This is a genomic window from Nonomuraea terrae, from assembly GCF_044465245.1.
GTDB lineage: Bacteria > Actinomycetota > Actinomycetes > Streptosporangiales > Streptosporangiaceae > Nonomuraea > Nonomuraea terrae.
The window spans coordinates 1-56,561 of record NZ_JBITLL010000001.1 but is presented as its reverse complement, the minus strand read 5'-3'; the positions used below and the strand labels follow the sequence as shown (position 1 = coordinate 56,561).

General features: G+C 69.8%; 53 protein-coding genes and 2 rRNA genes. 32 read left to right on the top strand and 23 right to left on the bottom strand.

The window, feature by feature from the left end; translation table 11 throughout:
- The first annotated feature begins 69 nt into the window (after positions 1-69).
- The 3 genes from ACIBP6_RS00275 to ACIBP6_RS00265 all read left to right on the top strand — a co-directional run bounded on the left by ACIBP6_RS00275 (position 70) and on the right by ACIBP6_RS00265 (position 5,415).
- The gene (locus tag ACIBP6_RS00275; RefSeq protein WP_397047274.1) at positions 70-1,674 is read left to right on the top strand and encodes a trypsin-like serine peptidase; all 1,605 of its coding nucleotides are present in this window, start codon (positions 70-72) and stop codon (positions 1,672-1,674) included.
- Positions 1,675-2,112: 438 nt separating this feature from the next.
- Entirely contained in the window at positions 2,113-3,717 is a 1,605-nt protein-coding gene (locus tag ACIBP6_RS00270) for a trypsin-like serine peptidase (protein ID WP_397047272.1), read from the top strand.
- A 156-nt stretch (positions 3,718-3,873) separates the two neighbouring features.
- Positions 3,874-5,415 (top strand): hypothetical protein, encoded by a 1,542-nt coding sequence (locus ACIBP6_RS00265; protein WP_397047270.1) that lies wholly within the window; start codon positions 3,874-3,876, stop codon positions 5,413-5,415.
- A 275-nt stretch (positions 5,416-5,690) separates the two neighbouring features.
- On the opposite strand, the gene ACIBP6_RS00260 is transcribed toward ACIBP6_RS00265, so the two are convergent.
- A complete protein-coding gene (locus ACIBP6_RS00260; RefSeq protein WP_397047268.1) occupies positions 5,691-7,049 on the bottom strand; it encodes a hypothetical protein in 1,359 nt (452 codons plus the stop codon).
- A gap of 183 nt (positions 7,050-7,232) precedes the next feature.
- Positions 7,233-8,438, bottom strand: coding sequence for an NADP-dependent malic enzyme (locus ACIBP6_RS00255; protein WP_397047266.1), 1,206 nt, complete (start codon positions 8,436-8,438; stop codon positions 7,233-7,235).
- A 259-nt stretch (positions 8,439-8,697) separates the two neighbouring features.
- Between ACIBP6_RS00255 and ACIBP6_RS00250 the strand changes: the two genes are divergently transcribed.
- The 4 genes from ACIBP6_RS00250 (at position 8,698) to ACIBP6_RS00235 (ending at position 11,631) form a co-directional block, all read left to right on the top strand.
- The gene (locus tag ACIBP6_RS00250; RefSeq protein ID WP_397047264.1) at positions 8,698-9,555 is read left to right on the top strand and encodes an ABC transporter substrate-binding protein; all 858 of its coding nucleotides are present in this window, start codon (positions 8,698-8,700) and stop codon (positions 9,553-9,555) included.
- A gap of 3 nt (positions 9,556-9,558) precedes the next feature.
- Entirely contained in the window at positions 9,559-10,383 is an 825-nt protein-coding gene (locus ACIBP6_RS00245; protein WP_397047262.1) for an amino acid ABC transporter permease, read from the top strand.
- Positions 10,380-11,123, top strand: a complete 744-nt coding sequence (locus ACIBP6_RS00240; protein WP_397047260.1) for an amino acid ABC transporter ATP-binding protein — start codon at positions 10,380-10,382, stop codon at positions 11,121-11,123. Before ACIBP6_RS00245 ends, ACIBP6_RS00240 begins: the two co-directional genes overlap by 4 nt.
- A gap of 82 nt (positions 11,124-11,205) precedes the next feature.
- Positions 11,206-11,631 carry a CGNR zinc finger domain-containing protein gene (locus ACIBP6_RS00235; protein ID WP_397047258.1) on the top strand — a complete coding sequence of 142 codons (426 nt, stop codon included), beginning with the start codon at positions 11,206-11,208 and terminating at the stop codon, positions 11,629-11,631.
- Positions 11,632-11,637: 6 nt separating this feature from the next.
- Here ACIBP6_RS00235 and ACIBP6_RS00230 read toward each other — a convergent pair whose 3' ends face one another.
- Entirely contained in the window at positions 11,638-12,006 is a 369-nt protein-coding gene (locus tag ACIBP6_RS00230; RefSeq protein ID WP_397047256.1) for a S24 family peptidase, read from the bottom strand.
- A gap of 17 nt (positions 12,007-12,023) precedes the next feature.
- Between ACIBP6_RS00230 and sodN the strand changes: the two genes are divergently transcribed.
- The 3 genes from sodN to ACIBP6_RS00215 all read left to right on the top strand — a co-directional run bounded on the left by sodN (position 12,024) and on the right by ACIBP6_RS00215 (position 13,789).
- Complete coding sequence (sodN, locus tag ACIBP6_RS00225) at positions 12,024-12,425, top strand: superoxide dismutase, Ni (protein WP_132619349.1); 402 nt, start codon at positions 12,024-12,026, stop codon at positions 12,423-12,425.
- A 129-nt stretch (positions 12,426-12,554) separates the two neighbouring features.
- Positions 12,555-12,992: an ATP-binding protein gene (locus tag ACIBP6_RS00220; protein ID WP_111181437.1), complete on the top strand. Its 438-nt coding sequence runs from the start codon at positions 12,555-12,557 to the stop codon at positions 12,990-12,992.
- A gap of 17 nt (positions 12,993-13,009) precedes the next feature.
- Complete coding sequence (locus tag ACIBP6_RS00215) at positions 13,010-13,789, top strand: RNA polymerase sigma factor SigF (protein WP_397047254.1); 780 nt, start codon at positions 13,010-13,012, stop codon at positions 13,787-13,789.
- Here the strand turns inward: ACIBP6_RS00215 and ACIBP6_RS00210 are convergent, their stop codons facing one another.
- Positions 13,790-14,173 (bottom strand): hypothetical protein, encoded by a 384-nt coding sequence (locus ACIBP6_RS00210; RefSeq protein ID WP_132619347.1) that lies wholly within the window; start codon positions 14,171-14,173, stop codon positions 13,790-13,792.
- 101 nt (positions 14,174-14,274) lie between these two features.
- Between ACIBP6_RS00210 and ACIBP6_RS00205 the strand changes: the two genes are divergently transcribed.
- Both ACIBP6_RS00205 and ACIBP6_RS00200 read left to right on the top strand, forming a co-directional pair.
- The gene (locus ACIBP6_RS00205) at positions 14,275-15,240 is read left to right on the top strand and encodes a diacylglycerol/lipid kinase family protein (protein ID WP_132619345.1); all 966 of its coding nucleotides are present in this window, start codon (positions 14,275-14,277) and stop codon (positions 15,238-15,240) included.
- A gap of 281 nt (positions 15,241-15,521) precedes the next feature.
- Positions 15,522-15,776 carry a WhiB family transcriptional regulator gene (locus tag ACIBP6_RS00200; protein ID WP_132619343.1) on the top strand — a complete coding sequence of 85 codons (255 nt, stop codon included), beginning with the start codon at positions 15,522-15,524 and terminating at the stop codon, positions 15,774-15,776.
- Positions 15,777-15,803: 27 nt separating this feature from the next.
- Here the strand turns inward: ACIBP6_RS00200 and ACIBP6_RS00195 are convergent, their stop codons facing one another.
- Positions 15,804-17,279, bottom strand: coding sequence for a histidine kinase N-terminal domain-containing protein (locus tag ACIBP6_RS00195; RefSeq protein ID WP_397047251.1), 1,476 nt, complete (start codon positions 17,277-17,279; stop codon positions 15,804-15,806).
- A 556-nt stretch (positions 17,280-17,835) separates the two neighbouring features.
- On the opposite strand from ACIBP6_RS00195, the gene ACIBP6_RS00190 reads away from it, so the two are divergent.
- The 6 genes from ACIBP6_RS00190 (at position 17,836) to ACIBP6_RS00165 (ending at position 23,691) form a co-directional block, all read left to right on the top strand.
- Positions 17,836-18,555 (top strand): GntR family transcriptional regulator, encoded by a 720-nt coding sequence (locus ACIBP6_RS00190; RefSeq protein WP_111181432.1) that lies wholly within the window; start codon positions 17,836-17,838, stop codon positions 18,553-18,555.
- Between the two features lie 25 nt (positions 18,556-18,580).
- Entirely contained in the window at positions 18,581-19,297 is a 717-nt protein-coding gene (bioD, locus tag ACIBP6_RS00185) for a dethiobiotin synthase (protein ID WP_397047249.1), read from the top strand.
- A gap of 109 nt (positions 19,298-19,406) precedes the next feature.
- The gene (locus ACIBP6_RS00180; protein WP_397047247.1) at positions 19,407-20,567 is read left to right on the top strand and encodes a sensor histidine kinase; all 1,161 of its coding nucleotides are present in this window, start codon (positions 19,407-19,409) and stop codon (positions 20,565-20,567) included.
- Positions 20,558-21,214, top strand: a complete 657-nt coding sequence (locus ACIBP6_RS00175) for a response regulator (protein ID WP_397047245.1) — start codon at positions 20,558-20,560, stop codon at positions 21,212-21,214. Before ACIBP6_RS00180 ends, ACIBP6_RS00175 begins: the two co-directional genes overlap by 10 nt.
- Positions 21,211-21,993 carry a hypothetical protein gene (locus ACIBP6_RS00170; RefSeq protein ID WP_397047243.1) on the top strand — a complete coding sequence of 261 codons (783 nt, stop codon included), beginning with the start codon at positions 21,211-21,213 and terminating at the stop codon, positions 21,991-21,993. Before ACIBP6_RS00175 ends, ACIBP6_RS00170 begins: the two co-directional genes overlap by 4 nt.
- 51 nt (positions 21,994-22,044) lie before the next feature.
- Positions 22,045-23,691, top strand: a complete 1,647-nt coding sequence (locus ACIBP6_RS00165; RefSeq protein WP_397047241.1) for an acetolactate synthase — start codon at positions 22,045-22,047, stop codon at positions 23,689-23,691.
- A 4-nt stretch (positions 23,692-23,695) separates the two neighbouring features.
- On the opposite strand, the gene ACIBP6_RS00160 is transcribed toward ACIBP6_RS00165, so the two are convergent.
- The gene (locus ACIBP6_RS00160) at positions 23,696-25,330 is read right to left on the bottom strand and encodes a serine/threonine-protein kinase (RefSeq protein WP_397047239.1); all 1,635 of its coding nucleotides are present in this window, start codon (positions 25,328-25,330) and stop codon (positions 23,696-23,698) included.
- A 236-nt stretch (positions 25,331-25,566) separates the two neighbouring features.
- Between ACIBP6_RS00160 and ACIBP6_RS00155 the strand changes: the two genes are divergently transcribed.
- A complete protein-coding gene (locus ACIBP6_RS00155) occupies positions 25,567-25,947 on the top strand; it encodes a thioesterase family protein (protein WP_397047237.1) in 381 nt (126 codons plus the stop codon).
- Here ACIBP6_RS00155 and ACIBP6_RS00150 read toward each other — a convergent pair.
- From ACIBP6_RS00150 to ACIBP6_RS00120, 7 genes are all read right to left on the bottom strand, one after another.
- Positions 25,937-26,149: a biotin/lipoyl-binding carrier protein gene (locus tag ACIBP6_RS00150; protein ID WP_132621947.1), complete on the bottom strand. Its 213-nt coding sequence runs from the start codon at positions 26,147-26,149 to the stop codon at positions 25,937-25,939. The two genes, ACIBP6_RS00155 and ACIBP6_RS00150, sit on opposite strands and share 11 nt — an antisense overlap.
- Positions 26,150-26,191: 42 nt before the next feature.
- Positions 26,192-27,547, bottom strand: a complete 1,356-nt coding sequence (locus tag ACIBP6_RS00145; RefSeq protein WP_397047235.1) for an acetyl/propionyl/methylcrotonyl-CoA carboxylase subunit alpha — start codon at positions 27,545-27,547, stop codon at positions 26,192-26,194.
- Between the two features lie 132 nt (positions 27,548-27,679).
- Positions 27,680-28,972 carry an HD-GYP domain-containing protein gene (locus ACIBP6_RS00140; protein WP_397047233.1) on the bottom strand — a complete coding sequence of 431 codons (1,293 nt, stop codon included), beginning with the start codon at positions 28,970-28,972 and terminating at the stop codon, positions 27,680-27,682.
- Complete coding sequence (locus ACIBP6_RS00135; protein WP_397047231.1) at positions 28,969-30,324, bottom strand: HD-GYP domain-containing protein; 1,356 nt, start codon at positions 30,322-30,324, stop codon at positions 28,969-28,971. The genes ACIBP6_RS00140 and ACIBP6_RS00135 overlap by 4 nt, the downstream gene beginning before the upstream one ends.
- Before the next feature lie 220 nt (positions 30,325-30,544).
- Positions 30,545-31,486, bottom strand: coding sequence for an NAD-dependent epimerase/dehydratase family protein (locus tag ACIBP6_RS00130; RefSeq protein WP_397047229.1), 942 nt, complete (start codon positions 31,484-31,486; stop codon positions 30,545-30,547).
- A 10-nt stretch (positions 31,487-31,496) separates the two neighbouring features.
- Positions 31,497-31,766, bottom strand: coding sequence for a mycothiol system anti-sigma-R factor (gene rsrA / locus ACIBP6_RS00125; RefSeq protein ID WP_132621935.1), 270 nt, complete (start codon positions 31,764-31,766; stop codon positions 31,497-31,499).
- A complete protein-coding gene (locus tag ACIBP6_RS00120) occupies positions 31,763-32,368 on the bottom strand; it encodes a sigma-70 family RNA polymerase sigma factor (protein WP_111184069.1) in 606 nt (201 codons plus the stop codon). Before ACIBP6_RS00120 ends, rsrA begins: the two co-directional genes overlap by 4 nt.
- A gap of 237 nt (positions 32,369-32,605) precedes the next feature.
- Between ACIBP6_RS00120 and ACIBP6_RS00115 the strand changes: the two genes are divergently transcribed.
- Positions 32,606-33,346 carry a class I SAM-dependent methyltransferase gene (locus ACIBP6_RS00115; RefSeq protein WP_132621933.1) on the top strand — a complete coding sequence of 247 codons (741 nt, stop codon included), beginning with the start codon at positions 32,606-32,608 and terminating at the stop codon, positions 33,344-33,346.
- Position 33,347: 1 nt separating this feature from the next.
- Here ACIBP6_RS00115 and ACIBP6_RS00110 read toward each other — a convergent pair whose 3' ends face one another.
- Complete coding sequence (locus tag ACIBP6_RS00110) at positions 33,348-33,680, bottom strand: TraR/DksA family transcriptional regulator (protein ID WP_397047226.1); 333 nt, start codon at positions 33,678-33,680, stop codon at positions 33,348-33,350.
- Between the two features lie 152 nt (positions 33,681-33,832).
- A complete protein-coding gene (locus ACIBP6_RS00105; protein WP_397047224.1) occupies positions 33,833-34,579 on the bottom strand; it encodes an SOS response-associated peptidase in 747 nt (248 codons plus the stop codon).
- 402 nt (positions 34,580-34,981) lie between these two features.
- Between ACIBP6_RS00105 and aroA the strand changes: the two genes are divergently transcribed.
- Positions 34,982-36,319, top strand: coding sequence for a 3-phosphoshikimate 1-carboxyvinyltransferase (gene aroA / locus ACIBP6_RS00100; RefSeq protein WP_397047222.1), 1,338 nt, complete (start codon positions 34,982-34,984; stop codon positions 36,317-36,319).
- A gap of 1,446 nt (positions 36,320-37,765) precedes the next feature.
- The gene (rsgA, locus tag ACIBP6_RS00095) at positions 37,766-38,830 is read left to right on the top strand and encodes a ribosome small subunit-dependent GTPase A (RefSeq protein WP_397049237.1); all 1,065 of its coding nucleotides are present in this window, start codon (positions 37,766-37,768) and stop codon (positions 38,828-38,830) included.
- Positions 38,831-38,969: 139 nt separating this feature from the next.
- On the opposite strand, the gene ACIBP6_RS00090 is transcribed toward rsgA, so the two are convergent.
- Positions 38,970-39,416, bottom strand: a complete 447-nt coding sequence (locus tag ACIBP6_RS00090) for a DUF4442 domain-containing protein (protein ID WP_397047220.1) — start codon at positions 39,414-39,416, stop codon at positions 38,970-38,972.
- Between the two features lie 98 nt (positions 39,417-39,514).
- Here ACIBP6_RS00090 and hisN point away from each other — a divergent pair, with 98 nt between their 5' ends.
- A complete protein-coding gene (gene hisN, locus ACIBP6_RS00085) occupies positions 39,515-40,312 on the top strand; it encodes a histidinol-phosphatase (RefSeq protein ID WP_397047218.1) in 798 nt (265 codons plus the stop codon).
- On the opposite strand, the gene ACIBP6_RS00080 is transcribed toward hisN, so the two are convergent.
- Entirely contained in the window at positions 40,309-41,991 is a 1,683-nt protein-coding gene (locus tag ACIBP6_RS00080) for a right-handed parallel beta-helix repeat-containing protein (protein ID WP_397047216.1), read from the bottom strand. The two genes, hisN and ACIBP6_RS00080, sit on opposite strands and share 4 nt — an antisense overlap.
- 63 nt (positions 41,992-42,054) lie before the next feature.
- Here ACIBP6_RS00080 and ACIBP6_RS00075 point away from each other — a divergent pair, with 63 nt between their 5' ends.
- Positions 42,055-42,885: a TetR/AcrR family transcriptional regulator gene (locus ACIBP6_RS00075; RefSeq protein WP_397047214.1), complete on the top strand. Its 831-nt coding sequence runs from the start codon at positions 42,055-42,057 to the stop codon at positions 42,883-42,885.
- Here ACIBP6_RS00075 and ACIBP6_RS00070 read toward each other — a convergent pair.
- Together ACIBP6_RS00070 and ACIBP6_RS00065 are read right to left on the bottom strand one after the other, a co-directional pair.
- Complete coding sequence (locus ACIBP6_RS00070) at positions 42,882-43,667, bottom strand: fructosamine kinase family protein (protein WP_397047212.1); 786 nt, start codon at positions 43,665-43,667, stop codon at positions 42,882-42,884. The genes ACIBP6_RS00075 and ACIBP6_RS00070 overlap by 4 nt on opposite strands.
- Positions 43,654-44,127: a low molecular weight protein-tyrosine-phosphatase gene (locus tag ACIBP6_RS00065; RefSeq protein ID WP_397047210.1), complete on the bottom strand. Its 474-nt coding sequence runs from the start codon at positions 44,125-44,127 to the stop codon at positions 43,654-43,656. The genes ACIBP6_RS00070 and ACIBP6_RS00065 overlap by 14 nt, the downstream gene beginning before the upstream one ends.
- 121 nt (positions 44,128-44,248) lie before the next feature.
- Here ACIBP6_RS00065 and pstS point away from each other — a divergent pair, with 121 nt between their 5' ends.
- From pstS to ACIBP6_RS00040, 5 genes are read left to right on the top strand one after another with little or no spacing between them, the layout of a single operon-like run.
- Complete coding sequence (pstS, locus tag ACIBP6_RS00060) at positions 44,249-45,355, top strand: phosphate ABC transporter substrate-binding protein PstS (RefSeq protein ID WP_397047208.1); 1,107 nt, start codon at positions 44,249-44,251, stop codon at positions 45,353-45,355.
- A 6-nt stretch (positions 45,356-45,361) separates the two neighbouring features.
- Positions 45,362-46,342 (top strand): phosphate ABC transporter permease subunit PstC, encoded by a 981-nt coding sequence (gene pstC / locus ACIBP6_RS00055; RefSeq protein ID WP_132621324.1) that lies wholly within the window; start codon positions 45,362-45,364, stop codon positions 46,340-46,342.
- Positions 46,339-47,214: a phosphate ABC transporter permease PstA gene (gene pstA / locus ACIBP6_RS00050; RefSeq protein WP_397047206.1), complete on the top strand. Its 876-nt coding sequence runs from the start codon at positions 46,339-46,341 to the stop codon at positions 47,212-47,214. Before pstC ends, pstA begins: the two co-directional genes overlap by 4 nt.
- A 14-nt stretch (positions 47,215-47,228) precedes the next feature.
- A complete protein-coding gene (pstB, locus tag ACIBP6_RS00045) occupies positions 47,229-48,005 on the top strand; it encodes a phosphate ABC transporter ATP-binding protein PstB (RefSeq protein WP_397047204.1) in 777 nt (258 codons plus the stop codon).
- Between the two features lie 26 nt (positions 48,006-48,031).
- Entirely contained in the window at positions 48,032-48,730 is a 699-nt protein-coding gene (locus ACIBP6_RS00040) for a winged helix-turn-helix transcriptional regulator (protein WP_235854867.1), read from the top strand.
- Here the strand turns inward: ACIBP6_RS00040 and ACIBP6_RS00035 are convergent.
- Entirely contained in the window at positions 48,699-49,643 is a 945-nt protein-coding gene (locus tag ACIBP6_RS00035) for a serine hydrolase (protein ID WP_397047201.1), read from the bottom strand. The two genes, ACIBP6_RS00040 and ACIBP6_RS00035, sit on opposite strands and share 32 nt — an antisense overlap.
- A gap of 33 nt (positions 49,644-49,676) precedes the next feature.
- The gene (locus ACIBP6_RS00030) at positions 49,677-50,564 is read right to left on the bottom strand and encodes a phenylalanine 4-monooxygenase (RefSeq protein WP_397047199.1); all 888 of its coding nucleotides are present in this window, start codon (positions 50,562-50,564) and stop codon (positions 49,677-49,679) included.
- Positions 50,565-50,690: 126 nt separating this feature from the next.
- Between ACIBP6_RS00030 and ACIBP6_RS00025 the strand changes: the two genes are divergently transcribed.
- The 3 genes from ACIBP6_RS00025 (at position 50,691) to ACIBP6_RS00015 (ending at position 54,902) form a co-directional block, all read left to right on the top strand.
- Entirely contained in the window at positions 50,691-51,143 is a 453-nt protein-coding gene (locus tag ACIBP6_RS00025; RefSeq protein ID WP_397047197.1) for an Lrp/AsnC family transcriptional regulator, read from the top strand.
- Between the two features lie 441 nt (positions 51,144-51,584).
- Complete coding sequence (locus tag ACIBP6_RS00020) at positions 51,585-52,955, top strand: hypothetical protein (RefSeq protein ID WP_397047195.1); 1,371 nt, start codon at positions 51,585-51,587, stop codon at positions 52,953-52,955.
- Positions 52,956-53,429: 474 nt separating this feature from the next.
- Positions 53,430-54,902, top strand: coding sequence for an outer membrane protein assembly factor BamB family protein (locus ACIBP6_RS00015; protein ID WP_397047193.1), 1,473 nt, complete (start codon positions 53,430-53,432; stop codon positions 54,900-54,902).
- A gap of 1,307 nt (positions 54,903-56,209) precedes the next feature.
- Here the strand turns inward: ACIBP6_RS00015 and rrf are convergent.
- Positions 56,210-56,326: ribosomal RNA gene (gene rrf / locus ACIBP6_RS00010) — 5S ribosomal RNA — on the bottom strand.
- 144 nt (positions 56,327-56,470) lie between these two features.
- Positions 56,471-56,561: ribosomal RNA gene (locus ACIBP6_RS00005) — 23S ribosomal RNA — on the bottom strand; the annotation flags it as partial.

Sequence of the window (56,561 nt, the reverse complement as noted above, 5' to 3'; positions counted from 1 at the left end):
TCCTTGCTATCCCTTTACTGACGCATGGGACGCAAGTTGCGACCCACGACAGAGCAAGGAGCAGTTCCCTTGAAGCGCATCCTCATCCCCGCCGGTGGCATCGTCATGGCCACCGGCCTCCTGGCCGCCGGCCTGGCCGGCACGGCCACCGCCGACACGGTCGTGGCGAAGGACAACATGGCGACCTCGGCCGCCAACGCGAAGGCCATCGCGCAGTTCTGGGCGGAGAACAACGGTGCGGCCCTCAAGGCCGCCAAGGAGTCGAACGTCTGGGACAAGACCGACGTCGCCCAGCTCCAGAGCAAGGGCGGGTACAGCTCGGACACCAAGCCGGGCTCGACCGCTCCGATCGGCGAGGAGAAGAAGACCTCCAGCAAGGTCCAGAACGTCAACATGCCGAAGACCATCGGCAAGGTGTTCTTCGTCAACGACAAGGGCGAGAAGAAGTGGTGCTCCGCCACTTCGATCCAGTCCAAGTACCGCAACCTGGTCGCCACGGCCGGCCACTGCGTGTACGACACGGCGACGAACTCCGACGTCATGGACAAGTGGGTCTTCGTGCCGGGCTACTACCAGGGCAAGGCTCCGTTCGGCATCTACGTGGGTAAGCAGGCGTTCACCCACTACGACTTCGACGTGTACGAGGACTACGACCGCGACTACGCGTTCGTGACCGTGTACAACGGCGTTTCCGTCGACGGCAAGACCACCAAGGTCACTCCGAGCGAGTACCGGTCGCACGTCGCCAAGGGCGGCGTCGGCTTCGTCAAGGAGACGCCGATCACGAAGGACGAGTTCGACGCCGGCTACGAGAAGTACGGCGACGCGGGCCCCTTCAAGTCGAAGGCCGCCGACCCGAAGGTCGAGACGGTCGCCAAGCCCGCCGATGTCAGCAACAGCAACATCGACGCCTACATCCGTGGCGAGGGCCCGACCGAGGGCGTCCGGCTCACGGGTGCTGAGGTCTACAAGTCTCAGTACACCGCGGCCGGCACCGGCTGGGACAACGGCGACAAGTTCGAGCGCCTGAGCAAGGAACTCCCCATCAGCAAGGAGGAGTACGAGCAGCTCAAGGACGCCAAGGGCGACGGCAAGTTCATGGGCGAGGTCCGCGCCCAGCTCGGTGACGACAAGAAGACCGAGATCGCCTGGTTCAAGCAGCAGTACTTCATCAAGAAGTGGGTCAAGAGCACCGCTCAGATGAAGTACTGGGTCGAGGACTACTACGTCGTCGACATCTCCGCTGCTGACAAGGGCCGCCTGGGCGACAACGTCGGTGGTCAGGGCTTCTCCTGGAACCAGCCCACCGGCAAGTACGTCCGCGTGTTCGGCTACCCGGCCGCTCCTCACCCCGACGGCAACAAGAACTACACCGGCGTCACGCCCAAGTGGTGCTACGGCAAGACCAGCAGCAAGCTGCAGGGTTCTGCCGCCAAGAAGATCGAGGAGCACGTCGCCCTCAAGTGCGCCATGACCGAGGGCGCCGACGGTGGTCCGTGGCTGTACAACTACAAGAACGACAAGCGTCTCGGCTACGTGAACGGTGTCATCAGCACCTTCAACGACCAGGACAAGAACGGCCGCGTGGACTACGTCTCGTCGCCGTACTTCGACGGTGAGACCAACACCGTCTACAAGGCCGCCGCGGCCTCCTGGTCCGGCAAGATCGTCTAAGTGACGACGTTCCGCGACCGGACCTGAGCCGTTCGTGTAACCCGTGACAGTGGAAAGGGCCCGGCAACCAGCCGGGCCCTTTCTGCTTCCCGGAAAGTGAAAGGCGTTTTGACGCACGGGACGCCAGGACGGTGCCACTGGACCCATGTGATCTGTGTCACACGACTTTTCTGGAACGGATCAGGAACGGGCTCTGACCCCGCCAGTCACACTGACAACGCCCTTATGTTGATCAGGCCAAATGGTCACGAGACGGCCTTCTCGCAACTCCTGCGCATCAGCCCTTTAAACATCACAGAACGATCACGGGCCCACGAGTCGCCTGTTTTCCTCTCGAAGCGGCTACCCGGGACCAAGATCGACACTGTATGTTCCTGGCTATCCCTTTACTGACGAATGGGACGCAAGAGGCGTTCCACGACAGCGCAAGGAGTTACCTTGAAGCGCATCCTCCTCCCCGCCAGTGGCATCGTTCTGGCCACTGGTCTTCTGGCTGCCGGCCTGGCCGGCACCGCCCACGCTGATGGCAAGGTGAAGACCGACACCATCAACGCTGAGGCGAAGGCGTGGCAGGCCGTCAAGTTCTGGACCGCCAGCAACAACAAGGCGCTCAAGGGCGCCACGGCCTTCAACCCGGACAACCTCGAGGTCTCGCAGATCAAGAGCGGTGGCGGCTACACGGCCGACACCAAGGCCGGCTCCACCGCCCCCATCGGCGAGGAGAAGAAGACCACCGCCAAGGTTCAGAACGTGAACCTGCCGAAGACCATCGGCAAGGTTTTCTTCGTCAAGGACGGCAAGAAGTACTGGTGCTCCGGCACCTCGATCCAGTCGCAGTACCGCAACCTGGTCGCCACGGCCGGGCACTGCGTCTACGACACGGACAACAACGCGTCCACGCTGGACAAGTGGGTCTTCGTCCCCGGTTACTACCAGGGCAAGGCCCCGTTCGGGATCTACGTGGGTAAGCAGGCCTTCACCCACTACGACTTCGACGTCTACGAGGACTACGACCGCGACTACGCGTTCGTGACCGTGTACGACGGCATCGGCGGCGTGAACGCCAAGGTCCACAAGCTGACGCCGAGCGAGGCCAAGGCTGCTGCCGCCAAGGGTGAGAAGGTCCTCGTCAAGGAGACCCCCATCACCAAGGCCGAGTTCGACAAGGGCTTCGACCAGTACGGTGAGGCCGGCCCCTTCAAGTCGAAGCTGGCTGACCCCAAGATCGAGTCCGTCGCCAAGCCGGCGGACGCGTCCAACGCCACCATCGACAAGTACATCAGCGACGGCATCGAAGGTGTCAAGCTGGTCGGCGTCGAGACCACCAAGAGCGTTTACGACGCTGCCGCCGCCAACAGCTTCGAGAACGGCGCTCGTTTCGAGCGCCTGAGCGAGGAGAAGGCGATCAGCCAGGAGGAGTACCACTCCCTGGTTGAGGCCAAGGGCGACGGCAAGTTCGCGGGCGCGCTCCGCGTGGTCAAGGACGCCAACGGCGTCGAGACCGCGTGGTTCAAGCAGCAGTTCTACATCAAGAAGTGGGTCAAGTCGACCGCTGAGATGAAGTACTGGGTCGAGGAGTACTACGTCGTCGAGGCCTCGGTCACGTCCAACGGCCGCCTCGGTGACAACGTCGGTGGCCAGGGCGTTGCCTGGAACCAGGGCCCCGGCAAGACCGTCCGCACCTTCGGTTACCCCTTCGGCCCGCACCTGGACGGCAACAAGCCGTACACCGGTGTCACGCCGAAGTGGTGCTACGGCAAGACTGCGAGCAAGGTCCTCACCATCGCTTCCAAGAAGGTCGAGGAGCAGCAGTCGCTGAAGTGCGCCGTGACCGCCGGCTACGACGGTGGCCCGTGGCTGTCCAACTACAGCAACGCCAAGCGTCTCGGCTACGTCTCCGGTGTCACCAGCCTCATCGCTGACACCGACAAGAACGACCGCTACGACACGATCACCTCGGCGATCTTCGACGGCGAGACCGCCGCGATCTACAAGGCCGCTGCGGCCTCGTGGTCCGGCAAGCTCGTCCCGGCCGCCAAGTAATCGTGGCGCAGCAGTAACCAGCACTAACCAAAGGGCTCGGCAGCCAGCCGGGCCCTTTGGCCTGTCTGGGCTGAAAATAATGTGGTTTCCCTTACCAGAGTGACTCAAGGGTCGATAGGGTCTTTACACCCCTTTTTGACAACCGTGGAGCCTTCCGTGAAGCGCCTGCTCTTCCCCCTCGCCGTTGCCGGCCTGAGCGCCGCCGTCCTTGCCGTCCCCGCCTCCGCCGCCCCCACGTGGGCGTCCGACAACCTCTTGCCCAAGCCGGCCGACGCCTACGGCGCCGCCGCCTTCTGGATGGACGCGAACGGCGCTGCCCTGCGCAAGGCGACCCAGTACCGGCTGGACACCAAGGACGTCCCCAAGCTGGTCAGCGCGAAGACCACGGACACCACCGACGGGAAGCCGGGCATGACCGGCCCGACGACCACCGCCAAGCCGGCCGCTTCCAAGAACGTGAACCTGCCGAAGACCATCGGCAAGGTGTTCTTCCAGGACAAGGACGGGCACCTCCACTGGTGCTCGGCCACCTCCATCCAGTCCCAGCAGCGCAACCTGGTCGCCACCGCCGGCCACTGCGTCTTCGAGAGCGACGGCAAGGACGACGTCTACGACAAGTGGGTCTTCATCCCCGGTTACTTCCAGGGCAAGGCCCCCTTCGGCGTCTACGTCGGCGCGTACGCCTTCACCGCCTACGACCTCGACACCTACGACGACTACGACGGCGACTTCGCCTTCGTCGCCGTCCACAACGGCTTCGCCCTGACCGGCCAGAAGGAGGTCGTCAAGAGCGAGTTCGCCAAGTGGGCCGGCGACAAGTGGGTCAAGCACGAAGAGATCAAGAAGGACGAGTACGACGCCGGCTTCGAGAAGTACGGGCCCGCCGGGCCGTACTGGTCGAAGGACGAGGACGTCACCCCGGAGAAGGTGGCCCACAACTACCCTGGCGAGAAGACCCTGACCAAGGTCGAGGTCACGGAGTCCGAGTACGAGAAGGCTGCCAAGGACACCGCCGACGACGTCAACGGCGAGCAGTACGAGAAGGTCCGCACGCCCATCAGCCAGGAGACGTTCAAGGAGCTCCAGGCCAAGCAGGGCGACGGCAAGTGGACCGGCAAGCTCGAAGTGACCAAGGTCGGCGACGTCGAGACCGCCTGGTTCGAGAACCACTACTACATCAAGCAGTGGGTGAAGGCCGGCAAGACCGTCCGCTACTTCCGTGACCACTACTTCATCGGCCTGGCCAAGGACATGGGCCGGCTCGGTGACGTCGTCGGCGGTCAGGGTGTCGCCTGGAACCAGCCGCTCGGCCAGTCGGTGACCGTCTTCGGCTACCCCAGCGCTGCCCACCCCGACGGCGACCGCCCGTTCTCCGGCGTGACGCCGAAGTGGTGCGCGGGCAAGACCGGCACCAAGAGCTGGCAGGTCAACATGTTCAGGGTCGAGACGCACCAGGTGCTCAAGTGCTCCATGACCGGCGGCGCCGACGGCGGCCCCTGGCTCATGAAGTACGACAACAACAAGCGCACCGGCTACGTCAACGGCGTGACGAGCATGTTCCACGACTACGACGGCAACGACCGCATCGACTACGTCAGCTCGGCGATCTTCGACGGCGAGGTCGCGGACGTCTACAACAAGGCGAACTACGCGAAGACCAAGTCGATCGTCGGCCCGAACGGCGAACTGCTCAAGTAAACGAACGCGCAAGACGGCCCGGGCCTCGCGAAGGCCCGGGCCGTTCCATGTCTCCAACAGCCGGCCTTGCGGCGAAAGCCCGGATTCACGTCTCAGACGGCCGGCCTGGCGGCGAAGACCCGGATTCACGTCTCAGACGGCCGGCCTGGCGGCGTTCCACATATCGGACAGCGAGCCTTACCCCGAAGACCCCGGCTCACGTCTCGCGCAGCAGGCCTACGCGGAAGCCCGGGCTCACGTCTCGGACAGCGGGTCTTACGCGCGAAGGCGCGCGCTCAGACGGCCGCGAGCTCCCGCGCCCGCTCCCGCAGCTCCCGCACCGGCCGCTCCTCCCGGTACGGCTCCAGCCGCCGCCGCAGATCGGCCGCGTACGACCGGGACCGCACCGACTGCAGCTCCCCCGCCAGCGCCAGCGCGTCGGCCGCGGCCGTGCACGCCTCCTCCACCTCCCCGCACTGCAGCAGCCCCGCGGCCAGCAGCGACAGGTTGAACATCCGCCCCCGCACGTAGCGGCCGTCCATGTCGAGCGAACGCCGCGCCTGCTCGACGGCGCGACCGCCCTGGCCGAGGTCGCGGAAGCAGTGGGCGAACTTCGCCGCGAGATAGGCCTCGTCGAAGTAGCTGAGCCACGGCGGCTCCTCGCCGGCCCTGCGGGCCGTGAACGCGCGCTCGGCCTCGTTGAGCGAGCCCCCGCAGGCACGGGCGTCCCCCAGACCGGCGTGTGCGTGCGCCTCCAGGACGTGGGCGGAGGACTGCAGCGTCTTGATCCCCGCGCGGCGAGCGGCCATCTGAGAGGCCCTGGCGAGGTCGAGGGCGTGGCCCGGCTGGCCCATGTAGATCGCCTGGTGGGCCATGCCGGCCAGGATCTCGCCGCCGAGCGTCTGGTCGCCGGCGCTCCTGGCCAGACTCAGGGCCTGGATGAGGTAGCGCTGGGCGATGCCGTGCTGCTCCATGTCGTAGGCCATCCAGCCCGCCAGCCGGGTCAGCTCGGCGGCGGCCGCGGCGAGCCGCCTGCCGGTCGGCTCGCCGTACGAGCCGTCCTTGAGTAACGGCGAGACGGCGGTGTCGAGGTATTTGACCACCGAGGAGCGGACGCGGCCGCTGCCGAAGCGGTTGTCGAGCTCACCGAAGGAACGGGTGACCTCCTGGATCGCGGCGATGTCGGTCTGGCCGACCCGTCGCGTGCCGGTGCCGCCCAGGCGCCCGTCGGCCGGGGACGTCAACCAGCGGATGGCCCCGACGGAGCCGGCCCCGATCGCGAACGTCGAATCGATCAGGAACCTCCGTCTCTCCACATCGGCCCGCCACAGCGCTGTCACGGTCGAGATCCCCTCCTGCCACGTGTGCGTGAACTCCTGGCCGAGATCAAGCGGCGTGCTGGTGGCCGCCATCCCCAGGTGTTCGGGGGTGACCGGCCGGCCCAGCCGCAGCGAGAAGATCTCGGCGAGCAAGGACGGAACCGGATCGCGCGGACGCTGCCCGCCGATCCAGCGCAGGACGGAGCTGTGGTCGTACTTGAGGCCCGGGGTGCCGCGCGCGGCTCCGAGATCGTTGAGACACCTGGCAAGTCCCTTGTGAGAAAAGCCCGCCTCTGCGATGAGCTGCTGCAGCAGTCGATTCGGCTCGCGTTCCATCGCTCTCCTCGTCACAGGAGCCGGCGCCCACGTCCTTACAGAGAGCTACAGTTATAGCACTTTCAGTAAAGGAACCTTGGCCATTCCCCAAGGTGCCCCACACAAATCCCCGCGCCTACCCGAGGCAGCGCCAAGTAGGCGTAAAAAAACGGGACGCCCGCAGAGGGGCGTCCCGGGTGGGGCTCAGACGCGCGCGACACCGTCCGCGCGAGCCTGGGCGGCCACGGCCGCGCTCACGGCGGGCGCCACACGGTCGTCGAACGGGCTCGGGATCACGTACGTCGGCGACAGGTCGTCGCCCACCACGCCGGCCAGCGCGTTCGCGGCGGCCACCTTCATGTTCTCGGTGATGGCGGAGGCGCGCACGTCGAGGGCGCCGCGGAACACGCCGGGGAAGGCCAGCACGTTGTTGATCTGGTTGGGGAAGTCGGAGCGTCCGGTGGCCACGACGCCGGCGTGCTTGGCGGCGACCTCGGGGTGGACCTCCGGCGTGGGGTTGGAGAGAGCGAAGACGATCGCGCCGGGGGCCATCGCGGCGACGGCCTCCTCCGACACCGTCGAGCCCGACAGCCCCACGAACACGTCGGCGCCCTCCAGGGCCTCCTCGGTGGAGCCGGTGTGCCGCGCGCGGTTGGTGTCGCGGGCGAGGGCCTCCTTGACCGGGTTGAGGCCCTCGCGGCCCTGGTAGATCATGCCCTTGGAGTCGGAGACGGCGATGTCGCCGATGCCGGCCTCCAGCAGGATGCGGGTGACGGCGACGCCGGAGGCGCCCGCGCCGGCCACGACGGCCCGCAGGTCGCCGAGCGGGCGGCCGGTCAGGCGGGCGGCGTTCTGCAGCGCGGCGAGCACCACGATGGCGGTGCCGTGCTGGTCGTCGTGGAAGACCGGGATGTCGAGCCGCTCGCGCAGCCGCTCCTCGACCTCGAAGCAGCGCGGGGCGCTGATGTCCTCGAGATTGACGCCGCCGAACGACGGCGCGAGCCGCACGACGGTCTCGACCAGGGCGTCGACGTCGGTGCAGTCGAGGCAGAGCGGGACGGCGTCGACGCCGGCGAACTCCTTGAACAGCAGCGCCTTGCCCTCCATGACCGGCATGGCGGCCGACGGGCCGATGTCGCCGAGGCCGAGCACGGCGGTGCCGTCGGTGACCACGGCGACCACGTTGGAGACCCAGGTGTACTCGCGGGCGAGCGCCGGGTTGTCGGCGATGGCGCTGCAGACCCGCGCGACACCCGGCGTGTAGGCCAGCGCCAGGTCGCCCGCGTCGCGGACGGGAACGGTGGACCGGACCTCGATCTTGCCCCCGCGGTGCAGCGGGAAGGCGGGGTCGAGGTTTTCGGTGGAACGAGCGGAAGCGTCGGGTGTGGCGGCCACAGCGACCCCTGTCATCATCGAAGCGGAAGAAACCATCGGCGGACACGCGCGAGCGGGCTGGCTTCGGTAGCTGCCAGATTCCCCTCGCCGAGCGTCTCGTGAGGGGGGTTCGGGGGTCACCCGTCTCACGATTCTGCCATATACCGGTTCGGGAGCCAGACTGACGCCGTTCCGTTGACGCATCGTTAAAGGCCGGATGACAGACCGCAGCTAAACGGCCCTTAAACTGCACAAAACGCAAGTTTCCTGGCTTTTCACTTCGAGGAGGCCGTACATGGCCCTCAGCCCCAAGGGCCGCCGTGGTTTCACCGCCGGCGCGCTCGCTCTGACCGCCGCGCTCGCGCTGGCCGCCTGCGGCAGCGAGACCGGCACGAGCTCCGGCACGACCGGCGCGAGCGCGTCCGGCGCAGCGAGCGCGGCCAAGCTGGTGCAGCCCGGCAAGCTCACGGTCTGCACCAACATCCCGTACGAGCCGTTCCAGTTCAAGGACGACAGCGGCAAGATCGTCGGGTTCGACGTCGACGTCGTCGACCTGGCCGCGAAGAAGCTGGGCGTGACCCAGAACATCGTGGACATCGACTTCGCCGTGATCAAGAGCGGCGCGGCGATGGCGGCGAACAAGTGCGACGTCGCCGCCGCCGGCATGACGATCACCCCCGACCGCCAGAAGAACATCGACTTCTCCGTCCCCTACTTCGACGCCACGCAGGCGCTGCTCGCCAAGAAGGGCACCGGCGCCACGTCCCTCGACGACGTCAAGGCCAAGGGTCTCAAGCTGGGCGCCCAGGCCAGCACGACCGGCCTCGACTACGTCAAGAAGGCCGGCTTCGACCCCACCGAGTACGCCGACTCCGCCAAGGAGCTGCTGGCCCTGCAGGCCGGCCAGGCCGACGTGATCGTCCAGGACCTGCCCGTCGTCCTCACCTGGCTGAAGAAGCCTGAGGTCGCCGAGAAGTTCGAGATGATCGCCAGCCTCGACACCGGTGAGCAGTACGGCGTCGGCCTGAAGAAGAACGCCGACCCGGTCCTGCTCAAGACCATCAACGACGCCATCACCGAGGCCAAGTCCGATGGCACGTACGAGCAGATCTTCGTGAAGTGGTTCGGCAAGAAGCCCGGCGAGCTGGGCTGATCCATGGCCGACCCGAAGACGGCTGAGCCTGCCCGCGCCAGGCTCAGCCCGCGGAAGAAGCAGCGGATCAGCCGCGCCGTCCAGTACGTCGTCCTGGCCGCGGCGCTCGTCGCCGTGGTCATGTACGCCGACTGGGCCAGCCTGGCGGAGAACTTCGCCAAGGGTGAAGTGGCCTCCGAGGCGCTGCCCGAGCTGTTCACCGTCGCGCTGCGGAACACGATCATCTACGCCGTCGGCGGGTTCGTCTTCTCCTTCCTGTTCGGCCTGTTGCTGGCGCTCATGCGGCTCTCGCAGGTCCGGCCGTACCGGTGGATCGCGATCCTCTACATCGAGATCTTCCGCGGCCTGCCCGCGCTGCTGATCTTCCTGTTGATCACGTTCCTGCCGCTCGCGCTGCCCGGCTTCCAGGTCCCCGGCGGCACGTACGGGCAGGGCATCCTGGGGCTCGGCCTGGTGGGCGCGGCCTACCAGGCGGAGGTGTTCCGCGCGGGCCTGCAGGCCGTGCCGAAGGGGCAGGTCGAGGCCGCGCGGTCGCTGGGCATGTCGGCGACCAGGGCACAGATCACCGTCGTGATCCCCCAGGCGATCCGCATGGTCATCCCGCCGACCACCAACCAGTTCGTCGCCCTGCTCAAGGACTCGTCGCTGGTGCTGTTCCTCGGCGTCTCCGGCGAGTACGTCGAGCTGGCCAAGTTCGGCAACGACCTGGCCTCCCAGTACGCCAACGCCACACCCATCATGGTGGCGGGCCTGACGTACCTGATCGTCACGATCCCGCTGGGCTACCTCGCGTCCCGGCTGGAGGGACGTAAGGGGAGGACACGATGACGCACGCCATCCAACTGCAAGACCTGCACAAACACTTCGGCAAGAACGAGGTGCTCAAGGGCATCGACATGACCGTCGAGCCCGGCCAGGTGGTCTGCGTCATCGGCCCGTCGGGCTCGGGCAAGTCCACCCTGCTGCGCTGCGTCAACCTGCTGGAGCAGCCGACCCGGGGCAAGGTGTTCGTCCAGGGCGTCGAGGTGACCGACCCCGACGTCGACATCGACGCCGTACGCCGGCACATCGGCATGGTCTTCCAGCAGTTCAACCTCTTCCCCCACATGACCGTGCTGCAGAACGTCATGATCGCCCAGCAGCGGGTGCTCGGGCGGAGCAAGCGCGAGGCCGAGGTCATCGCCCGCGAGAACCTCGACAAGGTGGGCGTGGGGGCCAAGTGCGACGCGCTGCCCGGTCAGCTCTCGGGCGGCCAGCAGCAGCGTGTGGCGATCGCCAGGGCCCTGGCGATGAGCCCGGGGCTGATGCTCTTCGACGAGCCCACCTCGGCGCTCGACCCCGAGCTGGTCGGCGACGTGCTCACCGTCATGCGCAAGCTGGCCGAGGAGGGCATGACCATGCTGGTGGTCACCCACGAGATGGGCTTCGCCCGCGAGGTGGCCGACCGCGTGGTCTTCATGGACGGCGGCGTCGTCGTCGAGGACGGCCCGCCGGCCCAGGTCATCGGCGAGCCCGAGCAGGATCGCACCCGCGCCTTCCTGCACCGCGTCCTGCACCCCGAGGACTGACCCCCGGCGGGGCCGCCCGGACGGGCGCGCCCCGCCGCGTCGGGACCGCGCACCGGCACCTGGTCTGGTGTAATACTCGAGCATGGACCTCACCTCTTACGCCGAGTGGGCGGTGCGGCTGGTGAACGATCCGCGGCCGCCCCAGGGGCTGAGGCGGTTGCGCGACGAGCTGGCCGCGGTGTTCGACGCCGCGGGTGACGACCGGGCCGTGGCCGAGCGCCTGAACGCCCTGCTCGGGCGCTATCCCGTACGCCCCCAGCTGTCCGATCACGACGGCCACGACTGGCACCTGCACCTGGCCGAGGACCCGGCCGCGACCGCTGTGATGGGCCTGGCCGCCGTCGTCGCCGAGCACGGTGTCGACCGGCTCGGCCGCTGCCGGGAGCCGCACTGCTTGCAGGCGTTCCTCGACACCTCCTCCAACCGCTCCCGCCGCTACTGCTCGGCCCGCTGCGCCAGCCGCGCGAACGTGGCCGCCTTCCGCGCCCGCCGCAGGAACGCCTCCTGACGCCGGCTAGCGCCGACCGCGCATCAGGGGCCAGTAGCGCAGGACCACGCGGCCCACGATGTCGCTGACCGGGCCGAAATCCCAGCTGTCGCGGCGCCCGCTGGCCCGCTGGTTGTCGCTCTCCAGCCACCAGCCGTCCTCGCTGCGCCACTGCGCCCGCTTGACGATGAGCCGATCAGGATCGCCGGGCAGCCTGGCCACCACGAGGTCACCCGGGTGCACGGCCGCGCCCCGGCGCACGAGAAGCCAGTCGCCGGGCTCCAGCGCCGGACGCATCGATTCGCCCTCGACACGGACTCTCATGGGCCGTGGCCCCCTCCTCCGCAGGCATCGGGACACGAGTAAGGTCGGTTGTGGACCAAGCTGATTCAGCATCAAGGAAGGACTTTCTGATGCTCGCACGACTGCTACGACCCAAGCATGTCGCATCCGCCCATTGCGACCTGCCGTGCGGGGTCTACGACCCCGCCCAGGCCCGCATCGAGGCGGAGTCGGTCAAGGCGATCATGGAGAAGTACGCGGCCAACGAGGACCCGGTCTACCGCACCCGCGCGCTGATCATCAAGGAGCAGCGCGCGGAGCTGGTCAAGCACCACCTGTGGGTGCTCTGGACCGACTACTTCAAGCCGCCGCACCTGGAGAAGTACCCCCAGCTGCACCAGCTCTTCTGGGACGCCACCAAGCTCGCCGGCGCCGCCGGCGCCAAGGGCACGGTCGACGGCTCCCAGGCCGACGCGCTCCTGGCCAAGATCGACGAGATCTCCAAGATCTTCTGGGAGACCAAGGCAGCCTAAAACGGCCCATAAGGCTCTGTGCGGCCACCGGGCCGCACAGAGCCTTTTCCGTTGATGGCGCGTCTGAATCGTCCAAGCACCTCTCAGGGGCGGTAAGTTGCAGTCAGCGTCAGATACGCGAGGAGGAACGTGACCGAGGAAACCGAGACGCGCGCGGAGGGCGTGACGGGCATCCGCGACGTGGTGAGCATCAGGCTCCCCGCTGCGAGCGCCTACCTGTCTGTGCTGCGTACGGCTACCGCCGGCTTGGCGGCGCGGCTTGACTTCACCCTGGACGAGATCGAAGACCTGAGGATCGCGGTCGACGAGGCATGCGCCATGCTGCTCAGCGAGGCGGTGCCGGGCACCGACCTGACCGCGGAGTTCGAGCTGACGGGGCAGGAGATGCAGGTCCGGGTGGAGGTGGCGACGGTCGGCAGCTCGGCGCCCAAGCGTGACGACTTCGCCTGGATGGTGCTGACCGCCCTGGCCGACGACGTCGACGCGGTGAGCGACACTCCCGATCGCATGGCGATCGTCCTGCGCAAGCGCCGAGGCGCGGCCCAGAAATCGGCGGGGCCGGCGTGACGGAAAGGACTGGAGCCATGGCCACCAGCGAACACGCCGTGCCCGACAGGGTGCGCGCCCGTCAGCTTTTCGCCGAGCTGGCCGAGCTGGGCCCCGAGGAGCCGCGTCGTCAGCGCATCAGGGACGAGCTGGTCGAGCTTCACCTCCCCCTGGTCGAATACCTGGCTCGCCGATTCCGCAACAGGGGCGAGTGGCTCGACGACCTCACCCAGGTCGCCACCATCGGTCTGATCAAGTCCATCGACCGCTTCGACCTCAACCGCGGCGTGGAGTTCTCCACGTACGCGACGCCGACCATCGTCGGTGAGATCAAGCGGCACTTCCGCGACAAGGGCTGGGCGGTGCGGGTGCCGCGCCGTCTGCAGGAGCTCAAGCTCTCGCTCACCAAGGCGATCAGCGACCTGTCGCAGCGCGAGGGGCGCGCGCCGACGGTGGCGGAGCTGGCCACCTACCTGAAGATGACCGAGGAGGAGGTGCTCGAGGGCCTGGAGTCGGCCAACGCCTACTCCACCGTGTCACTCGACGCGCCCGACTCCGGTGACGACGACGCCCCCGCGGTGTCCGACTCGCTCGGCATCGTGGACGAGTCGCTCGAGGGCGTCGAATACCGCGAATCGCTCAAGCCGCTGCTCGAACGGCTGCCGCCGCGCGAGAAGCGCATCCTGCTGCTGCGGTTCTTCGGCAACATGACGCAGTCGCAGATCGCCACCGAGCTGGGCATCTCACAGATGCACGTCTCGCGGCTGCTCGCCCGCACCCTCGCGCAGCTGCGCGAGGGCCTGACGGCCGAAGACTAGTCAGCCGTCGCCGTAGAGTGCGTGGGTGGTGGGGGGAGCGAGGAGTGTCGCGATTCCCGCCACGGCGACGACGGCCAGCGGGATGCCGAGCTGCGGCACGCCTGACTGGATGAGCGTGTAGGCGACGGGGAGCAGGAAGATCTGCGCCAGCACGGCCGGTGACCTGCCCCATCGCTGCGTCCGGAACAACCCGCCGCCGGCGACCCAGAGCAGCCCGGCGCCGACCAGCAGCGCGAACACCGCCTCCGCCAGCGCGGTCGACAGGTCGACGGGCGTGCCGGTCAGCGCCTCCACGGCGGCGAAGACGCCCAGCCCGGCGGCGACCAGGCCCTCCAGGGCGACGACCGCGGTGGCGATGAGGAGACTGAGCGGGCGACCGTTCACGTCCGTACCCTACCGCCAGGCTCCCGCGGTCAGAGAAACAGGCGAAAAAATGGGACGTTAGGCCCATAAGGCACAGCACATCGACCGGCTACGCTGGCGCTATGCGCGCAATGCTGCTGGTCAACCCCAAGGCCACGACCACGAACGCCCGCACGCGTGACGTGCTGATTCGCGCGTTCGGCGCGGCCGTGGAGCTCGCCGTCGAGGAGACCCGCTACCGCGGGCACGCCGCCCGGCTGGCGGCGACGGCGCGGGCCAAGGGCTACGACGTGGTGGCGGTGCTCGGCGGCGACGGGACGATCAACGAGACGGTCAACGGACTGCTCAACCCGGTGGGCGGCGGCGAGGCCCAGCATCTCGCCGACCCGAGCTCCGGGCGGCCGTGGCTGGTGGTGATCCCCGGCGGCAGCGCGAACGTCTTCGCCCGCGCTCTCGGGCTGCCCAACGACCCGGTGGAGTCGACCGGCGTGGTGCTGGAGGCGCTCAGGGAGGGCCGCCGGCGTACGGTCGGCCTGGGCCAGGCGCTGTGGGAGGGGCAGAGCAGGTATTTCACGTTCTGCTCGGGCATGGGATACGACGCCGAGGTTGTACGGGCCGTGGAGGGCCTCAGAGGCTCGGGGCGTAAAGCTACCCCGGCCCGGTATGTGAACACGGCTCTGCGGCACTATCTGGCCACGGACAAGCGGCATCCGGCGATGACCCTGACCGGTCCCGGCATTCCCAGGGCCCGCGGGCTCTTCATGGCGATCATCTCCAACACCTCGCCGTGGACGTACGTCGGCCCGCGCCCCGTGCGCCCCACGCCGTGGGCCGGTTTCGAGACGGGGCTCGACCTGCTCGGGCTGCGCCGCATGGGGCCGCTCGCGCTCGCGCCGGTGATCCGGCACATCCTCACCGAGAGTGACGCGCTTCCCTCCGGCCGGCACCTCGTTCAGCTGCACGACGAGGCCGAGTTCACGCTCACGGCCGACCGTCCCGTGGCCTTCCAGCTGGACGGGGACTACCTAGGGGAACGCGAAACCGTAACATTTCGGTCTACACCGAACGCGTTACAAGTTTTGGTCTAGCTGGTTACATTCGGTCATTGTGTGACGCATCCGACATCCATAAGGGGCAAAACTTCGCGCCAACCCCCTTGCGTGCACTCTGCGTGGCTGACAGTCTCATCGTGGACGTCGGAACGTAGGACCTTTAACAAACCCATAAGGGCCCTACCGTCGCTCCGTGGACAAGCCCCCGTGTCCTCATCAAGGACGCGGGTAATTGTTCGCCATGGTTAGTGAAACCTTTCACAAAGTAGTAGCCGTACGGAGCCGACCAGAGGCTCCATCTACTAAGGAGTGGACGCATGGACTGGCGCCACCGAGCTGCCTGCCGTGACGTGGACCCCGAGCTGTTCTTCCCGATCGGCAACTCCGGCCCCGCCCTCATGCAGATCGAAGAGGCCAAGCAGGTCTGTCGGTCCTGCTCGGCGGTCGAGGCCTGCCTGAAGTGGGCGCTGGAGTCCGGACAGGACGCCGGCGTCTGGGGCGGTCTCAGCGAAGACGAGCGCCGGGCGCTCAAGCGCCGCTCCGCCCGGGCCCGCGCGCGCCTCACCGCCTGACCGCGGGCGCGCGTCACACCCCCCGGTTCAGCCAGGCGGGAGCGGAAGCGGGATGGACAGCACGGCCTCGGTGCCGCCCCGCAGGCGCGGCTCGATCGTGAGCCGGCCCGACAGCTCTCCCTCCACCAGCGTGCGCACGATCTGCAACCCCAGGCTGGTGGAACCGTCGAGCTCGAAGCCCGCCGGAAGCCCCTGACCGTCGTCCCAGACGGTGACGTTCAGCCGGTCGAGCTGCGCCTCGACGACGACCTCCAGCCGCTTGGGCCGCCCGTGCTGCAGCGCGTTCTGCAGCAGCTCGGTGAGCGCCATGGCCAGCGGCGTGGCGATGAGCGAGGGCAGCACGCCGAACTCCCCGACCCGACGGGGCGTCACCGCCACCTCGGGTGAGGACACCTCCCCCGCCATCGCGATCACGCGGTCGGCGATCTCGTCGAAGTTCACGAACTCCTCGGGCGCGTGGGACAACGTCTCGTGCACGATCGCGATCGAGCCGACCCGGCGTACGGCCTCCTCCAGCGCCTCGCGGCCCTCCGGGACCCGCAGCCGTCTGGCCTGGAGCCGGAGCAGGGCGGCCACGGTCTGCAGGTTGTTCTTGACCCGGTGGTGGATCTCGCGGATGGTGGCGTCCTTCGTCATCAGCTCGCGCTCGCGCCGGCGCAGCTCGGTGACGTCTCTGATGAGCACCAGCGCGCCGATCCGGCCGCCGCCCACGATCAGCGGGATCGCCCGCAGCTGCACGATGGTGCCGCCGGACTCGACCTCCGTCTCCTTGGCCGCGCGCCCGCTGGCCACGATCATCAGGTCTTCGTTGATCGGCTCGTCCGAGTAGCACAGCGCGGCGGTCACCCGGCCCAGCTCGGCGCCGACCAAGTCGGCGTGCAGGCCGAGCCGCCGGTAGGCGGACAGGGCGTTCGGGGAGGCGTACGTCACCCGGCCGGCCCGGTCGAGCCGGAGCAGCCCGTCGCCGACGCGCGGCGAGCGGACCAGGATCGGCTCCTCCCCCGAGAACGGGAAACGGCCCTCGGCCACCATCTGCGCCAGATCGGAGGCGCTCTGCAGGTAGGTCAGCTCCAGCCGGGACGGTGTGCGCGCCGACGACAGGTTCGTGGAGCGCTGGATGACGCCCAGGAAGCGGCCCTCGCCGCCCTCGACCGCCCGGCGCACCGGGATGGTCTCCTCCCTGACCGGCACGCCCGTGGACCAGTCGGGGTCGCCCTCGCGGCAGATGCGGCGTTCGTTCCAGGCCGTGTCGATGAGGTGGCGCTCGCCCTTGGCGACGACGGTGCCGACGACGTCGTCGTGGTAGACGGTCGGGCCGGTCGTCGGGCGCATCTGCGCGATCGCGATCCAGCCGGACTCGCCCAGCAGCGGAGCCCACAGGATGAGGTCGGCGAAGGACAGGTCGGCCAGCAGCTGCCAGTCGGAGACCAGCGAGTGCAGCCAGTCGAGATCGGCCTCGTCAAGTGTGGTGTGGCGGGCCACGAGGTCGCTGAGAGTCGGCACGACTGCATCATGCGTGCTTTTGCCCGTGACAACCAAACCGACCCCCTGCCGGGCGCGTACGTCCGGTCGCATACGGGACAGGCGTCCGGAGTCGCCCCGACATGGGCATAACTCCGTAGAAGGCGGGCGCACGGCCACGCGCTCGCACAGTGAAGACAGGACGGGCACAGATCCGGCCCACACACGGCGCAGACCCAGCACCGTGCAGGCAAACAGACATTTGCTGAAATCTCATAATGTGAGAACCGTCACACGTCGCAGGCGCCCGCCTCCTCGGCACGGCGGCCCGCGGCCTGCGGGAGGTGATCCACACGGGCGGGTGCTCTCTCCGCGACACGACGCGTCACCGGACCTCGGTTACGACGTTGCCGGCCGCTGCGGATATCCTTCTCCATCAACCTGAGCTGCCCGGAGCCGCGCGTGCCCACGCCCGTACGCGACCGGCGCCGGTGAGCCGCCTGCGCCCGCGGTTGACCGCTCGGGCGAAAGTGAGTTCCGATGATCTCGCGGTGACCAGACACGCCCTCACCGCCGTGGCAGAAGTGAAGGTGAGCGCGTGACAGACGACGGCCCCCGCGTTCCGAAGTACTACGACGTGAAACGCAGCCTGCTCGAGCTCACCAAGAGCCTGCCGCCCGGCACGGCGCTGCCGCCCGAGCGCACGCTCGCCGTACGGTTCGAGACCTCCCGCACGACGGTCAGGCAGGCGCTGACCGAGCTGGTCGTCGAGGGACGGCTGCTGCGCATCCAGGGCAAGGGCACGTTCGTGGCCCAGCCGAAGGTGGCCCAGGTGCTCCAGCTCACCTCCTACATCGGCGACCTGCGCACGGCCGGCCTGGAGCCGGACACCAAGATCCTCGACATCGGTTACATCACCGCCGACGAGGCGCTCGCGCGGCGGCTGGCCATCAACCCCGGCGGCCGCGTGCTGCGCATCCACCGCCTCCGGCTGGCCAACGGCGAGCCCGTCTCGATCGACACCACCCACCTGTCCGCCCGCCGCTTCCCCCGGCTGCGGCGCGAGCTGGAGGTGCACTCGTCGCTGTACGAGACGCTGCACAACGCCTACAACGTGCGGCTGACGGACGCCGAGGAGATCATCGAGACCGTGCTGGCGACGCCGTACGACGCCAAGGCCCTCGGTGTCGACGTCGGCCTGCCGATGCTGCTGCTCACCCGGCACGCCTTCGACGCCGACGGCAACCCCGTCGAGTGGGCGCAGTCGCTCTACCGCGGCGACCGCTACAAGTTCGTCACGCGCCTGCGCCGTCCGTAGCGGCCGTCGCTTCTACGCTGGGGCCATGAGCGTTCTGGTCGTCGCGGGGACCGACGGCGGCGTGGGCAAGACCGTGGTGACGGCGGCGGTGGTGGCGCTCGCGCTGCGGCGAGGGTCCACGGCGGCCGTGGTCAAGCCCGCCCAGACGGGGGTGGCGGCCGGCGAGCCCGGCGACGTCGACCAGGTGATCCGGCTGTCCGGGGCGGCCACCACGTTCGAGCTGGGGCGCTTCCCCGAGCCGTTGTCGCCCGCCGCGGCCGCGCGGGCCGCCGGGATGCCGCCCGTGTCGCTGGCGGGGGCCGCCGTGCTGGTGCGGGAGCTGGCCGAGAGCCACCGGCTGGTGGTCGTGGAGGGCACCGGCGGGCTGCTCGAACGCTACGACGACGACGGCGCCACCATCGCCGACCTGGCCCGGTCGCTGCAGGCTCAGGTGCTCGTGGTCGTACGCGCCGGGTGCGGCGCCGTCAACCAGACGGCGCTGACCCTGGAGGCGCTCGCGCACCGGGGGCTCGACCTGGCGGGCATCGTGATCGGGCGGTGGCCGCAGGCGCCGGGGCTCGCCGAGCGGAGCAGCGTGGCCGACCTGGAGATGCTGGCCGCCCGGCCGCTCGCCGGGGCCCTGCCGGACGGCGCCGGGCGGCTCGCGGCGCCGGAGTTCGCCGAAGCGGCCCGCGAGGGGCTGTCCGCCACGCTCGGGGGCGTGTTCGACCCCATCGCCTTCCGCCACCACCACACCCTCTGACCGGCCAGGAGCTCCCGTACAGGGCCGCGGGGGGTGGGGCTGGCTCCACCCCCCGGTGGCACACCAGCCCCATTTCCTCCACACTGGCCGGATCAATACCGTTACTGGCATGAAAGTCCCCCGTCCCTGGTCGGCACGGACCTGGCTCGACACGGCCCACGTGGTGACCGGCCTGCCGGTCGGTGTGCTGCTCGGCGGGCTCACGCTCGCGCTGGCCGTGGCGCCGCCCGTGCTGCGCCGGGCCGTGCCGCGGTTCACGGGGGTGCAGCGGTCGCGGTTCGACGCCTTCCTCGGCGTCCGCATCCCGCCCGTGCCCGGCCCCGCGGACTGGCGCAGCCCGTCGATGTGGCGGCAGATCGGCTACCACGTGCTGTCGCCGGTCGTGAGCGCCGCGGGGACGTTCCTGGTCGCGGTGGTGTGGGGCGGGGCGGTGGTGGGCCTGCTGGCGTTCCTGCCGCCGCAGCTGCACCGGCCGCCGATGGAGTTCCCGCTCGACCTGAGGGACAACCGGGTGCTGGCCGTGTTCATGGCGGTGGGGCTGGTGCTGCTGCTGCTCGCGCCCGTGCTCGCGCGCGGCATGGCGGCGCTGGACCTGTCGGTGGCCCGTACGCTCCTCGGCCCCAGCCGCGACGAGCTGGACCGGCGCATCGAGACGCTGCGGGAGAGCAGGGCCGGAGTGATCGACGCGACCGACGCGGAACGCCGCAGGATCGAACGCGACCTGCACGACGGCGCCCAGCAGCGGCTGGTGTCGCTCGCCATGAACCTCGGCCTGGCCAGGGCCACCCTGACCGACCTGCCGGAGCCCGCCCGCAAGGCCATCGAGCAGGCGCACGAGGAGGCCAAGCAGGCGCTCAAGGAGCTGCGCGACTTCGTCCGCGGCCTGCACCCGGCCGTGCTCAACGACCAGGGCCTGGACGCGGCGCTGTCCGGCGTCGCGGCCCGTGCCCCCTTCCCCGTGAAGTTGCGCGTCGACATCGAGCGGCGCGTCACTCCGACCATCGAGGCGGTGGCCTTCTTCATCGTGTCCGAAGCACTGACCAACATCGCCAAGCACGCCGCGGCCACCCGGGCCGAGGTGACCGTGCGGCGCGAGGGCGACCGGCTGCGCCTGCTCGTGTACGACGACGGCTGCGGCGGCGCCCGGATGGACGGCGGCACCGGCCTGCGCGGCCTGGGCCAGCGGATCGACTCCGTGGACGGGACGCTGCGCCTGTCCAGCCCGCTGGGCGGCCCGACGACGATCGAGGTGGAACTGCCGTGCGAGTAGTGCTCGCGGAGGACTCCGTCCTGCTGCGCGAGGGCCTGATCCGGCTCTTCGACGCCGCGGACATGGAGGTCGTGGCGGCCGTCAGCGACGCCGAGGGGCTGCTGCGCGCGGCCGAGGAGCACCGTCCCGAGCTGGTCGTCACCGACGTGCGGATGCCGCCCACGCACACCGACGAGGGCCTGCGGGCCGCGCTGGTGCTGCGCCGCCGGCTGCCGGGCCTGGCCGTGCTGGTGCTCTCGCAGTACGTCGAGGAGCGTTACGCCGCCCAGCTGCTCGCCTCGGCCGCGACCGGCGGCGTCGGCTACCTGCTGAAGGACCGGGTGGCCGACGTGGCGGAGTTCTTCGACGCGCTGCGCCGGGTGGCCGCCGGGGGCACGGCGCTCGACCCCGAGGTGGTGGCCCAGCTCCTGCTGCGCGGCGACAGCGACCCGCTCGAACGGCTGACGCCCCGCGAGCTCGAGGTGCTCCAGCTGATGGCCGAGGGCCGTTCCAACGCCGGCATCGGCCAGGCGCTCGTCCTCAGCGAGGGGGCGGTGGGCAAGCACATCGGCAACATCTTCGCCAAGCTCGACCTGGCGCCGGCCGAGGGCGACCACCGCCGGGTGCTCGCCGTGCTGCAGTTCCTCAGGATCAGGAGCCTGCCGTGAGGACGCTGTGGCTGGCCGCCGGGGCCGTGCTGACGACGATCGCGCTCGTGACGTCCACGGCGGTCCTCTGGTCCGGGCTCGCCGGCGCCAGGACGCCCCACGACGCCACACTCCGTTCCATCCCGTTCGCCCACGAGCAGGTGCGGATCACCATGGGCAGGGGCGACATGAGTCTGTCCATCGTCTCGGGGCGGGCCGGCGAGCTGATGATCGGCCGCTCCCTGCGTTGGTCGCGCAACCGGCCGACGGTGACCGAGGACTGGGACGAGCGGACGGCCACCCTGCGCCTCCAGGCCGTCTGCCCTGGCTCCGACCAGCTGACCGGCCCGGTCTGCCGCGCCGACTACGTGGTCAGCGTCCCGCCGGAGACCGACGTCGAGGCGAGCACGTCACGTGGCGACCTGCTCGTGAGCGACCTGTTCGGCAGCGTGCGGCTGACGTCGGTCTCCGGCAACGTGCACACCATGGACCTCGCGGGGCCCCTGCGGGTGCGGTCCGGCACCGGCGACGTCCGCGCCGAGCGGCTCGCCGGCGGCGAGGCCGACGTGGAGACGGGAGCCGGGATCGTGGACCTGGACTTCATGGAGCCGCCCGACACGGTCAGGGCCGTGGTGCGGACGCGCGGCGCCGTCACCGTGCGGACGCCCGCCGTCGCCTACGACGTGGACGTGGCGGCCGCCCACAGCGACGTGGACGTCGAACGGGACGGACGATCGCCGCGGAAGATCACCCTACGGGCGCCCGAGGGCAACGTCTCGCTGTCGTCGTGCTGCCGGTGATGCCGTGCCCAAAGTCTGTTTACCGGTGTGACTCGTTGGTAAGTTCCCGGCATGGAGTCTGCGAAGCACGCCGGTGACGCCGCCGTCGCCGTGTCCAAGGCCTATGGCGTCGAGACCATGTTCACCCTGTCGGGAGGGCATGTCTTCCCGCTCTACGACGGCGCGGTCCACGAGGGCATGCGCATCCTCGACGTACGCCATGAGCAGAGCGCGGTCTTCGCCGCCGAGGCGACCGCCCGGCTGACCAGGAAACCCGGCCTGGCCGTGCTCACCGCCGGGCCCGGCATCACCAACGGCGTCAGCGGCGTCGCGACCGCCCACTTCAACGGCTCCCCGGTGGTCGTCCTGGGCGGGCGGGCGCCGCAGTCGCGCTGGGGCAGCGGCGCCCTGCAGGAGATGGACCACCCGCCGCTGCTGGAGCCGATCACCAAGCTGGCGTTCACCGCCGCCGGCGCCGAGTCCGTCGGCCAGGACGTCGAGTCGGCCTTCCGCACGGCGCTCGCGCCCCACCGCGGCCCCGTCTTCCTCGACTTCTTCATGGACCACCTGTTCTCCCCGTCGCCCGTCCACGAGGTGCGCACGCAGTCCCCGTCGCCGCTGGAGCCCGACCCCGACGACCTGGCCGCCGTCGCCCGCCTGATCGCCGAGGCCGAGCGTCCGGTCGTCGTCTACGGCTCGGACGTGTGGATGGACCGCGCCGAGGAGGCCGCCCGCGACTTCGCCGAGACCTGGCGGCTGCCGGTCGTCCCCAACGGCCAGGGCCGCGGCATCCTGCCGTCCGGCCACGAGCTGCTCGTCACCCGGGCCCGCGGCCTCGCCTTCGGCCAGGCCGACCTGGTGATCGTGGTCGGCACGCCGCTCGACTTCCGCCTCGGCTACGGCTGGTTCGGCGGCAAGGAGGGCGCCCCGCTGGCCAAGGTCGTGCACATCGTCGACGCGCCCTCGCAGCTGGCCACCCACATGCAGCCGGCCGCCTCAGCCGCGGGCGACCTGTCGGTGGTGCTCTGGAGCCTCGGCAGTGCCTGCGCCGACGCGGGGGTCAAGCCCGACAAGTACGCCTCCTGGGCGTCGAAACTGTCCGAGGCGGCCGCCGCGGCCATCGCCGGCGACGCCGACCTGCTGGCCGCCGACTCCGACCCGATCCACCCCATGCGCGTGTACGGCGAGCTGGCCAAGGTGCTGGACGACGACGCCGTGGTGATCGGCGACGGCGGCGACTTCGTCTCCTACGCCGGCAAGTACGTCGAGCCGAAGCAGCCGGGCAACTGGCTCGACCCGGGCCCGTACGGCTGTCTCGGCACCGGCCTGGGCTACTCCATCGCCGCCCGCCTGGCCCGGCCCTCGTCGCAGGTCGTGCTGCTGCTCGGCGACGGCGCCGCAGGCTTCTCCCTGATGGACGTCGACACCCTGGTCCGCCACCGCCTCCCGGTCGTCATGGTCTGCGGCAACAACGGCATCTGGGGCCTGGAGAAGCACCCCATGCAGCTGTTGTACGGCTACGACGTGGCCGCCGAGCTGCAGCCGCACTGCCGTTACGACCAGGTGGTGACCGCGCTGGGCGGCGGCGGCGAGCTCGTCACCGAGCCGTCGGAGATCGGCCCGGCGCTGCGCAGGGCGTTCGACTCCGGCATCCCGTACATGGTGAACATCGCGACCGACCCGCAGGTCGCCTACCCCCGCAACACGACGGGGGTGTGACGGCCTACTGCTGCGGCTTGGTGGGCGTGGGGGTCGGGCTGGGCGGCGGGGAGTCCTCGGGGCAGACGCCGTCCACGACGGCCAGCACGACCGTCCTGCCCGGCTCCACCATCGTCCCGCCGGCCGGCGAGGTCTTGTCGATCCTGCCGCAGCGCGTGCCGTTGGTGGTGGACGTCTGGTCGTCGAGCTTGTACTCCAGACCGGCCTTCTCCACCAGATCCTTGCCCGCGTAGAACGACATGCCGACCACCTTGGGCACCGCGACCTTCTTGACCGTCGGTGTCGGCGAATTCGTCGGGGTTTTCGACGGCGACACGGTCGGCGAGGGGCTCGTGCTGGGCGTGCTGGTGGGGGTCTTCGTCGGCTCTTCGGTGGGCTTCGTGGGCCTGGACTCCGCGGGAGACGGCCGCTGCTGCGTCCTGGTCGGCTCGACTGACCTGGTGGGCTTGGTCACGGTCGGCTCGGGAGGCGGCGGCTCGGCGGTGGGCTCGTCTTTGTCATTCCCCAAGTACGACGCGCTGACCGTGGGCTCCGGCGTTCCGCCGGTCATGCCGGTGAGGGCGACCGCGGTCGCGCCCGCGCCGAGCACGACGGCCGCCGCGATGCCCGCGATGAGCCCGGTCCTGCGCGATCCCTTGGCCGCGCGCCGGCTTACGCGCCGCTCGGACAGCGTGGTGTCCTGCTGGGCCATCCGCACGCCGGTCTCGTAAGGACTCGGGACGTGCTGGCTGCCCTGGTGCTGGTACGCCTCGGGCGGCGGCGGCATGGTGGCGCCGGTGGTGGGCGCCACGGGCGCAGGAGGCGGTTCCGGCGCGGTGGGGACCTGCCCGGAGGCGATCGCGCGGGCCGCCTCGCTCATGGCCCGCGCACTCGGGTAACGCCGCGCGGGGTCCTTCGACAGGGCGATGTCGACCAGCGTGCGGACCGCCTGCGGGATCTCCTGCGGCAGTGGTGGCGGGGCCTCACGGATGTGCTTGAGCGCGATCGTGACGGGGCTCTCACCGTCGAACGGCCGCTGCCCCACCAGGCACTCGTACGCGACCACGCCGAGCGCGTAGATGTCGACCGCGGGCGTGACGGGCGCGCCCTCGGCCTGCTCGGGAGCGCAGTAGGCCGCGGTGCCGAGGACCATGCCGGCGTCGGTGAGCCGGTTGGCCATGTCGGAGCGGGCGATGCCGAAGTCGGTGAGCACGAGCGTGCCGTCGCGCTGCACGAGCAGGTTGCCCGGCTTGACGTCGCGGTGCACGATGCCCTGGTCGTGCACGGCCTGCAGGGCCGAGGCGGCCTGGGCGATGAGCTCCATGGCGGCCTGCGGCGGGATACGGCCCAGCCGGCCCAGCAGGCGGTCGAGCGGCTCGCCGTCGACGAACTTCATCACCAGGTAGACGGTGTCGCCGCTCAGGCCGTAGTCGTAGACGTCGACCACGCCGGAGTGGTTGATCGTGGCCATCGCCCGCGCCTCCGCCTGGAAGCGGGCGACGAACCCGGGGTCCTGCATACGGCCAGGGAGCAGCACTTTGACGGCGACGGTGCGCGCCAGGACGATGTCCTCGCCGCGCCACACCTCGCCCATGCCACCGGCGCCGATGCGGGTGTCCAGCCGATACCGCCCCGCCAGCGTCGTCCCTTGGGCCACCATAATTCCCCCGCTACCCCCCTACCTCTGTAACCTCTGCCGCCGCGCGGATCTCCAACAAAGCGGAGTTTTGTCGCGGTGAGGTAACACAGTGGTCACGGAACTCAGAGAGTGTACGACTCACCTGTCTCACATGCCACTAAAAATGCCTCAAGCCGTACAAAGCCTATCCTGGGGCCTTGCACCCGCACTTGTCCGCGTTTCCCGGAAGTCAACCAGCGGCTGAGTAGGCTCATTCCATGACGCTCGTTCCGGGGCTGCGCGCCCAGTCGGTGATCGTGGTCGAGATGGACGACACCGCCAAGAAGGTGGGCAGCGGAGACGTGCCCGTGCTCGCCACGCCGCGGCTGCTCGCGCTGGCCGAGGCGGCGACCGTCCGTGCGGTGCGGCCGCACCTCGCGCCGGGCCAGACCTCCGTCGGCACCAGGGTGGAGCTGGAGCACATGGCCGCCAGCCCGCTCGGCGCCCGTGTCCAGGTGGGCGTCGAGCTGACCGAGGTGACCGGGCGCAGGCTCGTCTTCGCGTTCGAGGCCCACGACGAACGCGCCGTCGTGGGCAAGGGCACGATCGAACGCGTCGTGGTCGACCGCGCCGCGTTCGTCGCCCGCGCTACTCGATGACCGCGATCAGGTCGCCTTCCTGGATCACGTCTCCCTCGGCGACCTTGAGAGCCGTCACCACGCCGTCGTCCTCGGCGATCACCGGGATCTCCATCTTCATCGACTCGAGGATGACGAGCGTGTCGCCGTCGGAGACGGTGTCGCCCTCGCTGACGACGACCTTCCACACGTTCGCCACCATCTCCGCGCGTACCTCAGCCACCGGAACTCCCCTCTTCGAAATGAACCAACAATCTCATGCCGCCTAGGAGCGCATGCGCGCGACCAGGCCGGTGTCGTAGTCGCCGGTGACGAACTCGGCGTTCTCCAGCAGCTCGGCGCAGAACGGCAGGTTGTTCTTGGGCCCCTCGACGGCGAACTCGGCGACCGCCTTGCGCCCCTTCTCCAGCGCCTCGGCCCGGTCGGCGCCGTGGACGCAGAGCTTGGCCATCAGCGGGTCGTAGAACGGCGTGACGGTGTCGCCCGCGGCGTAGCCGGAGTCGACACGGACGCCGTCGCCGGTGGGCTCGTCCCAGACCTTGATCACGCCGGGGCCGGGGAAGAACCGCTTCGGGTCCTCGGCGTAGACGCGGAACTCGATCGCGTGCCCGCGCGGCTCGGCCGACACCTCAGGGCTCTCGCCCGCGGCGACGCGCAGCTGCAGCTCGACCAGGTCGAGCCCGGTGACCAGCTCGGTGACGGGGTGCTCGACCTGCAGCCGGGTGTTCATCTCCAGGAAGACGAAGTCCTGCTTGTCGGCGTCGACGAGGCACTCGACCGTGCCGGCGCCGAGGTAGCCGACGGCCTCGCCGGCCCGCACCGCGGCGGCCAGCATGCGCTCGCGCAGCTCGGGCGTGATGCCGGGCGACGGGGACTCCTCGACGACCTTCTGGTGGCGGCGCTGCACCGAGCAGTCACGCTCGCCCAGCGCCAGCACCCTGCCGTCGGGCAGGCCGAGGATCTGCACCTCGACGTGACGGGCCCGCTCGATGTAGCGCTCAAGGAGCACGGCGGGGCCGTCGAGGGCGTCGCCGGAGAAGCGGGAGGCCGCCCTGGCCGCCTGCTCGTACGCCTTGGCCAGGCCCTCGTCGTCGTGGGCGACGCTCATGCCGATGCCACCGCCGCCGCCCGCGGTCTTGACCATGACCGGGTAGCCGATCTGCTCGGCGGCCTTCAGGGCCAGCGACAGGTCGGTGACCGGCTCGCGGGTGCCCGCGGCGACCGGCACGCCGGCGGCCTCCATGAGGTTGCGCGCGTTGATCTTGTCGCCCATCTTGTCGATGGCCTCGGGCGACGGCCCGATCCAGATCATCCCGGCGTCCATCACGGCCCGCGCGAACGCGACGTTCTCGGAGAGGAAGCCGTAGCCCGGGTGGACCGACCTCGCGCCGGTCGCGCGTGCGGCCTCCAGCACCTTGGCGGTGTCGAGATAGCTCTGCGCCGGGTTGGCCGGGCCGAGCAGCACCGCCTCGTCGGCCTCGCGGACGAACGGCAGGTCGGCGTCGGCCTCGGAGTAGACCGCGACGGCACGCAGGCCCATCCGCTTGACCGTGCGGATGATCCGCCGCGCGATCTCCCCTCGGTTGGCGATCAGAACGGGTCCGAGCGTCTCAGTAAGCACGCCGACCACCTTACGGCCGGTGACGCCTTGACCCCTTTCCCCCGAAAGCACCGATCCGGCGAGTCTGATCTGTAGGAACCCCACAAAAGTGAACGGCGGGAAACCCGGCAGACGTGTCGCCGACTGTAGGGCTCAGACGCGCCCGCGGTCGATGACCCGCCCGAGCGCCTCGATCGCATGCGCATCGTACGCGCCCCCCGACGACAGCCTGATGCGCTCCAGGGCCGCGCCGCCGCGGTCGCGGTCGGTCGAGGGACCGACCAGGTCGTCGTAGGCGTTGGCCACCTTGATGATGCGGCTGGCCAGCGGCGGGTCGTCGGTGATCGAGTCGCACTGCCGCCTGACGATCTCGGCCACCCGGTCGAGCACCCCGGTCTGCCTGATCACCTCGGCGCCCAGGTCGGCGATGCGGCGGGCCTGCTCCGGCTCGGTCAGCACCGTGGCGCCGCCGGGGATCGGGTCGCGCAGCGAGAGCTGGCCGATGTCGTGCATGAGGGCGGCGTACTCCAGCTCCAGCAGCTCGGGCTCCGCCATGCCGAGCTCGCGGCCGATGGCCACCGACAGCCGGCTGACCCGCCGCGAGTGGCCCGGCTCGACGTAGCCGCCGACCTCCGTGACCCGCGACAGGGCGCGTACGGTCTGCAGGTAGGTCGCGCGGATGCCGGCGTATTTCCGGAAGGCCACCTGCGTGACCAGCAGCGGCGCGGCGAAGACCAGCAGCGCCACCAGGTCCATGCTGTGCGTGGCCAGGGCGAGCAGCACACCCGACGAGGCCACGGCGGCGCCCAGCGGGAAGGCCATGTTGATCTCGTCCCGCACGGCCACCCGGAACGCCGTGCGGACCTGCTCGGCACGGAGCAGCGCGGCGATCAGCACGTCGATCAGCAGGGTGACCGCGATGAGCGCGACCATGACCGCGAGCGCCGGCCACCAGGTGCTGGTCGGCGGCTTGGTCAGCTGGTAGAGCGGATCGGCCAGCGGCCGGAAGGCGAACGCCAGCAGCGCGCCGGTGAGCAGCCGCCTGGCCATCGCGTCGAGGCGCGGCGGGCGCCCCACCGCCAGGTGCGGCAGCGCGCCCGCCGCCATGCCGACGGCGATCACGGCCACGACCTGCAGCGCGGAGTGGCGCAGTGGGTTCTGGCTGAGGTCGAGCAGCAACGTGTAGCCGAGCGCGGCGGCGGCGCCGATCGGCGCGACCTCACGGTTGCCCGGCATGGTGAGCCTGGCCAGCTCGCCGACCGCGATGAGGGCCCCGAACCCGACCGCGATCTCCGGCCGGTCGAGCCCCACGGCGGCGGTGTGGGCCACGCCCGCCAGCGCGACCATCCCGGCCGCGCAGATGAGCAGCAACTGCCCCGAGTCGAGCCGGCGCAGCACCGTGTTGAACGGCCGCTCGGTCCGCCTGACCCGCTCCGTAGCGATCATGGCCCCGTCACGACCTGGATGGGCATCGTCGGGTCGTCGTGGTCCTTCAGCGCGGTCGCGGCCACCTCGGGCGGCGGCGGATCGACGCGCCGCGGCGGCTGCCACGGCTCGCGTTCGAGAGCGCGGATGAAGGCCGCGACCATCACCGGGTCGAAGTGTCTGCCGGCGCTCTTGCGCAGCTCCTCCACGGCCTCGCCGACCGGCCGGGCGCCGCGGTAGGAGCGGTCGGAGGTCATCGAGTCGAACGCGTCGGCCACCGCGATCACCTTCGCGAACTCGGGGATCTCGTCACCGGCCAGACCCATCGGATAGCCGGTGCCGTCGTGCTTCTCGTGGTGGTGCATGATCCCGGCGTACGCCTCGTCGAGGAAGCCGATGCCGCGCACGATCTCCAGCCCGCGCATCGGGTGGAGCTGGATCGCGGCGAACTCCTCCTCGGTGAGCGGGCCGTCCTTCTGCAGCACCTTGGTGGGGACGCCGAGCTTGCCGACGTCGTGCAGCATGCCCGCGTAGCGGATCGCGCGCACGCGTTCGACACCCATGCCGATCTCCTGGGCGATCATGGACGAGGCGTGCGAGACGCGCGTGCAGTGGCCCCTGGTGTAGTAGTCCTTCGTCTCCACGGCCTGGCAGAGCGCCGCGATGGTGGCGTCGTAGGAGCGCTGCTGGGCGTGGTACTGGCCGAACGCCCAGCGCGCCACGAACAACGGCACCAGCACCAGCACCGCCGAGATCGACGCCACCGTGGCCCACAGCCCCGCCACGAGCAGCCCGAACGTGCCGTAGCCCAGGTAGGACAGCAGGAACTGGCCGAAACCCCGCATCGGCACCTCGGCGGGCCGCACGTGCGTGGCCAGCGCCACGATGGTGAGGGTCAGGGCGATGTTGAGCGGCACGAAGACGGCCGTGGCGGCGGCGTACGGGCCGATGAGATCGTCGAAGGCGTTGACCTGCGGCACGCCCACCCGGCCGTCGAGCGCCACGTAGACCCAGCCCGCCGCGTAGCCGCAGATGGCGAACTGGGCGCCGTTGAACAGCCGTTTGACCAGCGGCAGCCCAGGCCGAACGCTCAGCACGGCGGTCAGCCCCACGAGCGCCGCGCCGTCGGGGCCGAGCAGCACCACGGCCGCGAGCGAGGCCGAGAAGCTGACCGACACCGCGAACTGCTCGACGGTGAGCAGCGTCGGCATCGACTCGCACACCAGGAACAGCAGCGCGAGCACCAGGAGGATGTCGAGATCCTCCGGGGCCACCGGCGTGCCGGAGACGATCACACCGCGTACGACGAGAGCGGCCACCGCGCCGATCACGGCGACCAGATAGACCCTTGCGGGCCACGGCAGATCACGCATTGCGGCCCTCCACGGCGATCAGGTCCAGGAAACTCCCGGCGGAAGAACCGGGCCGAACATCATGACCACGGCGCCGACCACCAGGATGGCCGTGAGCAACCGGGCGACCATTGAGTTCAACATCCACATGCCTCCACGTCGACTTTGGCAATCACGCTACAGAAGACGACGTGGCCAGATGGGCCGAGTCGGAAATCGCAAGCAAAGCGTAATCAAGCCACTACTTCCGGCGACGCCCTGCGGCCCACTCGACGGTGTTCTTCAGGCCGGTCGAGAGGTCGACGCGCGGCTGCCAGCCGAGCCCTTCGTGGGCCGGCACCGGGTCGACCGCCATCGCCGGCAGGTCGCCCAGGCGCGGCGGCGCGAAGCCGGGCTTGTCGGGGGCACCCGCCGCGTCGGCGATGAGGGAGTGCAGGCGCCGGTCGGTGGTCTGGATGCCGGTGCCGAGGTTGAACCTGCGGCCGTCGCCGCGCTGCCCGCAGGCCCGGACGAAGCCTTCGACCACGTCGTCGACGTAGATGTAGTCGCGGGTCTGGGAGCCGTCGCCGTAGACGACCGTGGGCGTGCCGCCGAGCAGCGCGTCGGTGAAGATCGCCACCACGCCGGCCTCGCCCTCCGGGGCCTGGCGCGGGCCGTAGACGTTGGAGAGCACGAGCGTGGTGTATTCGATGCCGTGCAGCGCGCGGAAGGCCGCGAGGTAGGTCTCGCCGCTCAGCTTGGAGGCGGCGTACGGCGAGCGCGGGTCGGTGGGGGCGTCGCCCGGCACCGGGATCGTCGCCGGGCGGCCGTAGACGGCCACCGAGGAGGCGAACACCACCTTGCGGGCACGGCCCTCACGGGCGGCCACGAGCACGGACGCGGTGCCCTCGACGTTGACCCGGGCGTCGTGCACGGGGTCGGCCACGCTCTTGCGCACGCTGATCTGGGCGGCCAGATGGCACACGACCTCGGGCTGACACTCGGCCATCAGGGCGGACAGCCCCGGGTCGAGGACGTTCATCACGTGCAGCCGGAAGCGGTCACTGGTGGCGGCGCCCGACAGGTTGTCGGCGTTGCCGGAGGACAGGTCGTCGACCACGTCGACCTCGTGTCCGTCGGCGAGCAGACGGTCGACGAGATTCGACCCGATGAACCCGGCACCCCCGGTGACCAACACGCGCATGCCGAGAATCCTAGTCGGCGGTGAGCTCCGATCTCACTTCGGCGATGCGCGCGAGCACCTTGGAACGCAGGTCGGCCGGTACCGGATCGCAGCCGCAGTGCTTGGCCACGAGGTGCTTGATCGCCTTGTCCAGGTCGTATTCCTGCAGACAAGGGCTGCACTCGTCGAGGTGGACGCGGATCTCCGCGACGTCGTGCTCGGTGAGCTCGCCGTCGAGATAGGAGTAGACCTTGTCCAGCACCTCGCTGCAGTCGGTTTCGTGGGGCTTGCCACAGCTCATTTCGATCCCTCCGCCGGGACGAGGCCACGCTCGCGGGCGTAGTCCTCAAGGAGGCCCCGCAGCTGCCTGCGTCCCCTGTGCAGCCTCGACATCACGGTGCCGATCGGCGTGCCCATGATGTCGGCGATCTCCTTGTAGGGGAAGCCCTCGACGTCGGCCAGGTAGACCGCGATCCGAAACTCCTCCGGCAGAGCCGCGAGCGCCTGCTTGATGTCGCCGTCGGGCAGGTGCTCCAGCGCCTCCACCTCAGCCGACTTCAGGCCGGCCGAGGTGTGGGACTCGGCGCGCGCAAGCTGCCAGTCCTCGATCTCCTCGGTGCCGGACTGCTTCGGCTCCCGCTGCTTCTTGCGGTAGCTGTTGATGAAGGTGTTGGTCAGGATCCGGTAGAGCCACGCCTTGAGGTTCGTGCCCTCCTGGAACTGATGGAACGACGCGAACGCCTTGGCGAAGGTCTCCTGTAGCAGGTCTTCCGCGTCCGCGGGATTTCGGGTCATCCGGAGCGCAGCGGAATAGAGCTGTTCGAGAAACGGCATGACGTCGCGCTCGAATCGCTCGCTTCGCTGCTCCAGCGTCTCCGCGCCTGTCGCGGGCACCGGACCCACCCCCCTAAGATCACCGGTGGCCGGCTGTAGCGGTACACCACCGTACTCAGGGGAGGATACCCGCTGACCCACGACTTCCTCGTCAGTGGGTTGGGGGCTGAGCAATGTGAGCATGCTCGTCGCAACACGCCCGCGCCCTTGTCTGTTCCCGCAAGATAGAAGGTACGAAGGACCCGGTGCGGGGAACGTCATAACGTACCGGCTGGTAGCCCTTTACCCGGAACCCAGGAGTCGCGTGTGCTGCCCATTCCGGCCGAGGAACTGAACGGCTCAGGGACGCTCGGGCCGTACTGGACCTTCTACCGCGCCGTCGCCGCCGAACAACTCGACCGCTGGCTTCCCGCCGAACCCTCCGTGGTCCTCGACCTGTCGGGCGGGCGCGGGCGGTGGTCGGGGCAGGCGGCCAAGGCGGGCCACCGGGTGATCGAGGTGCTCGACTTCCGCCGGACCCTCGACGGGCACTCGCGGCTGCACGACGCCGGCCGCGTCCGCCACATACGCGCCGACGACCTGGCGTTCCTGCCCGACGGATGCGTGGACGCGGTGCTCTGCGAGGAGCGGGCGATGTCGATCGAGCTGATGGCCGAGTCGGCGATGAACGACGTGGCCCGCGTGCTGCGGCCCGGCGGGCGGGCGCTGGTGTGCGTCGACTCCCTGGTGCTGGGCATGGCGATCCTGGCCGAGCAGGGGCAGTGGCAGCACCTTCGGCAGACCAGCGAGGTCATGCTCGTGCCGTGGCCCGACGGCAGCATCACGCGCTGCTTCAGCAGCGGGCAGCTGCGCGAGCTGCTCGCGGGCGCCGGGCTGGAGGTCGAGTGGATGCGGCCGCGCACGGTGCTGTCGCCGTCCACGGTCGACCACGTGCTGGGCTCCGACGCGCGGGCGCTCAACTACCTGGTGCGCACGGAGCTGGAGGCGCAGCCCAACGACGACGACACCGTCGGCATCCACCTGGTGGCCAGCGCCCGCAAGAGCTGACTTACCGGCGCCGCTCGCGTTTGCCCTGACACTGGACGCAGCGGGCCGCCTCGGGGCGGGCCTCCAGCCGGCCGGCAGGCACCGGTTCGCGGCAGTCGACGCACTGGCCGTACACGCCTTCCTCGATGCGCTTGATCGCCTCGATCACGGCGTGGCGCTGCGTGGTGGCCACGGTGAGCATGGCCTGGGCGCGGTCGGCGTCGGTCAGGTCGGAGCCGGCGTCCGCCGTCGAGCGGTCGCGTACGGCGACGGGGTCTCCCCGCAGCACCCCGATCGACCGGTCCAGCTCGGCGAGCATGAATTCCAGCCGCTCACGAGCGGTCGTGACGTCCACGACACCGCACCTCCGGTAAATGAGCCGCGGCTAGGACTCCCCGGATGTCCAGCCCGGTTAGGAATGGGGGAGAATTTCCGAGCGACGAACCCCGGGTAAAGGGGACGCATCGCTTTCCTCACCGGATGCCCACGTCCTGCCCTTCTTACACCTTAGAAAAGGGCGGTTTCCTCCACTTCCGGTAGAGGTTTGATGAGGTCCGGGCCATTGTTGCGGACGTTGTTGACGTCCGTGGAGATCGGATGAGCCGTGAGCCGCCCCGATTCCGGCGGCGCCAGCAGCCGCGCGGCCTGACCCGTGTCGGTCAGCTTGGGGTCGAGCCACTCGGCCCAGCGGTCCTGCTCGATCATCATCGGCATTCTGTCGTGGATGCGGCCCAGGTTGTCCTCGGCGTCGGTGGTGATGACGGTGCAGGTCACCAGCCACTTGAGCGGGTCGTCGTCGGCGCGCGACGGATCTTTCCAGAACTCGTACAGGCCGGCCATGGCCAGCACCCCGCCGTCGGACGGATGGATGAAGTACGGCTGTTTCTTCTTCTTCTCGCCCTCGACCGGCATCCACTCGAAATAGCCGTCCGCCGGCAGCAGGCACCTGCGCTTGGCGAACGCCTGGCGGAACGACGGCTTCTCGGCCAGCGTCTCGGCCCTGGCGTTGATCAGCCGCGACCCGATCGACGGGTCCTTGGCCCAGGCGGGCACCAGGCCCCACTTGACGATCCTGAGCTGCCGCACCGCGCGCTCGGCCTCCTTGGGGACGCGGCTCAGCACGGCGTAGACGTTCTTGGTGGGGGCGACGTTGTAGTCGGCGCCGAGCTCCGTGTCGGGGTCGCCGTCCTGCTCGACCTGGAACTCCTCGAGCAACTCGTGCTTCTTGCGCGCCGAGGCGTATCTACCGCACATGACCCCACCTTGCCACGCCGGGCTTTCGCTCGCGTGTTCGTCTCGCCCGGAGGTACGGGGTGGTTTGTAGGGCTGGGTCGTGCGCCGCGAAGGACATGCGGCCAGGCCCACGGGTGGAACATGCGCCGCCACCCGCGAGCAAGGACGATCGCCCACAGTCGCGGGAAGCGTCGTTCAGCCACCGTCCACGGAGATCAAGACTCGGCCGGAGTCCACGGGAAGAACGCTCGGCCACCGTTCACGGGCTTGGCGACTGTCCGGGGGATGACGCTCGGCCTCGGTCCACGAAACTCCGTTCGGCCACAGTTATGGGCAGGGCCGTTCATCCACAGGGACGACAGTGGGGCCACTCGTCATCCACAGGCTGTGACCGCGTCCTGGCACGGCCAGTACTCTTTGACCATGCCCGCGACCACGTCCGCCACCCCGTCCGCACCGCTCTGGCCCGCACCGACGGCGACCGGCCCGGTGACCGCCACCGTCAGGCTGCCCGGCTCCAAGTCGGTGACCAACCGCGCGCTGCTGCTGGCCGCCCTCGCCGACGGCCCCGGTGTCGTACGACAGGCGCTGCGCAGCCGCGATGCCGATCTGATGGTGTCGGCGCTGCGCGCCCTCGGCGCGAGCCTGGTCGCCTCAGGCGAGACCGCCGCAGGGGTCGACTGGCATGTGACGCCGGGCCCGATCCGCGGCGGCGTGAGCGTCGACGCCGGCCTCGCGGGCACGGTCATGCGGTTCGTGCCGCCGATGGCCGCCCTGGCCGACGGCCCCGTGTCGTTCGACGGCGATCCGCACGCGCGCAAGCGTCCGATGGGCCCCATTCTCGACGCGCTGCGCTCGCTGGGCGCGCGGATCGACAACGACGCGCTGCCGTTCACCATCAGGGGGCCGCTGACCGGCGGCGAGGTCACCCTCGACGCGTCGGGTTCTTCGCAGTTCGTCTCCGGGCTGCTGCTGACGGCGGCGCGGTTCGAGAAGGGCATCACGATCCGCCACGTCGGCCCGCCGGTGCCCTCGCAGCCACACATCGAGATGAGCGTGGAGATGCTCAGGGCGGCGGGCGTGACGGTCGACGCCGGCGAGCGCGACGTGTGGCGCGTCGAGCCGGGCCCGATCGCGGCCAGAGACATGACGGTCGAGCCCGACCTGTCCAACGCTGCTCCGTTCCTGGCCGCGGCGCTCGTGACGGGCGGCACGGTGACGATCCCCGCCTGGCCGGTGCGCACCACCCAGGCGGGCGACGCGCTGCGGGACCTGCTCGCCGCCATGGGCGCTACGGTCACCCGCCCGGCCGCCGATTCCGGCACCGACTCGGGCACTGTCTCGGGCACCGCCGACCTGACGGTCACCGGCACGGGCGAGATCCGCGGCCTCGACGCCGACCTCCACGAGGTGGGCGAGCTGACGCCGACGATCGCGGCCCTGGCGGCGCTGGCGACGACGCCGAGCCGCATCCGCGGCGTGAGCCACCTGCGGGGCCACGAGACCGACCGCCTGGCCGCCCTGGCCACCGAGATCAACCGGTTGGGCGGCGACTGCGAGGAGACCGACGACGGGCTCGTGATCCGCCCCCGCGCGCTCCACGGCGGCGTCTTCCGCAGCTACGACGACCACCGCATGGCCACCGCAGGCGCCGTGCTCGGCCTCCGCGTGCCCGGCGTGGAGGTGGAGAACATCGCGACAACCGCCAAGACCCTGCCGGAGTTCGCCCAGATGTGGACAGCAATGCTGGAAGCCAAGTGACCAGCCCCACTGCCCCACCGTTCACCACCATCCTGACCCCGGGCACCACCCCGGCGCCCGGCGCTGCCTCATCCGCGACCAGCAACCCGCCCGCCTCGGACGACGCCAACCAGAAACCCCGATCCCACACCCCGACGAACAACGCCGCTGGACACCCGGCCCAGACCCACCCGGCCCTGACCCACTCAGCTCTGGCGTACTTAGCCCTGACCCTCTCGGCCCTGGCTCACCCGGCCCTGACCCTCTCGGCTCTGGCCCATTCGGCCCTGGCTCACTCGGCTCTGGCTCACTCAGCTCTGGCCCATCCGGCCCTGGCTCACTCGGCTCTGGCCCATTCGGCTCTGGCCCATTCGGCTCTGGCCCATTCGGCTCTGGCCCATTCGGCTCTGGCCCATTCGGCTCTGGCCCATTCGGCTCTGGCCCATCCGGCTCTGGCCCATCCGGCTCTGGCCCATCCGGCTCTGGCCCATTCAGCTCTGGCCCATTCAGCTCTGGCCCATCCGGCCGCAAGGGACGCCACCGGGGAGGCCGACCCCCTTACCCGGATGAACGACGGCGCCGTGCACCCGGCGACCGGTGCCGTTGTCCCCTTGGCAAGTGCCGCTCCGAACACCGCTCTCGCTATGGAGGGCGATGGCGGGAAGCTGGTAGCTCACGCTGCCGGCCCGATCGCGGGCCTTGCCGATTCGGGGTGGGGCGTCCGCATGCCCATGAGCAGCCGTGACAGCCGAGTGTCCGTGGAGCCTGGTTTCGCGATCGGCGCACCGGGCACCCCGGGAAAGGGCAGCACGTGATGACGCGCTGTCCGCAGGACCACGCAGACATCTACCGGCACGCCGCCGCCCGTTCATCCCGGGTGGCACGTGCCACGCCAACAGCAGCCGCGCACACCGGCGCCCGACGGGCTACGGCCGTGCCCGGCGCGCTCACAGCGGGAAACCCTCCGGCGGCTCCCCTTCCGCAGGCCCGGCCTTCGCGAAGAGTGACGCCTCGGAGCCCCGCACCCGGAACGTCCGGGACGTTCACGACGTTCGACACCCAGAGAGCCGGGACGCCGGGCACCGGCACCTCGGGGGCAGCCCCGACGCCGGGCACCGGAACGGCGGGGCCTCGAACGTCGAGGACGGCCCACGACGTCCGGTACGGGCGCGCGCCTCAGGACGTCCGTGGCTCCGGAGGCCGGCGCGTCCGGAACGCCGGGGCCGGAACGTCCGGGATACCCACGACGTCCGGAACCGGACAGCCCGGAGACGGACAGCCCGGAGACGGACAGCCCGGAGACGGACAGCCCGGAGACGGACAGCCCGGAGACGGACAGCCCGGAGACGGACAGCACAGGGCACACTCGCTCCTAGCCGAGAAGCCGGCGGGCGAGAGCTCAGAGGCCGTGACGCCACAGGCCGAAAGACAGAGACAGAGGGGAAGCGAGCGTATGGGAGCGGACCGCTGAGAAAGCGGGAATACGACGAGGACGACGTACGGGTCAGGCCGGGCAAGGGTTCGCGGCCGAGGACTCGCATTCGTCCTGCGCACGAGGATGCCGTCGAGGGATTCGTGGTGGCGGTCGACCGGGGCCGCTACACCACGCTGGTCGAGCCAGAGCGGCCGAAGGGCTCGGCCCAGAAGCGCAAGCCGCCGCAGCCCAGGCTGGTCGTCGCCATGAAGGCCCGCGAGCTGGGACGCAAGGGCGTCGTCGTAGGCGACAGGGTGGCCCTGGTCGGTGACGTGTCGGGCCGCCCCGACACGCTGGCCCGTGTCGTACGCGTGGAGCCCCGCACGTCGATGCTGCGCCGTTCGGCCGACGACACCGACGACACCGACGGCATCGAACGCCCGATCGTGGCCAACGCCGACCAGCTCGTCATCGTCACCGCGCTGGCCGACCCGCCGCCGCGGCCGCGCATGATCGACCGCATCCTGGTGGCCGCGTTCGACGCCGAGATCGACGTGCTGCTCTGCCTCACCAAGTCCGACCTCGCGCCGCCGGGCGAGCTGCTGTCCCTCTACGAGCCGCTCGGCGTCCCGCACGTCGTGGTCCACAAGGGCGGGCCGCTCGACGAGCTGTGCGACCACCTGACGGGCCGCATCAGCGTCATGGTCGGGCATTCGGGGGTGGGCAAGTCCACGCTGGTCAACGCGCTCGTCCCGGACGCCAACCGAGCCGTCTCCCACGTCAACGCGGTCACCGGCCGGGGCCGCCACACGTCCACCTCGGCCGTCGCCCTGGAGCTCCCCGAGGGCGGCTGGATCATCGACACCCCGGGCGTACGCAGCTTCGGGCTGGCCCACGTGTCGGTGGAGACGGTGCTGGCGGCGTTCCCCGACCTGGTGGAGGGCACGGTCGAGTGCCCGAAGGGCTGCACACACCTGGGCGAGGGCTGTGCCCTCGACGCCTGGGTAGCGGCCGGCAACGCCGACCACCATCGCCTGGAATCCCTCCGCCGCCTGCTGTCCAGCCGCGAGGGCACCCCAGAGGAATCCCCCCACCGCGACGATCCCGCCAACGACTGACAGTGATGACGTGAAGGAGCGTTTCCCGCCGGCGCTTGACCCGACGACTGACTGACCCTCGGGTCCTGAACGCGATCTGCCGGCCCCGGCCGGGAAGCGCTCATGCGCTCACCGGACGGGCTTGGGCAACACGTGCGCGTCAGGGGCGGTTGGGGCGGAGGGTCCAGGTGACGGTGAGGGCGGAGACGAGGGTGCCGTCGGCGTTCGTGAGGTCCACGGCGACGTCGAACACCGGCCGTTCCCCCGCCTCCAGCCGCCCCAGCACCTCCTCGCGCTCCGCGAGCAGCCGCGCCTCCGCGCGGATCTCCCCCATCGCCACCTTGCGGAAGTCGATGGTGGCCGTCGTCGGCAGCGGTACGGCACGCCCCAGCTGATCGCCGAAAACGGACAGCACGGCCGCCCCCGACGCCGTCTCCGCGAGCGTGAACAGCACCCCGGCGTGCGGCCCGCCCACGTGGTTGCGCAGGTCGTCGCGGTCGGGCACGTGGCACACCGCCCGCCCCTGCGACACGCCGTCGAAAACCACCCCCAGAGTCCGGGCGAACGGGACGCTCTCCAGCAGCAGACCACCGATATCTGTCGACATGGTGGACATGCTACTGGTGGGTAACTGGAAGAGGAGTTACCAGAAAAGGGGCGTTGGCCACTGATGTCGGGATAAGCGACACGGTAGCGTGGGCGACCGTGCAGGGTTATAACGATGATCTTCGTCTCGCGCATGTCATGGCGGATGCCGCCGATGACCTGACCATGCGGCGGTTCAAGGCGGTCGACCTCAAGGTCGAGACCAAGCCCGATCTCACGCCGGTCAGCGACGCCGACCGCGCGGTGGAGGAGACCATCAGGGGAACGCTGCGCCGGGCCAGGCCGCGGGACGCGGTCGTGGGCGAGGAGTTCGGCAAGACCGGCTGGGGCGCCCGTTCGTGGATCATCGATCCCATCGACGGCACCAAGAACTACGTCCGCGGCGTCCCCGTCTGGGCCACGCTGATCGCCCTCATGGAGTACGGACGGGTCGTCGTCGGCCTGGTCTCGGCCCCCGCGCTCGGCAAGCGCTGGTGGGCGGCCTCCGAGGGCGGGGCGTGGACCGGAAAGAGCCTGACGAAGGCCACCCGCATGCAGGTGTCGTCGGTGTCGTCCCTGGAGGACGCCTCGTTCTCGTACAGCAGCTTCGGTGGCTGGGAGAAGACGGGCCGACTGGAGAACTTCCTCGACCTGGGCCGCTCCTGCTGGCGGACCCGCGCGTACGGCGACTTCTGGTCGCACATGATGGTCGCCGAGGGTTCGGTGGACCTGTCGGCCGAGCCGGAGCTGTCGCCGTGGGACATGGCGGCGCTCACCGTGATCGTCGAGGAGGCCGGCGGCGTCTGGACCGACGTCGCCGGCGTGCGGGGCCTGGAGGGCGGCAGCCTGGTCTGCACGAACGGTGTCCTGCACGACGAGGTGATCAACCGCCTCAACGGCACCACCGTCCTGGGCTAGGCGCGCGGACCGGCCTGTGACTGGAGGTGGGCGGTGGTGGCGTTCAGCTCGCGTTCATCTTTGATGGTCACATTCCCCTCGTAGGTCACCCCGGCGGGCGGGTCGTCGTGCCCCAGCGGGTCGGCGTCCCAGAAGTTGCGCCGGTAGACGACGTTCTCCAAAGGCGGCGCGACGTGCAGCACGGCGGTGTTGTCGGCCCGCAGGACGACGTTCTCCTCGAGGGTCACCCAGCTGGCGCCGTAGTCGGTGTAGAGCCCGAAGTTGTACGGCGTGATGGTGTCCCTGATGACGTTGCCCCGCACCACCGCGCCGTCGGCGGCCGAGTCGCCCTGCGGCCCCGACAGGTAGACGCCGCCCCCGTCGGCCAGCGCCTTCATGGTGTTGGAGGTGAGGTTGCGCAGGATGCGGGTGCCCCGGCCCGGCCCGGCGACGATGCCGCAGTGCGGCACGTCGGCGACCTCGTTGCGGGCGATGACGCAGCCGTGCGTACCGGTCACGGAGATGCCCGGCGAGCCGCTGAACTCCAGCCCCACCTCGCGGATCCGGTTGTCCTCGACCGTGGTCTCCCGGCTGCCCGACACCACGATCGCTCCGGCGGAGAGCGTGTCGAAGCCGCAGCCGCGTACGGTGAGGCCCTCTCCGCCCGTGATGCCGAGCCCCGAGGCGCCGAGCCGGGTGAACCGGCAGCCCTCGACCACCGCGCCGGTCGTGTCCTCGAACGTCACGCAGGCCGGAATCGTGACGGAACTGACGGGATACGTCACGAATCCGTCGTCCAGCATCGCCTTCTCGACGTCCCCGCCCTCGTAGTAGCCGCTGCCGTGGTAGTGCGGGAAGCCCTCCGGCCGCCCGGGCCGCAGCCAGGTGGCGTCGGCGAACACGAGCCCCCGGAAGGCCACGTCCCGCGCGCCCGTCACCCTGACCAGGGTCTCCAGCACCGGCGCCACCACGGGTGTCCGCGCCGGGTCCTCTCCCGGCCGCGGCAGGTACAGCAGCACGTGGTCGCCCGGCCGGGAGCGGTCGAGCACGAAGGTGCCCGGCTCGGTGAGGAAGCTCGCGTCGTTCTCGATCCGGGTCGGCAGGCCGGGGCCGCGCGCCGGCATGCCCTGCCAGCTGAAGTCGTACAGTTTCATGGCCAGCCCGAAGCCCGGCTGCGCCATGGTGATCGAGCCGCCCTCGTCCGAGACCGAGACCGAGGCCACCGGCAGGCGGGCCTCCGTCCACGGGTAGACGCCCCGGTAGACGAACTCGACGTCGCCCGGGCTGCGCCAGCCGAGCGGGGCATCGGTGACGTATCCGGTCTCGGTCTGGACGGCCGTGCCGGGCAGGCCGTCGCGAGCGGCGCGGGACGCCCGGCGGCCGTCCACGGTGAGCTGACGGGTCTCCAGATCGCCGACCTCGGCGAGCCAGACGCCGTCGCGCTCCCGCCACCCGGTGATCCGCCGGCCGCCGCTGATCACGGCCTCCTCGCCGCTGTACGCCTGGTAGACCGTGCCTGAGTCGGCCTCGGTGAGCTCGAAGGGACGGTCGAGGACGTGGAGGCCGCCCCTGAGGTTGACGACCGCGCCGCCGGAGACCTCACGGGCCGCCTCCCGGGCGCGTTCCAGCGTCGCCAACGGACGCTCGATCGTGCCTGGCCAGGAGTCGTCGCCGGAGGGCGCGACATGGAGCTGGAACATGCGAACCGCCTTTGCTGTTTATGCCGTACACGTAGTAGTACACCATAAACGAGGGAGGCGCCAATGACGCAGGACCCCGACCACGCGGTCGAGTTGTTGTGGCGGGAGCGGGAACGCGAGCCGCGGCAGGGCCTGAGCCTCGACCGCATCGTGCGCGCGGCCATCGAGCTGGCCGACGCCGAGGGGCTCGCGGGGTTGTCCATGCGCAAGGTGGCCGACCGGCTCGGCTTCACCACGATGTCGCTCTACCGCCACGTGCCCGGCCGTGACCACCTCGTCGATCTCATGCGCGACGCGGTCCTGGCCGAGCATCCGGAGGCGGGCGCCGGGGGCGACTGGCGTACCCGCCTGGAGGAGGTCGCCCGCCAGGCGTGGCGGCTGCGCCGGCGGCACCCGTGGCTGGCCGAGATCCGCGGCACCCGCCACGTCCCCGGGCCCAACGCGGTCGCCCGCTACGACGAGATGCTCGGCGCGCTGACCGGCACCGCGCTGCACCCGTCCGAGGTGATCGCGGCCGCGGGCGTGGTCGCCCGCTTCATCGACGCCGAGGCCCTGCTCCTGGTGGAGACCCAGCGCGAGGAGCGCCGCAGCGGCGTGTCCGAGCAGGAGTGGTGGGGCGCCCGCGACTCCCTGTACGACCGCCTCGACCGCTACCCCGCGCTCTCCCACCTGTGGGAGGCCGGCGGCTGGGACCACCCGGAGGACTCCTTCGAGTTCGGCCTGGCCCGGCTTCTCGACGGCATCGAGGCTCTCATCCGACGGCGTGACGAAACCCGTGACGGAATCTGCCGGGAATGCGGCACACCGCTGGAGCCCGCCGACTCGGGCCGCCCCCGCGTCTACTGCTCGCGGGCCTGCCGGCAACGGGCGTACCGCAGGCGCCAGACCGGTTAGAGGGCCAGCACCCGCCGCACGGCGTTCATGAGGCCGTCCCGGTACGCGCCCCCGAACAACACCACGTGCACGAGCAGCGGATGCAGCCGGTGCAGCGGCACCCGCTCCCGCCATCCGTCCGCGAGCGGCCACTCCTCCTGGTACGCCCCCAGCACCCGGTCCAGGTACGGCAGTCCGAACAGGTCCAGCATCGCCAGGTCGGTCTCCCGATGCCCGCCGTGCGCCGCCGGGTCGATCAGCACCCCCGACCCGCCCGACCACAACACGTTCCCGCTCCACAGATCCCCGTGGATCCGCGCGGGCGGCTCGGCCGGCCCGGCCACCTCGGCGAACCGCTCCACCGCCCGCTCCACCAGCGTGACGTCGGACGCCGGCAGCCGCGCCGTCCGCAGGAACGGCAGCACCCGCCGCGCGGCGTAGAACGCCGGCCAGTCGTCGGCGGGCGCGTTGTCCATCGGCAGTGTGGCGATGAACCCCCGCCACGGCGCCCCGAAACCCGGCGCGCCCGCCCGGTGCAGCCGGGCCAGCGACCGCCCGAACCGCTCGGCCGCCGCGGGACTCGGCGACTCGGCGTGCACCCAGGACAACACCAGCCGGTCCGGCCCCACCTCGACGACCTCGGGAACGTCGATGACCTCGCCCAGCCACCGCAGCCCGGCCGCCTCGGAGGCGAAGACGTCCGACGCCGTACCGGTCTTCACGAAAACCTCGCGCCCGTCGTCCAGCACCCCCCGCTGCAGCCGCCGGCCGTGGGAGGCGCCCAGGTCCTCAGTCGATCTCATCGGCGATGTGCTTGGCGACGCCCTCGGAGGCCGCCTCGACCAGCGCGAGCACTTCCTCGAACCCCTCCCGGCCGTCGTAGTACGGGTCCGGCACCTCGGCGCCCTCCGGCGCTGACGGATCGAACGAGCGGAACAGCCTGACCTCCACATCCGGGGGCGCGATCCGGCTGAGGGTGGCCACGTTGTCCCGGTCCATGGCCAGCACGAGGTCGTAGCGGTCGAACCAGTCGCGGGTGAACTGCCGGGCCCGGTGGGCGCTGCCGTCGTAGCCGTTCCGGGTGAGGATCTCCAGCGCTCGTTCATCCATGGGGCCGCCCACGTGCCAGCCGCCGGTCCCGGCGCTCTCGACGGTGACGCGGTCGCCGAGCCCGCGGTCTTCGAGGGTTTTCCTGAGGACGACCTCGGCCATCGGCGAGCGGCAGATGTTCCCCATGCACACCACGCAAACGCGATAAGTCATAGCACCCATCATGAGGGTGACCTGGCGCGTTCACCGAACGTTCACCCTTGTCAGGGGGTGTGAGTCACCTTGGCCGCATAACTTTCATGGCGACTAAGGACCAAGTGGGAGGACCCAAACCGTGAAGTATGCAGGCCGGCTCGCCGCCGTCGCCCTCGCCGGCGCGCTCTCGCTCGCTGCGTGCGGCACAGACAACAACAACCCCCAGGCCGGTGCCACCTCATCGGCCGCCGCCGCGGGGAACGACGCAGGTCTGAGCGGCACGATCAACGCCGCGGGCTCCTCGGCCCAGGCCAACGCGATCACCGAGTGGACGAAGAACTTCACGGCCACGAACCCCGGTGTCACCCTCAACTACCAGCCCAGCGGCTCCGGCGCGGGTGTGCAGTCGTTCATCCAGGGCACGGTCGCCTTCGCCGGCTCCGACTCGGCGCTGAAGGAGGACGAGGCCCCGCAGGCCGACGCCCGCTGCAAGACCGGCAAGGCCATCAACATCCCGATGGTGACCGGCCCGGTCGCGGTCGTCTACAACCTGCCCGGCGTCGACGGCATCCAGCTGTCCCCCAAGACGCTGGCCGGCATCTTCAACAGCAAGATCACCAAGTGGGACGACGCCGCCATCAAGGCCGAGAACCCTGACGCGCAGCTGCCCTCCACGCCGATCCAGGCGTTCCACCGCTCCGACGAGTCGGGCACCAGCGACAACTTCACCAAGTTCCTCAAGGCCACGGCCGAGACCGACTGGCCGCACGAGCCGGGCAAGGCGTGGCCTGCCGAGGCCAAGGGCCAGGGCTCCAAGGGCTCCGACGGCATCGCCTCCTCGGTGAAGGGCACCGAGGGCGCCATCAGCTACGTCGAGCTCTCCTACGCCGAGAACTCCGCGCTCCAGACGGCCAAGGTCGCCAACGGCGCGGGCGAGTTCGTCGAGCTCACCGCGGAGAGCGCGGCCAAGACGGTCGAGACCGCCGAGGTCACCGGCACCGGCAACGACCTTGCCCTGTCGATCGACTACGCCACCAAGACCCCGGGCGCGTACCCGATCGTGCTGGTGACGTACGAGATCACCTGCGAGAAGGGCCTGCCGGCCGAGGAGGCGAAGGTCGTCAAGGGCTTCCTCCAGTACACCTCCAGCGACGAGGGCCAGGCGGCGCTGACCGAGCTGGGTTACGCCCCGCTGTCGGGCGAGCTGCTCACCAAGGTCCGCACCGCTGTCGAGGCGATTTCCTAAGAATCCATGACAACCAACGTTCGTACCCGTGAAGGCGGGCCGGTCAAGCACCGGTCCGCCTCGCGGCGCAGCCATGGTGAAGCACCCTTCCGCATCGTGTCCACCGCGGCGGGCATCATCCTCCTGGCGATCATGGCGGCCATCGCCGTGTTCCTCATCAGCGAGGCGATCCCGGCCCTGCGGGCGAACGAGGCCAACTTCTTCACGGAGCGGACCTGGGACCCGAACAGCCAGCAGGTCTTCGGCATCGCCGCGCTCGCTTTCGGCACGGTCTTCAGCTCCGCGCTCGCGCTGGTCATCGCCACCCCGATCGCCGTGGGCGTGGCGCTGTTCATCTCGCACTACGCGCCCCGCCGGCTCGCCGCCCCGCTCGGCTACCTCATCGACCTGCTCGCCGCCGTGCCCAGCGTGGTCTACGGCCTGTGGGGCGTGGCCTTCCTCGTGCCCCTGCTGCGCACCCCGTCGCAGTGGCTGAACGAGAACCTCGGCTGGTTCCCGCTGTTCGCCGGAGAGGGCATCGTCGGCGGCAAGACCATGCTGGCCGGCGCCATCGTGCTGGCCATCATGATCCTGCCGATCATCGCGGCCATCTCCCGTGAGGTCTTCCTCCAGGCCCCGAAGATGAACGAGGAGGCGGCGCTCGCGCTCGGCGCCACCCGCTGGGAAATGATCAAGATGGCCGTGCTGCCGTTCGGCCGCCCGGGCGTCATCAGCGCCGCCATGCTCGGCCTCGGTCGCGCCATGGGCGAGACCATCGCCGTCGCGCTGATCTTCCCCGCGACCTTCGACATCACCTTCGAGATCCTGACGCCGCACGCCAACAGCATCGCCGCGAACATCGCCAACGGTTTCGGTGAGGCCAACAACATCGGCCGGGGCGCGTTGATCGCCTCGGGTCTGGTGCTGTTCGTCATCACGCTGCTGGTCAACATGGCCGCACGGATGATCATCAACCGCCGTAAGGAGTACGCGAGGGCCGGCGCATGACCACCATCCAGCACATCTCCACCAGCCGCAGAATCAAGGACCGGGTCGTCCAGGGCCTGGTCTATCTTGCGTTCGCGGCGGCCGTCGTACCGCTCGTGTCGGTGCTCTGGCTCGTCATCTCCAACGGCCTGGCCCGTTTCGACCTGGAGTTCCTCACTCACTCCATGAACGGCATCGGCGCCAGGGACGCCCACGGCGGCGCCTACCACGCGATCATCGGCACGCTGACGCAGGTGCTGCTGGCCGGCGTCATCTCGGTGCCGATCGGCCTGTTCACCGCGATCTACCTGGTCGAGTACGGCAACAACGGCCGCCTGAGCCGCGCCATCAGCTTCTTCGTCGACGTCATGACCGGCATCCCCTCGGTCGTCGCCGGCCTGTTCGTCTTCGCGTTCTGGATCCTCTTCCTCGGCTTCGAGTACTCCGGCTGGGCGGGCGCGCTCGCGCTGTCGATCCTCATGATGCCGACGGTCGTCCGGTCCGCGGAGGAGATGCTCCGGCTGGTCCCCAACGACCTGCGGGAGGCCTCGTACGCGCTGGGCGTGGCCAAGTGGCGCACGATCGTCAAGGTCGTGCTGCCGACGGCGTTCACCGGCATCGTCACCGGCGTCATGCTGGCCGTGGCCCGCGTCGCCGGCGAGACCGCGCCTCTGCTGATGACGGTGTTCTTCACCAACTCCATCAACCACGACCCGTTCAGCGGGCCGCAGATGGGCCTTCCGCTCTTCGTCTTCGACCAGGCGGCGCGTCCCAACGACACCGCCATCGACCGGGCCTGGACCGGAGCCCTCACGCTCATCCTGATCGTCATGCTGCTCAACCTGGTGGCGCGCCTGATCGCGTGGTGGCGCTCGCCTGCCAGGGCCCGATAGGGGGTAACACCGCAATGTCCAAGCAGATTCAGGTCTCGGGTCTCGACGCGTACTACGGCTCGCACAAGGCGATCGAGGACGTGTCGATGACCATCGAGCCCCGCTCGATCACCGCGTTCATCGGCCCGTCCGGATGCGGCAAGTCGACCTTCCTGCGCACGCTCAACCGCATGCACGAGGTGATCCCCGGCGCGCGCGTGGAAGGCAAGGTGCTGCTCGACGGCGAGGACCTGTACGCCCCCACCGTCGAGCCCGTCTCGGTCCGCCGGATGATCGGCATGGTCTTCCAGCGCCCCAACCCGTTCCCCACGATGTCGATCTACGAGAACGTCGCCGCGGGCCTGCGCCTCAACGGCCGCGTCGGCAAGTCGGAGATGGACGGCGTCGTCGAGGAGTCGCTGAAGGGCGCCAACCTCTGGAACGAGGTCAAAGACCGCCTCAACAAGCCCGGCGCGGGCCTGTCCGGCGGTCAGCAGCAGCGGCTCTGCATCGCCCGGGCCATCGCGGTCAGGCCGCAGGTGCTGTTGATGGACGAGCCCTGCTCGGCCCTCGACCCGATCTCCACGCTGGCCATCGAAGACCTCATGGCCAAGCTGAAGGACCAGTACACCATCGTCATCGTCACCCACAACATGCAGCAGGCCGCCCGGGTCAGCGACAGGACGGCGTTCTTCAACCTGTCCGAGCAGGGCAAGCCCGGCAAGGTCGTCGAGATGGACGAGACGTCCCGCATGTTCACCAATCCATCCCAGAAGGCCACCGAGGACTACATCACGGGGCGCTTCGGCTGATGACCCACCTGCAGGGGGCATCCACGATGAACGGGGACACGAGGACGAAGCCCATACTGCTCATCGCCGACCCCGACAGCGCCGTCGTGGAGGAGCTGGCCGCGGCCCTCGAACAGGAGGGCGTGGCCGTCTCAGGCGCCTCCGACGGCGCCCAGGGCCTGCTGCAGGCCGGCGCGCTGCAGCCTGACGTCGTGCTGGTCTCGGCCACGCTGCCGGTCATCGACGCGGTGGAGTTCGTCCGCGCCGTCCGGGTGGCGCGCGCCGTACCGGTGCTGCTCGGCATCGACGAGGGGCATGCCGAGCAGGCGGTACGCGCGCTCGCGGCCGGCGCGGCCGCCTGCGTGGCCAGGCCCTACCGCGTGCCCGAGTTGCTGCCCTTCATCCAGGCGGCCTCACCGGAGTCGCGCAAGGTCCTGGCCGTCGGCGGCGTCGAGCTCGACGTCCAGGCCTACCAGGTACGCGTCGGCGGCCGCGCCGTGCACCTGCCGCTGCGGGAGTTCGAGCTCCTGCAGTATCTGATGCGCAACGCCGACCGCACCGTCACACGCGAGCAGATCATGCGCCATGTCTGGCACGCCGCCGCCAACACCTCGACCAACACCATCGCGGTGCACGTCAAGCGGCTGCGGGCCCGGCTGGGCGACGAGGACGACCAGCTCATCCAGACCGTACGCGGGGTGGGCTACCGGCTGGTCACGCCGAGCATCTCCGAAACTCCCGCATGATCCGTTCCGCCACGCCTTCGACCGTCGCGATCCCGTACCCCACTTCGGGGCTCCCCTCGGTGAGGACCGCGACGGCGTAGTCGCGGCCGTCACCGCTGATCAGTCCCACGCTGATCACGGCCCAGCGCTTGTTCGACACGCGCCTGAGCCAGCCGTTCTTCAGCGCCACGCGCTCGCCCGGGCACGCGGCGGCGCTGACGCCCCAGTCCTGGCCGTCCACGACCGCGCCCATGAGCCTGCGTACCTGCGCGCGGTCGCCGGCCCGGAGCGGGCTCTTCTCCGACACCAGCGCCGTCATGAGCCGCACCTGGTCCTCCACGGACGTCGGGGTGATCCCCCAGCAGTACAGGTCCACGCAGGTGCCCGGCACGCCCCTGGTGTGCTTCAGCCCGAGCTTCCTGCCCGCCTCGGTGAACCCGGCCGGGCCGCCGATCCGCAGCCACAGCCGGTCCGCCGCGTGGTTGTCGCTGTGGCGGATCATCAGCTCCGCATCCCGCCGCACGGACTCGGGCAGCTTCTTCCAGCGCGTACGCAGCAGCAGCGCCATGAGGATCTGCGCCTTCGCCGTACTGGCGGTGATCAGCCGCTCGCCTCCGTGATAGCGGTAGACCTGTCCGGTCGCCAGATCCTTGACCATGGCCGTGACCGGGCCGGGCCGCCCGGCCAGATAGCGGTCGAGCCGCCCGGAGATCCGCGCCGCGGGCACCCGCGGCACCGCCTCCCGCCTCGCGACCTGCTCCACCGCCGGCTGCCGCGCCTGCGGGGCCACGCGGGCGACCCGCACGGGCACGGCGGCCGGAGGCACGGCCGCCATGGCTCCGGCAGGTACGTGCCTCTTCACCGATACCAGCGGCAGGATCAGGGCCAGCACGATGACCAGTCGCGGTATCGCCTTGATCCCGGCGGCGACCACCCGCCGATTATCCCGAAATTTCGGGACACGGGGCTAGACGCGGGCGGCGGCCAGTTTCGCGATCGCGTCGTCGTCGCAGGTGGCCCAGAAGCCGCCCACGACGTCCTCCAGATGCTCCAGCGACTCCGCGCAGAACAGCACGTCCTGATATTTCGTGATGTCGTACTCCGTCGTCCCCATGGCGGCCAAATCGAGCGGCCGGATGTCCATCCCCCGGAACTCCTCGACCTCCCCGTACGACGACAGGATCCCGGCCCCGTACGCCCGCAGCTCCCCGGCCTCCCGCATCACCCCGAACTCCAGCGTGAACCAGAACACCTTGGAGACGAACTCCAGCGCCTGCTCGCTCTCCACCCGCCGCGCGGCCTGCCCCGCCAGCCGGTAGAGGGCCGCGTACCGGTCGCTCGCCAGCGCGTTGGCGTGCCCGATGACCTCGTGCACGACGTCCGGCTCCGGCGTGTAGAAGGGCACGGAGTGGTGCCGGATGTACTGCGTGGAGTGGAAGAACCCGTCCGCCAGCACCCCGTAGAAGTCCCGCAGCGGCACGAGCCCCGCCGCCGGCAGGTACCGGAACCCGGTCAGCGGCTCCAGCAGCCGCGACACCTCTTCGAGCTGCGGGATCCGCTCGCGCGGCAGCCCCAGCCGCTCTGCTCCCGCGAGGTACTCGGCGGTGGCGTACTTGGCGTGCTTGACCGCCAGCTCCCGGGCGACCGCCGCCCACACCTCGTGCTCCTGCTCGGTGTACTCGGCCTCGGGGATCGGCGTCCCCGGCCGGTAGTTCAGGGCCAGCGCGGCGATCGCGTTGCGCCGCGCCCGATATACCGGATCCGCGAACCCCGGATGGGACGAGGCCAGCTCGACCACCACGGACCCATCCTCCTGGGCCGCGACCGGCGCGAAGTACTGCGCTTCCTCAAACATGCCTCATATGACAGCAACTCGCCGCAAAGGTGGCAATAGCGCTCAATTCTGCTGAACGATACGCTCAATTCCTCCCTTCGTACGACATGATCACTGGTCGAATCGCACAGTCCCCAAGGAGCCCCCGTGGACGATCTCGATGCCCGACTGCTCGTGACCATGCGGGCGCACCCGCGCATCGGCCTGACCGAGCTGGCCCGACAGCTGGGCGTGGCCCGCGGCACGGTGCAGACCCGGGTGGACAAGCTGATGGCGGCCGGCGTGATCAAGGACTTCGGGCCGACCGTCGATCCAGCGCGGACGGGATACCCCATCCTGGCGTTCGTCTGGCTGCAGATCGCCCAGGGCCGGCTGGCGGAGGCGGTGGAGCGGCTGCGCAGCGTGCCCGAGATCCTGGAGGCACACGGTACGAGCGGTCAGCATGACCTGCTCTGCCGCGTGGTCGCGAAAAGCACCGATCACCTGCAGGACATCATCGCCGACGTCCTGACGTCGCCGGCGGTGCAGCGCACCGACACCACGATCGCACTGTCGACGCAGATCCCGTACCGAATCGAGCCGCTCCTCCTCCCCCACTGATACGATTCGTCACCATTGAGTAGTAGATAGACATTCGGGGCAAGAGTGGCGTTCGACAACCAGTCGCACAACCCTCTTCAGGGTGCCTACCTCCCACCCCCGGCGCAGCCCCGAATCCCAGGCCCATCGGCCGCCGGCACTCCACGCCCACCTGCGCCCGGCGCCCCGAACCCTGCGGGCCCACCCGCCGCCGGCTTTCCGAGCGCACGCGGCCCCATCCCAGGCCCTCCCGGACCGCCACCCGGCCCACCCCCCGCCGGCCTGCCGGGCTCACCAACTGCCGGCGCCCCGTACCCGCCCGGCGCATTTCCCGCCGGACCTGCGAACGCTCGCGGCCCCATGCCAGGCCCTCCCGGGCCGCCGCCCGGCCCACTTCCCGCCGGGCCGCCTCCGCGCCTTCCAGGCTCTGCCGGCCCGCGGAAACGTCGCACCGGCCTCTGGGTGACGGCCGGCGTCGTGGCGCTCGTCGTGACCGTGGCCACCGGCGCCGGAGTGGGACTACTCCTCCGCGATCAGTCCGGGACCGCCACCCCACAGCCGGGCGTCACCATCTCCCACAGCCTCGCGCCGGAGACCGTCGTCGTCACCGACGCGGAGATCGACGACCTGCTCACTCGCCACACCGAGGGCCTGACCCGCGGCGACGCCGAACGCTTCCTGTCGATCTTCGACCCGGCGGACAAGCAACTGCTCCAACGCCAACGACGCGTCTTCGAGAACCTGCGCAAAGTCCCGCTGAGCGAGGCCGGCTACCGGGTGCTGCGACGCTCGGGACGCTCCGAGGACAGCTTCGGACGCGGCGTCACCTTCACCCAGGACGTCTCGTTCGTACACCGCTTCGCCGGCATCGACCTGCGACCGGTGTCCGAGTGGTACCGCTGGACGCTGGAGAAGAAATCGGCCGACGCCCCACTCCGCGTCACCGCGGTCGGCGGCGCCCCGCCCCCGACGCTGTCGTCATCGTCCCCCTCAAAAACCATGTACTACCCGGGCCCATGGGACATCTGGCCGGACATCACGGTCGTCCGAGCAGGTGCCGGGGTCGTACTCGCCCGTCCCGAACACGCCGCGCTGGCCCGCCGCGTCGCGCCGATCGTCGAGCAGGCCACCGCACACCACAGCGCCTACTGGAAGCGGCACGGCGAGCATCAGGACCTCGTCCCACAGGGCTACCTGGTCGCTCTCGTGGCCGGCAAGGACCAGCTCGGCAAGCTCTTCCGTACGTCCGAAGCCACGGAGGCAGGCGTGTCCATCGGCATGCCGAGCGCTGCGGTGGGATCTGATGACGTCGTCGTCGGCGGAACCCGGGTCGTACTCGACACCACCTCAAGCTTCTTCTCCTCCACCGACGGAATCGGCACGCTGACCCGGCACGAGCTGGCCCACTCACTCGTCTCCGCCCTGGATCGCAGCAGCGGCCTGTCCTTCCTCGGCGGCCGCCCTCACTGGATCGACGAAGGCTTCGCCGAGTATCTGGCCAACAAGCACGCGCCCGTCACGAGCGGCCTGAGATACCCCGAAGGCCGCGCGTACCTGGCCGGACAGCGCTCCCGCCCCTTCACCGGCGAACTTCCGCACAACGACATCTGGGCCGGCGGCGACCTCACCGACGCCCACTACTTCATGGGCGAACTGATCATGCGCTTCACCGCCGACCGTTACGGCGACCGCCGCCTCGTCCAAGCCGTGACCGCCGCCTACCAGCAGGACAACGACGACCTGGCCGAACCCGCGTTCTACGACGCACTTGGCGTCGACAAGGCGGACTTCGAGCGGCAATGGGCTGCCTATGTCCGCCAGCAGCTCACCTGATCGGACCCGCACATGACACACCACCCCAACCCCACCGACCCGCACCAGCCAAACCCCAGCGCCCGCGGCCCCCACGAGCCAGACCCCAGCACCGCCGGCCCCCGGCCAAACCACAGCACCGCCGGCCCCCACCAGCCGAATCACGCTAGCTCTCCTGGCCCGCACCAGCCGAGCTACCCCGCCCCGAACCACCCCGGTCTCCAGCACAACCACCTTGCCCCGAACCACCCCAGCGCGCCCGCACCCCACCACCCCGGATACAGCGCGCCCGCACCACCGCCACAAGCCGCATACCCCCCGCCACCACAGGGCGCCTACCCATCACCGCCGCCCTATCCGCCCCCGGGCCCGCAGCAGTCGTCACCACCTGCCCCTCAGTGGTCCGCTCCGCAGACCCAAGCCCCGTGGAACCCCGAACCCCCACGGCGCAACAAGAAGGGAAAGACCGCCGCCCTGGTCTCCCTGGGCCTGGCCGTGTTGCTCGCCGTCGGAACCGGAACCGCATGGCTCGTGTCACAAAGCGGCGAACCGACCACATCCCCACCCCCTCAGACGCAACCGCCCGTCAAGACATCCGAACGCCCGGTGTCGCAGTGGCAGATGCCCATGATCGGAGCCGGCGGCTCAGACTTCACCTCAGGCATGAGCTTCGCCACCTGGCTGACCGACACCGCCATCATCAGGGTGCAGAAAGACGGCGTACTCGCCTACGACCTGTCAACGGGAAAACGCACCTGGGGCACCCCATCCCCCGGAGAGCAGCTCTGCGGCGCCACCCCGGACGCGCCCGGGGGCGTGGCCGCCATCGCGTACGGCGAGTCCGGCCTGTGCGACCACCTCGCCGGCATCGACACCGCCACCGGCAAGATCACATGGCAGAAGCCGATCCACGCAGAACAGGCCACCACGTCCAACACGATGCTGGCTCCGATGATCGTGAGCACCGACGGCCTGGCCATCACCCTGATCGACGGCAAGGTCTCCGCCTACAGCCTGACAAACGGCACCGTACGGTGGCACGCGACCGCCCCCAAGGACTGTTCGCTGCGGGACACCAACGCCGGACCCGGCCGAGTCGTCATGCTGGCGCACTGCCTCTACCCCCAGCCCAGCGACCTGGTCCTCGTCGTGGACCCGGAAACCGGCAAGATCACCCGCAAGCACCCCAGCCGTCCGGTCCATTCCGGCATCGTCGCCTCCGTGGACCCGATCGTCACCCAGATCGACGACGCCAAGGGCACACACTTCACCCGCTACGACGATTCCGGCAAGACCGGCGAGGTCACGGTCGACGAAGAGGTAGACCTCCTCCCCCTCAACCAAGTCGTCGCCGTCCAGGGCATGCGCCTGCACTACCGCCTGGCCATCCACGGGGACCGCCTCTACCTGGCCAGCGACGCCGAGAACGTCCCCAACTCCATGCGCATGCGCAACACCGCACTGGCCTACGACTTCAAAACCGGCCGCCGAGTCTGGGAGTCCTCCGGCACCCGCGCCTCCCGTCTCGCCTACATCCGCGCCGACAACTCGGGCCTCCTGGCCCTCGAGGTCGGCGACCACCGCGACCTCTCCCCCCGCCTGATCTACATCGACGCCAAAACCGGCAATACAAAAGGTCTCGGCGGCCTCCCCCGCGAGTTCGGCTCCGAAGCCGAACGAGCCAAGGTCTACGAACAGAACGGCGCCATCGTCATCGTCCCCTGGAGCTCAATAACCGCCAGCAACGCCATCAACTACTACAAGCTCCCCTACGGACCACCCGCACCCCGCGAACCCCACCACCTCCACATCGCCCCCGAGCCACCAACGCCCCACCACACCTCATCCACCGGCAGCCCGGCAGCACACCTGCTCGCCAGCCGAACCTCTTTCCGACGCGACGTGGAGACGGTGACGTCGACGAACGAGCGCAGTGCCACCGTGCACATCTCCGGGCCGGTGAGGTAGATGAGTCCGCGGCCCTCCCGCCCACAGCCACGCTGACACCAGAGCTCCTCCACCGTCAGCAGTTCCTTATGGCGCCCACCCCTCCACCAGCCGCCCAGCGGCTCCCCCAACCCCCTGAACACCGATCTCAACACCAAAACGCCGCACCACCCTGCGACTCCAGCCCGAAGACACCGCCCCCTCCCGGGAAGACACCGCCCCCTCCCGGGCGCATCGGCTCAAGGCCTGCGGATTCGCCACTCGGCAGCGTCGACAACACCAACCATGCCGCACCAAGCACAAACCCCGTCAGCCGCCGCAGACCACGCCAAGCCCAGTCACCGCCAGCCAACTAGGGCCAGGTAGTACACCCGCTCCGCCACACCAGCCCCCACAGAGCCCAGTTCCCCCAAAGAAGCGGCCCCTCACTTGGGGCGGCCACGTCCACCGCAGCCACCAGCTAGCCACCAAGCAGAACCAGCTGGGCCGACCGGAATCACAGCCACCGCCGGCAACCCACGCCAGACCGCTTGTCCTCCCATAGGATGCCTCGGTACTTCTGTGGCAGTTCGTCGATGAGCGCGCCCTCGGGCTCAGACGTCATGGCGACCCGGCCGCATGGCGACCCGGCCGCACACCTCGACGTACCGGTAGGGGGCGTCGGGTCGATGACGAGCAGACTCACCCGCAGTTCGCGCACCGGCTCAGGCGCTAGAGTTGCACACTTTCAAGCGCCGGCGGCTCCCTCACTGCATCACCCACCGACTCCGTCGCCCAGCGCCAACAACAGCACCACGGCACGAGACAGCAAAAGCACCGACGCACTCAGCCGACTTGGCCGACGCAAGCTCCGAAGCCGTCGCCGAGCGCCGAACAGGCAGCCCTGAAAACGCAAAAAGGGCCCCACACCGAAGGCATGAGACCCACACAAACCGACACGCCAGACAGCCGACGCATCCCTTCCCGCACCGACAAAGCCGGAACACGCCGGCGGCGAGCGTGCCGAGGAACCCCGACACCCACGGCGCCTGTGCCCCTCCACCACCGACGCCGAAACCCGCCCCAGACACAGGCAAGCTCCACATCGGAACGCACGAAACCGGCACCCATACCGAACGCGCCAGAACCCCAAACACACAACCGCCGCACGACACCGCCACAGCATCCAGCCCTGACCGCGACACCCGGAACACACAACCCCCAGGAACGCAGAAAGGGCCCCACATATCAGCGTGGAGCCCTCGTAGTATCAGCGCGGAGCACTCGTAAAACACAAAAAAGAAGGGGGCCCCGACACCCGCAGGTGTCGAGACCCCCCTCAAAAAATTGTCCGGCGGTGACCTACTCTCCCACACCCTCCCGAGTGCAGTACCATCGGCGCAGAGAAGCTTAACTTCCGGGTTCGGAATGTAACCGGGTGTTTCCTTCCCGCCATAACCGCCGTAACTCTATGAAACTAACAAGCAAACCAACCGCTTGTTGTCTCAGAATTGCCTAGTGGACGCGAGCAAACCGATCCTTCGGTGTGGCGCAGCTCTGGACCCGGCGAAGAGTAACAGAGCGCAGCACACACCAAAGCACAATGCTTTGTGGTCAAGTCCTCGGCCTATTAGTACCGGTCAGCTCCACACGTTACCGCGCTTCCACCTCCGGCCTATCAACCCGGTCATCCACCGGGAG

What these genes read in the sequence shown, in the direction of transcription:
- pstC (WP_132621324.1), top strand. Translation starts at nt 45,362, where the DNA reads ATGACAACCAACGTTCGTACCCGTGAAGGCGGGCCGGTCAAGCACCGG.
- ACIBP6_RS00180 (WP_397047247.1), top strand. Translation starts at nt 19,407, where the DNA reads ATGAAAGTCCCCCGTCCCTGGTCGGCACGGACCTGGCTCGACACGGCC.
- ACIBP6_RS00235 (WP_397047258.1), top strand. Translation starts at nt 11,206, where the DNA reads ATGGACCTCACCTCTTACGCCGAGTGGGCGGTGCGGCTGGTGAACGAT.
- aroA (WP_397047222.1), top strand. Translation starts at nt 34,982, where the DNA reads ATGCCCGCGACCACGTCCGCCACCCCGTCCGCACCGCTCTGGCCCGCA.
- ACIBP6_RS00065 (WP_397047210.1), bottom strand. Translation starts at nt 44,127, where the DNA reads ATGACTTATCGCGTTTGCGTGGTGTGCATGGGGAACATCTGCCGCTCG.
- rsrA (WP_132621935.1), bottom strand. Translation starts at nt 31,766, where the DNA reads ATGAGCTGTGGCAAGCCCCACGAAACCGACTGCAGCGAGGTGCTGGAC.
- ACIBP6_RS00155 (WP_397047237.1), top strand. Translation starts at nt 25,567, where the DNA reads ATGACGCTCGTTCCGGGGCTGCGCGCCCAGTCGGTGATCGTGGTCGAG.
- pstB (WP_397047204.1), top strand. Translation starts at nt 47,229, where the DNA reads ATGTCCAAGCAGATTCAGGTCTCGGGTCTCGACGCGTACTACGGCTCG.
- ACIBP6_RS00030 (WP_397047199.1), bottom strand. Translation starts at nt 50,564, where the DNA reads ATGTTTGAGGAAGCGCAGTACTTCGCGCCGGTCGCGGCCCAGGAGGAT.
- ACIBP6_RS00245 (WP_397047262.1), top strand. Translation starts at nt 9,559, where the DNA reads ATGGCCGACCCGAAGACGGCTGAGCCTGCCCGCGCCAGGCTCAGCCCG.
- ACIBP6_RS00090 (WP_397047220.1), bottom strand. Translation starts at nt 39,416, where the DNA reads ATGTCGACAGATATCGGTGGTCTGCTGCTGGAGAGCGTCCCGTTCGCC.
- ACIBP6_RS00105 (WP_397047224.1), bottom strand. Translation starts at nt 34,579, where the DNA reads ATGTGCGGTAGATACGCCTCGGCGCGCAAGAAGCACGAGTTGCTCGAG.
- ACIBP6_RS00215 (WP_397047254.1), top strand. Translation starts at nt 13,010, where the DNA reads ATGGCCACCAGCGAACACGCCGTGCCCGACAGGGTGCGCGCCCGTCAG.
- ACIBP6_RS00230 (WP_397047256.1), bottom strand. Translation starts at nt 12,006, where the DNA reads ATGCTGAATCAGCTTGGTCCACAACCGACCTTACTCGTGTCCCGATGC.
- ACIBP6_RS00250 (WP_397047264.1), top strand. Translation starts at nt 8,698, where the DNA reads ATGGCCCTCAGCCCCAAGGGCCGCCGTGGTTTCACCGCCGGCGCGCTC.
- ACIBP6_RS00165 (WP_397047241.1), top strand. Translation starts at nt 22,045, where the DNA reads ATGGAGTCTGCGAAGCACGCCGGTGACGCCGCCGTCGCCGTGTCCAAG.
- ACIBP6_RS00255 (WP_397047266.1), bottom strand. Translation starts at nt 8,438, where the DNA reads ATGACAGGGGTCGCTGTGGCCGCCACACCCGACGCTTCCGCTCGTTCC.
- ACIBP6_RS00140 (WP_397047233.1), bottom strand. Translation starts at nt 28,972, where the DNA reads ATGATCGCTACGGAGCGGGTCAGGCGGACCGAGCGGCCGTTCAACACG.
- ACIBP6_RS00200 (WP_132619343.1), top strand. Translation starts at nt 15,522, where the DNA reads ATGGACTGGCGCCACCGAGCTGCCTGCCGTGACGTGGACCCCGAGCTG.
- ACIBP6_RS00040 (WP_235854867.1), top strand. Translation starts at nt 48,032, where the DNA reads ATGAACGGGGACACGAGGACGAAGCCCATACTGCTCATCGCCGACCCC.
- ACIBP6_RS00080 (WP_397047216.1), bottom strand. Translation starts at nt 41,991, where the DNA reads ATGTTCCAGCTCCATGTCGCGCCCTCCGGCGACGACTCCTGGCCAGGC.
- ACIBP6_RS00070 (WP_397047212.1), bottom strand. Translation starts at nt 43,667, where the DNA reads ATGAGATCGACTGAGGACCTGGGCGCCTCCCACGGCCGGCGGCTGCAG.
- ACIBP6_RS00160 (WP_397047239.1), bottom strand. Translation starts at nt 25,330, where the DNA reads ATGGTGGCCCAAGGGACGACGCTGGCGGGGCGGTATCGGCTGGACACC.
- ACIBP6_RS00075 (WP_397047214.1), top strand. Translation starts at nt 42,055, where the DNA reads ATGACGCAGGACCCCGACCACGCGGTCGAGTTGTTGTGGCGGGAGCGG.
- ACIBP6_RS00130 (WP_397047229.1), bottom strand. Translation starts at nt 31,486, where the DNA reads ATGCGCGTGTTGGTCACCGGGGGTGCCGGGTTCATCGGGTCGAATCTC.
- ACIBP6_RS00135 (WP_397047231.1), bottom strand. Translation starts at nt 30,324, where the DNA reads ATGCGTGATCTGCCGTGGCCCGCAAGGGTCTATCTGGTCGCCGTGATC.
- ACIBP6_RS00260 (WP_397047268.1), bottom strand. Translation starts at nt 7,049, where the DNA reads ATGGAACGCGAGCCGAATCGACTGCTGCAGCAGCTCATCGCAGAGGCG.
- pstA (WP_397047206.1), top strand. Translation starts at nt 46,339, where the DNA reads ATGACCACCATCCAGCACATCTCCACCAGCCGCAGAATCAAGGACCGG.
- ACIBP6_RS00240 (WP_397047260.1), top strand. Translation starts at nt 10,380, where the DNA reads ATGACGCACGCCATCCAACTGCAAGACCTGCACAAACACTTCGGCAAG.
- ACIBP6_RS00205 (WP_132619345.1), top strand. Translation starts at nt 14,275, where the DNA reads ATGCGCGCAATGCTGCTGGTCAACCCCAAGGCCACGACCACGAACGCC.
- bioD (WP_397047249.1), top strand. Translation starts at nt 18,581, where the DNA reads ATGAGCGTTCTGGTCGTCGCGGGGACCGACGGCGGCGTGGGCAAGACC.
- sodN (WP_132619349.1), top strand. Translation starts at nt 12,024, where the DNA reads ATGCTCGCACGACTGCTACGACCCAAGCATGTCGCATCCGCCCATTGC.